The following is a 54,972-nucleotide window of genomic DNA, read 5'->3' on the forward strand; positions in this document are numbered from 1 at the left end:
GTGGCGAGGACCAGTGGCACCATGCCGAAGACGAAGGCCAGCGCCGTCATCATCACCGCGCGATAGCGTTGCCGCGCGCCGAGGATCGCGGCCTCGGTGATGGGCATGCCTTCCTTGTGCCGGGCCGAGGCGAATTCGACGATCAGGATCGCGTTTTTCGCCGCCAGCCCGACAAGCATCACCATGCCGATCTGGGCGTACAGGTTCGCGGTGAACCCGGTCAGCAGCAGCGTCACTGTGGCGCCGGCCATTGCGACCATGACCGAAAGCATGACGGCCAGCGGTTGCAGCCAGTTCTCGAACTGCGCCACGAGGAAGAGGTAGGCGAAGATGAAGGCCAGCACGAAGGCATAGACCGCCGCGTTGCCGGCCTGCTGCTGCTGGTAGGACGCGCCCGAGAACTGGTAGCTGTAGCCATCGGGCAGCTCGGCCTCGGCCACCTCGACCAGCGCCTGCAGCGCCTCGCCCGACGATGCCCCCTGGGCGGGGTTGCCGCTGATCGACGCGGTGGTGAACAGGTTGAAGCGCGGCAGGATGTATGGCCCGAACTCAGTCCGCAGGGTCGCGATGTCGCTGATCGACACGTTGTCGCCCGCCGCGTTCTGGACGTAGAGCGAGGTGATATCCTCGGGCTCGGACCGGAAGGGCGCGTCGGCCTGGATCCGCACCTGGTAGACGCGGCCCTCGTAGATGAACTGGTTCACGAACCCGGTGCCAAGGGTCTGTCCCAGCGTGGAATAGACATCCGCCACGCTCAGCCCCAGCTGCGCCGCGCGGTCCGCGTTCACGTCGACGAAGATGCGCGGCACGTCGGCCGAGAACGTCGTGCGCACGCCGCCGATCTCGGGGCGCTGGTTGGCCGCCTGCACGAAGGAACGCGCGACCTGCGCGACCTCTTCGGCGGGCTGGCCCTCGGTCGCGAGGACCTCGAAGCTCAGGCCGCCGACGCTGCCGGTGCCGGGGATCGCGGGGGGCGGGAAGGCGGCGATCTGCACGCCGGGGATCGTCTGGAACTGCGCGTTCAGCTGCCCCAGGATCGGGAACAGGTCGCGCCGCGTGCCCCATGGCTTGAGTGTCGCGATGGCGATGCCCACCGAGGACCGCGACCCGCCGAGAAAGCTGAAGCCCGCCACCTGGATGACCGAGTCCACGCCGTCGGTGTCCAGGATGATGTCGCCGATCTCGCGCATCGTCTCGGTCGTGCGTTGCAGGGACGCGCCGTCGGGCAGGGACACGTCCACGAAGATGGCCCCCTGGTCCTCGGACGGGACCAGTTCCGTCGGCAGCGAGGTATAGGCCCAGCCGGCCACGGCGATGGCCGCGCCCAGCGCCGCCAGGGTCAGGATGCCCTTCGTCACGAAGAACTCGACCACCCGCGCGTATCCGTTGCGGGCCTTGTCCAGTCCCCAGTTGAACGGCTTGAAGACCGCCCAGGGCTTGCCCGTGCTTTGCAGAAGCCACCCGCACAGCGCCGGGGTCAGCGTCAGCGCCACCAGTGACGACAGCAGGACCGAGATCGACAGCGTCAGCCCGAATTGCCGGTAAAGCTGCCCCGACAGGCCCGGCAGCAGTGTCGTGGGCAGGAACACGGCCAGCAGGACCAGGGTGGTCGAAATGATGGGCCCCGTGATCTCGCCCATGGCCTTGGTCACCGCCGCCCGGCCGGTCAGGTCGGATTCCTCCATGATGCGGCGGGCGTTCTCGACCACGAGGATGGCGTCGTCCACCACCAGCCCGATGGCGAGGATCAGCGCCAGGAGCGTGATGACGTTGATCGAGAACCCGATGGCCAGCAGCAGCGCGAAGGTCCCGATCAGCGACACGGGAATGGCGATCAGTGGGATGATCGTGGAGCGGAATCCCTGCAGGAACACGAACACCACGACCACGATGATCCCCGCCGTCAGCAGCAGGGTCTTCAGGATCTCCTCGATCGTGATCCGGACATAGTCGGTCGTGTCATAGATGACCTCGTAGCTCAGCCCCTCGGGAAACGAATCCTGAAGCCGGTCGAGCTCACCCTGCACCTGCTCCATCGTGTTCAGGGCATTGGCGCCCGGGGCCTGGTTCACCTGCACGGTCAGGCTCGGCCGCTCGTTCAGGAACGAATTGCTGGAGTAGTCCTGCGACCCGAGCTCGATCCGGGCCACGTCGCGCAGCCGCACGATGCCGCCGTTTTCGCCCGATCGCAGGATCACGTCCTCGAACTGCGCGGGGTCCGAGAACCGGCCACTGGACGTCACGGTATAGACCAGCGCCTGTCCGTCCACGGCGGGCGCGGCGCCCACCTGGCCCAGCGCGGCGGCCAGGTTCTGGCTGCGCACGGCATTGGTGATGTCGGCGGGCGACAGGCCCAGCGCGCTCATCTTGCCGGGGTCGGTCCAGATCCGCAGCGCGTAGTTCGACGGCCCCAGCACCGACGCATTGCCCACGCCGTTGATCCGTTGCAGCGCGGTGGTGACGTTGGTCGAGACGTAGCTGGCCGCGTCGATCAGGCTCAGGTCACTCTCGGCGTCCACGGGGAAGGCCACGGCGGCCAGGAAGTTCGGGCTTTGCGTGGTCACCGTCACCCCCTGGTCGACCACCGAGGTCGGCAGCTGCGGCGTGGCCAGCTGCACGCGGTTGCTGACATTGACCTGCGCGATGTCGGGGTCGGTGCCGATCTCGAAGGTGATCGACAGCGAATAGGTCCCCTGGTTCGAGGACGAGGATGACATGTAGATCATCCCGTCCACCCCGTTGATCGCCCGCTCCAGCGGGGCGCCGACGGTTTCGGCCAGCACGGTGCTGTCGGCGCCGGGGTAGGCGGCGCTGACCTGCACGGTCGGGGGCGAGATGTTTGGGTACTGCGTGATCGGCAGCGCGAAGATCGAGATGCCGCCCGCGATGACCAGCACGAGGCTGATGACCGCGGACAGCCGCGGCCGGTCGATGAACAGCTTCGAAATCATTGCCCCGGGGCCCCGTCCGTGCCCGTGCCCCGGCGCGGATCGACCGTCGCGCCGTCCTGCAGCCGCATGGAGCCGCGGGTGATGACCCGTTCGCCACCCTCGAGACCCGATGTCACCGCGACCATGCCGGGCATGCGGGCCGCAGCGGTTTCGATCGGCAGGCGCGTCACTGTGTCGTCGTCGCGCACCACCCAGACGGCCTGCCCATCGCGACCCAACTGCACCGCGGCCTGCGGGATCACGGGCAGCTCGGGCGGATCGGCCTCGGTCACCCTCAGCGTCACGTTCTGGTTCGGCAGAAGCAGGCCGTCGGGATTGGGAAACTCCACCCGCACCTCGACCGTGCCCGTCTGCGGATCGACGCTGTTGCCGACGAAGGACAGCGACCCGGCGGCATCGTACGGCGATCCGTCGGGCAGGATCAGGTTGAGATCGTATTCAGAGATATCAGGCGTGTCGTCCCCGGCAGAGGGGGACCCGGCTTCCGCGCTGGCATCGTCGCTGTCTGCCTGAGCTTGATCACTGATCGGGGCGGTGTCGCCCTGACCGATGCCCAGCCGCTGCCACGCGATCAATCGGTTCTCGCCCAACGCGAAGACCCCCCAGATCGGGTCCATCTGGATCAGGTCGGCCAGCGGTCCCTCGGCCGCGTTGACATAGTTGCCGCGCGTCTCGAACGGCTCGGACATGCGGCCGTCGATGGGCGCCTCGATCGAAGTGTAGTCCAGATCCAGCTGCGCCTGCCGCACCGCCGCCTCGGCCTGCAAAAGCGTGCCGCGCGCCTGCTCGAACGCGGCCTGGCTTTCGTCCAGCACCGCCTCGGCGACGGTGCCGGATTCGCGTAAGCCGCGATCCCGTTCCAGGCTGCGTTCGGCGTTTTCCAATCGCGCCTGTGCCGCTGCACGCTGCGCCTCGGCCGATTGCAGCGCCGCGTCGTATTGCGCGGTGTCGATCTGGAACAGAAGGTCGCCCTCGGCCACGTCCTGTCCGCCCTGGAAGGCGACCTCGTCGATGAAACCGGGCACGCGCGCCTGGACCGAGACGCGCTCGATCGGCTCGATCCGGCCCAGGAACTCGAACACCTCGCCGACCGATCTCTGCTCGGCCACCTCGAAGACCACGGCGGGGGGCGCCTGCTGGCCCTGGCCTTGCTGCTGGCCTTGGGCCTGCGCCTCGATCCCGAAGAGCTCGCCGATGAAGGCGGGAACCGGGACCTCGCCGACGAGCGGCAGCTCGATGGACGGGCCGGAGGCGGACGATTGGTCCTGCTCCTGGGCGGGAACGGCGAATGCGGTGGCGATCAGCCCGGTCAGGGCTGCGGCCGAGAAAAGTCTGGAAGTCACGGGGACGGATCCTGGCGGCAGGTGCGGTTGCCCAGTGATCTAAGCGGGGCCGTGCCTTTGTCGAAAAAAACGTCCCGGCGGGAACCGGCCTGCACGCTTCGCAACCCCGCGCCGATTGGCGGTCCGGGATTACTCCGGAACAGTGATTGAAATCTTTTTCTTTTCGCGGTCGAGCCGAAGATTTGCCGGGACCGTCCGCGATGGTACATCATGGCCGAAGAAATTGGCTGGACGAGCTTCTAGTGAAAGCCGGACCGATGCGTCCCAACCAGCCGCCCCTGAACACGCTGCCCAACCACAGTATCGACTGGCTTTGCCTTGCGATACTGGTGCTGGCCTTGATCTACGCCGTCGCACAACTGTTCGTGACCGGCCAGTCGAACAGCGAACCCGACTACTTCGCGGCCGCCGTGTCGGTGGCTTAGCGGCCGGGATCCAGGCTGATCCCGCTGCTGTCCAACAGACCGGCCATCAACGCGAACGTATCCTCGTCACCGGGCACGTCATGCGGCCCCTGGGTCAGGAACGGATCGACCCGCGCGGCCAGCTCGATCGCGTGGTCGAGATCGGGATTGCTGCCCGGCTTGTAGGCCCCGATCCGCACCAGTTCGGCCATGTCCTCGTAGCTCGCCAGCGCGGCGTGCGCGGCGCGGCGCACCGCGTTCTGCGCGTCGGTATGCGCAGCGGGCAGGGTCCGCGACACCGATGTCAGCACGTCGATGGCCGGATATCGTCCCTTTTCCGCGATGGCGCGGTCCAGAACGACGTGCCCGTCGGTGATCCCGCGGACCGCATCGGCGATGGGGTCGGACATGTCGTCGCCGTCCACCAGCACGGTGAAGATCGCGGTGATATCACCCGCGTCGCCCGACCCGGGGCCGGCCCGTTCCAGAAGCTGCGGCAGTTCCGAAAACACCGTGGGCGGATAGCCCTTGGTCGTCGGGGGCTCGCGGCTGGCAAGACCGATCTCGCGCTGGGCCATGGCGAAGCGGGTGACGCTGTCCATCAGCAACAGCACGTGCTTGCCGCGGTCGCGGAAATGCTCGGCCACCGCCATGGCGGTCCACGCGGCCTGGCGGCGGGACAGGGGCGCCTCGTCACCGGTGGACACCACCAGCACCGACCGCGCCAGTCCTTCTTCGCCCAGGTCACGGGTGATGAAATCCTGCACCTCGCGGCCGCGTTCGCCCACCAGCGCCATGACCACGACATCGGCCTCGGTCTCGCGCGCGATCATCGCCATCAGGGTCGATTTACCGACCCCCGAGCCCGCGAAGATGCCGATGCGCTGCCCTTGGCAAAGCGGCGCGAAGATATCGAGCGCACGGATGCCGGTGCGCAGTTTCGGCCCTATGCGGCGGCGGGCGAAGGCATTTGGCGGCTCGGCACGGGTGGGGCGGGACCGCGGCCCTTCGTGCAGGTGGCCCTTGCCGTCGATAGGCTGCCCGGCGGCATTGATGACCCGGCCCACCCAGCGGTCATCGGGGCGGATCGCGTCGCTGACCGGATCGACCTCGACCGTGTCGCCCGCGCTGACCCCCTGCCACGACCCGAAGGGCAGAAGCTCGGTTCCGCGCGGGCCGATGCCCACGACCTCGGCCCGGACGGCGCCACGACGGCCGCGCACGATGCAGCGCGCGCCGATGCCCACCGCGCGCTCGATCCCCGTGGCGGTCAGGCTGATGCCGGTGATCGACGCCACCTCGCCGCTGATCCGCGCTTCGCCGGCGTTGCGCGCAAAGCTCGTCAGTTCCGAGAAAGTCGTGCTCATGAATAACTCCTAGACCGACGAGGCTATCCATGGCATCTAAAGGATAGATACAGGATAAAATCAAGATGAGCATCACCGATCTATCCTTTTTCAACTTGGCGTCCGACCGGCTGAGCTGGCTTTCGGCGCGCCAGAAGGTGACGGCGGAGAACATCGCCAACGCCAACACCCCCGATTACCGCGCCAAGGACGTCAGCGGCTTCGCCGAGATGTTGCAGGGCAGCCGCACCGGCTCCGTGCGACTGGCCACGACGGACCCGCGCCACATCACTGGATCGGGCGGGCCCGCGAACACGAGCGTCCGCGAGGGCACCGACCGCGCATCGGTGATCCGCACCATCGACGGCAACGGCGTGGACCTGGAAGACCAGGCCATCCGGGCGGCCGAGATCGCCGACCAGCACCGGCTGGCGACCGAGCTCTACCGCAAGGGGTTCGAGATGCTGTCGATGTCGGTGAGAAAGAGGTAACGAGACATGGATCCGCTCAGCGCCATCGCCCGCATCGCCGCCTCGGGCATGACCGCGCAGACCGAACGCCTGCGCATCGTGTCGGAAAACGTCGCCAACGCCGACAGCACCGGCACGACACCCGGTTCCGACCCCTATCGCCGCAAGACCGTGACGTTCGAGCAGATGCTCGACCGCGACACCGGCGCCACGGGGGTCGAGATCGGGCAGGTGGGCCGCGACGACAGCCCGTTCCAGCTGCATTTCGACCCCAGCCACCCGGCGGCCAATGCCGATGGCTACGTGAAACGGCCGAACGTCGACCCGGTGCTCGAGATGGCGAACATGCGCGAGGCATCGCGCAGCTACGAGGCCAACATGAACCTGTTCGAAGCCGGCCGCCGCATGCGCGGCCAGATGCTCGACCTGCTGAAGTAAGGGGCGCGTGATGACCGATCCGTCCATGATCTCGTCCGGACTTGTGCGCGGTGCCTACGCGTCGTCACGGTCCCTGCAAGGGGGCGAGTCGAACGCGGCCAAGGACGCCGCTTCGGGTTTTGCCGAGATGGTGCAGGACGCGGCGCAATCCGCCGTGGAAAAGGTGCGCAGCGGCGAAGAGGTCGCAGCCGCCGGACTGCGCGGCGAGGCCGGCACGCAGGAAGTGGTCGAGGCCGTCCTTGCGATGCAATCCACCGTCGAAGTCGCCGTGTCCGTGCGAGACCGCTTCGTCGAGGCCTACCAGGAAGTGCTGAGAATGCCGATCTGATGACCGAGACGCAGGCTTATGACATCCTGTCCGACACCGTGTGGGCCGTGCTGCTGGCCTCGCTTCCGGTGTTGGCGATCGCGCTGATCATCGGCCTGGGTATCGCGTTCTTCCAGGCGCTGACGCAGATCCAGGAAATGACGCTGACCTTCGTGCCGAAGATCGTGGCGATCTTCTTCGGCCTGCTGCTGTCGATGCCCTTCATGTACGCGACGCTGAACGGGCTTTCGGACACGATCTTCGACCTGATCCGCCGGGGCGGGCTGTGAGGCTGCTGGCCGTCACCCTGCTGGCCCTCGCGCTGGCCGTTCCCGCGCAAGCCGCCGATGGCTGGCGCGCCTTCTACGGCGCGAAACCGACCGCCCAGTCCGGTCAGACCGTGCGCCGCGGCCACAACATGACCGCGTCCGAGGCGACCGGTCCGCACGATACGGCCGAAATCGCCGCCGGGACCGTCTGTCTGCGCGAGATCCTCGCGGCGCAGACTCGCCACGACATCCCCAACAACCTGCTTCTGGCCATCGGTTTGCAGGAGGCGGGCACGACCCATCGCGGCAAGACCACCGTCTGGCCCTTCGCCGTCAACGCGGCAGGTGAGGGCCGGCTGTTCGACACCGAGGCCGAGGCGCAGGACTTCGTCCGGTTGCGCCAGTCGCAGGGCGTGAACTCGATCGACGTGGGCTGCATGCAGATCAACCTCCGCTGGCATCCCGATGCCTTCGCCGACCTGGACGAGGGCTTCGATCCGCAGCTGAACGTGGACTATTCCGCCCGTTTCCTGAAGCGCCTGGCGGTCGAGCTGGGCAGCTGGCGCGCGGCCGCGGGCGCCTATCACTCCCGCGCGCCCGAATTTCGCGACAAGTACCTGGCGCGGCTGGACGGCAATGTGGCGCGCGCGCAGTCCCGCGTGGCCGAGATCCGCGAACGCGTGGCCGCGGCGCCGCCCTATCACCGTCACAGCGCCCCCTCGGCCCATTTCGGCGTGGTCGGCTGGGGCGCGCAGCTGGGCGGCGGGGGACGCGGCACGCTTTACTCCGGGGGCGAGGTCAGCCCCCTGCTTGCGAGCGTGAACAGATGAGCATGGCGCCCGATACCATCGGCGCACGTTTCCTGCGTCTCGGCGCGGGCAAGGACGTGGGCTTCGCGCTGGCCGTCATCATGGTGCTGGCGATCCTGTTCCTGCCGCTGCCGCCGATGCTGCTGGACCTGGGTCTGGCCCTGTCGCTGTCGGTCAGCGTGCTGATCCTGATGGTCGCGCTTTGGATCCCGAAGCCGCTCCAGTTCAACTCGTTCCCGACGCTGCTGCTGGTCGTCACCATGCTGCGGCTGTCGCTGAACGTCGCCTCGACGCGGCTGATCCTGTCGGAGGGGCACACCGGCATGTCGGCGGCGGGCGGCGTGATCGAAGGCTTTTCGCGCTTCATCGTGGCGGGCAACTTCGTGATCGGCGTGGTGATCTTCGTGATCCTCGTCGTCATCAACTTCGTGGTCATCACCAAGGGCTCGACCCGTATCGCCGAGGTGTCGGCGCGGTTCTCGCTTGACGCCATGCCCGGCAAGCAGATGGCCATCGACGCCGACATGGGCGCAGGCCTGATCGACGAGGACGAGGCCCGCCGCCGCCGCAAGGATCTGGAGGACGAAAGCGCCTTCTTCGGCGCCATGGACGGTGCGTCGAAATTCGTGCGCGGCGACGCGGTGGCCGGCATCATCATCGTGCTGATCAACGTGCTGGGCGGCATCGCCATCGGCGTGCTCCAGCGCGGCATGCCCGTGGGCGACGCGGCCAATGTCTTCACCTCGCTCACCATCGGCGACGGGCTGGTCAGCCAGATCCCCGCGCTGGTCGTGTCGCTGGCCGCGGGCCTGATCGTGACCAAGGGCGGGACCGAGGGCGCGGCGAACGAGGCGGTGCTGGGCCAGCTGTCGAGCTTCCCAAAGGCCATGTACATGTCGGCGGGCATGCTCTTTTGCATCGGCCTGCTGCCAGGATTTCCCACGCTGATTTTCTCGATGCTGGCGGCCGGGCTCGCCGGTATGGGCTATGTCCTGCAGGACGCGGCCACCGCCCGCGCCGCCGTGGCCGAGCGCGAGGCCGCCGCGAAGGACGCCGCCGCCGCGGCCCAAAGCGAAGAGAAGGCCGACGATCCCGCCAAGCTGGACGAGCTGCGGCTCGTGATGGGCGAGGGGCTTCTGAGCCTCGCGGGAAAGACCGGCGCGATCCTGCCCGGCAAGATCAAGTCCCTGCGCAGCCATTTCGTCGAGGATTTCGGCTTCCACATGCCGTCTGTGCGCATCCGCGACGACGCGACCTTGCCCAGCCGGACCTACGCGGTCGAGATCCATGGGGTCGAGGTCGCGCGAGGCGAGATCCGGGCCGAGGGGATGATGGTCATCAACCCCGACGGCGCGCCGCTGGACCTGCCGGGCGAGGCCACGAAGGAACCGACCTTCGGCTTGGATGCGCTGTGGGTGGACGACAAGACCGCGCAGGAGGCCGAACGGCGCGGCCTGACCGTGGTCGATCCCGAGAGCGTGCTGATCACCCACCTGACCGAGATCGTGAAGGAAAACATGTCCGACATCCTGACCTACGGTATGGTCAAGGACCTGATCGACGGGATGGACCGCAATTACCAGAAACTGGTGACCGACCTTCCGGCCACCAGCCCCGCGATCCTGCTGCAAAGGGTGCTGCAAAACCTGCTGCTGGAACGCGTGTCGATCCGCAACCTTCCCCTGATTGTCGAGGCCATCGCCGAGATCGCGCGCCAGACGACCAATGTCGACCTCGTGCTCGAGCATGTGCGCAAGCGGCTGTCGGCGCAGATCTGCAAGGACCTGATGGGCGACGACGGGTTCATGCCGGTCATCACCATGTCGCCCGCCTGGGAGACCGAGTTCATCGAGGCGATCCGCGTGACGGGAGACGAGCGCAACTTCGTCATGTCGCCCAAGCGCGTGCAGGAATTCGTCCTCGCCGCCCGGCAGGAGATCCAGTCCTTCGCCACGCAGGACCGCTGGCCGCCGATCATGGTGGCCCCCGAGGCGCGCCGCTTCGTGCGGTCGATGCTGGAACGGGTCAGCCCCATGACGCCCGTGATCTCGAACGGCGAAATTCACCGCAAGGCGGCGCTGAAGACCGTCGCCACCATCGGGCCGTGACCCGATGAGCTGGCTCGAGGCCTTCGCGACATCCACCATCCTGGGGTTCTTTGTGGTCTTCGCCCGGCTGGGATCGGCCCTGATCTTCATGCCCGGCTTTGGTGAAACGGCGATCCCCGTGCGCGAGCGTCTTCTGATCGCGCTGGTGCTGGCCGCGTCTCTGTATCCCGTCATGGGCATCGGCCCGATGGAGGAAGGACGGCCCATGGCGCTGGCGCTTCTTTTCGGGGCCGAGGTGACGGTGGGGCTGTGGATCGGGCTGGTGGCGCGGACGCTGCTGTCGGCGCTGCAGTTCGCGGGCTACCAGATCGCGCTGATGTCGGGCCTGGCGAACGCGCTCGCCCCGAATGTCGGCGCCTTCCAGGGGGCCACGTCGCTGGCCGCGATGCTGCTGATGGGGGCCGTGGCGCTGATTTTCATCACCGACCTGCATCACCTGATCATCGGCTCGCTGGTCATGTCCTACGAGGTTTTCGCCGTCGGGCAACTGCCCATCGCGGGCCTTGCCGACCAGTTCGCCCGCGCGGCGCAGTTGAGCCTTTACATCGGCCTGTCCATCGCCGCGCCGTTCTTCGTCGCGGGCGTCGTGCTGAACATCGGCATGGGTCTGGCCAACCGCATGATGGCGACGCTCCCGGTGTTCTTCGTCGCCCAGCCGCTGCTGATCGCGGCGGCGCTGGGCCTGATGGTGTTGGCGATTCCGGCGATGATGATGGGTTTCCTCCAGCCGTTCTCGGACTGGCTTACGACGTTCGGGTTCTGAGCCATGTCGGACGATCAGGACAAGTCACAGAAGACAGAGGAACCGACCGACAAGAAATTGCGCGACGCGCGCAAGAAAGGCGACGTTCCGCAGTCGCGCGAGACCGGGACGGCGATGGTGGTCTTCGCGCTGCTCATGGGCGTGATCTTCGTCGCGCCCGCCGCGATGACGCGGCTTTCCGGTCTCTATCACGGCCTTATCGTGCAATCGGGGCAGATCGGTCTCGGCACCCATGCGGCCGGCGTGCGGGACGTGGGCGGCGTGATGTATTCCCTGTCCGTCGGGTCCTTCCTGGCGCTGGCGCCGCTCCTGGGGATCATGGTCGCCGCCGCGCTTTTCGGGGTCATGGTGCAGGGCGAAACCGTCGTCGCGCTGGAACGGATCAAGCCCAAGCCCGAGAAGCTGAACCCGCTGTCGGGCTTCACGAAGCTGTTTTCACCCGATGCGCTGGTCGAGTTCGGCAAGAACATGGCCAAGGTGCTGATCGTCGGCGTGATCTCGGGCTGGGCCCTGATGGACCTGGCCGGTCGACTGGCCCAGTCGGAATCGCTGGTGCCCGAGACCCTGACCGCCGAAACCGGCGCCTCGGTTCGGTGGATCCTGTTGATCACCGCGTCGGTGCTGGTGCCCATCGCGCTGGCCGACATCCTCTGGAAGCGGTCGTCGTGGAAGAAGAAGCAGATGATGACCCTGAAAGAGGTCCGCGACGAGCACAAGGACAGCGAGGGTGACCCGCAGATCCGCGCCCGCCGGGCCGAGTTGCGGATGGCCCGCGCCCGTCAGCGGATGGCGCAGGCGATCCCGACGGCCAGTGTCGTACTGACCAACCCGACCCACTACGCCGTCGCGCTGAAATACGAGCAGGGCGTTGACCAGGCGCCGGTCTGCGTCGCCAAGGGTGCCGACCACATGGCCGCCCGCATCCGCGAACTGGCCCGCGAACACGAGGTGCCCATCATCGAGAACAAGCCGCTGGCACGCGCCCTGCACGCGGCGGTCGAGGTCGACGACCAGGTGCCGGTCGAACATTGGCAGGCGGTGGCCGAGATCATCGGCTTCATCATGGGCCTGAAACGCGACAGCCGCCTTGCCCCGCCCGAAGGTTCGCGCCTGCGGGAAGAGCCGTAGGCAAGGCGCCGGGCGATCGAAATCCCCCAGACTGGATATCGAAACATCCAGATCGGAAAGATTGCGGCGCACCTATCTGCCGACTTGATCATTACCCTCGGAAAGGTGGGTCCGCCACGGGTCCACAGGGGGGGAGGAGATCGGTATGAACCTGTCGAAACCGGATCGACTGACCGGAGGTCCCGCGTGAGCCGCGTCGGTTTCGCCGGCCTGGGGCGCATGGGCGGCCACATGGCGCGCAACCTGTCGCGGGCAGGCCATGACCTTGTTCTGTGGAACCGCTCGCCGGACAAGGCCCAAGCCCTTGCGGTCGAGCTTGGATGCGCCGTCGCCGATAGCCCCGCCGACCTTGCCTCGAAAGCGGACGTGGTCATCACGATGCTGGCTGACGATGCGTCGTCTCAGGCCGTTCACATGGGTCCCGACGGTCTTTTCGCAGGGAACCGCGCCACGATCTTCGTCGAGATGGGCACCATGAGCCCCGATCACATCGCCGATCTCGCCGCGCAGGCGCCGGACGGAACGCAGGTCATCGATGCCCCGGTATCGGGCGCGACGCAGGCGGCCGCCGACGGCGCACTGATGATCATGGCGGGTTGCACCGATGCGGACGCCGAACCCCTGCGCCCGCTTTTCCACGCCATGGGCAAGCAGACCATCTGCCTTGGCACCGTCGGGTCGGGCGCGGTGATGAAGCTGGCCGTCAATTCCCTGATCCACGGTATCAACCAGACCCTGGCCGAGGCGATGACCCTGGCCGAGGCCACCGGGATCGCGCCCGAGAAGGCGTTCGACGTGATCGAGGCGTCGGCGGCTTGCGCGCCCATGCTGAAATACCGCCGGCCGCTTTACCTGGACGAGGCCGCGCATGACGTGACCTTCACCGTCTCGCTGGCCGAAAAGGACATGACCGTCGCAGCGGCGCTGGCTGACCGGCTGGGCATCGCGATGCCGCAGGGCAAGGTGACGCTCGCCAAGCTGTCCGAGGCGAGCGCCGCCGGTTTCGCCGGGCGGGACATGGCATCGATCCTCAATTTCATGCGGGAGAAGAACAAATGAAGGCAGCCCTGTTCGTCGGCGGCTGGGAAGGCCACACGCCGACCCATTTCGCGGACTGGTACGAAGCCCTGCTGAAGGACAACGGTTTCGAAGTCGCGATCTACGACACGCTCGAACCGCTCGAACGTCCCCAGGAGCTGGCCGATCTGGACCTGATCACGCCCATCTGGTCCTCGGCCCGATCGGGCCACCAGGAAGAGTTCGGCAACATGACCAAACCGCAGGAGGACGGCCTGCTCAAGCTGATCGGCGATGGCTGCGGTCTTGCCGGGTGGCACGGTCACATGGGCGACGCGTTCCGCGACCGGCCGACCTATCACTTCCTTATCGGCGGACAGTTCGTGGCCCACCCGCCGGGATGGCCCGACAACCTGCAACCGCGCGAGGATTACATCGATTACGACGTGACGATCTGCAAACCCGGTCACCCGCTGGTCGAGGGCATCAAGAGCTTCCGGATGCGGTCCGAGCAGTACTACATGCTGGTCGATCCCTCGAACGAGGTGCTGGCGACCACCACCTTCTCGGGCGATCACCTGTGGTGGATCGAGGGGACCGTGATCCCCGTGACCTGGACCCGGCGGTGGGACAGGGGGCGCGTCTTCTACTGCTCCATCGGCCACGAGCTGGACGATCTGAAGGTGCCCCAGGTCACCGAAATGATCCGCCGCGGCGCGATCTGGGCGGCCGAGGGAAAGGCTGCGGCGGGCTGAAGGCGGCCCGCAACCCGGGCGCTTGAGCATCTCGCAAGCAACGCGCCATGCGGAGGCAGCCGTCCGACACGCCTTGCAAGATCGAGCGCGCAAGGCGTGTCGCGGCTTTACCGGTTTCCGCTTCGGGCAGCGTTCACGACCGCAGCCTATGCCCAAAAATTCCCGCATTTCAGAACCATAAACCACCCTCGGCATCACGCCTGGCGCAATGCATGCATGGGGCGGAGCGTTGGTCATTATCTATGCATTGATCTTGACCCAAGGGGTCGGTCTCGCCTTCGGTGCGCTGCTGATCATGTCCTTTCCCTGGAATGTCATGATAGCCGCGGTCACCCTCGTGATAGCTTTCAGCAAAGGGTGGAGCCCTGGCCGCGCGGGTTGGGTGCTCGCGGCGATCCCCCTGTCCGGCATCGCCTTCCTGGTCGCCTATCACTATAAAATCGCCGATCCCCTGAAAATTGCCGGTGCCGTGGTCCTCGTCGGTTTCGTCCTCTCCCGGGTTGCGGACATTGCGCCGCGCCGCTGGATCGACCAGTTCGGCAAAGTTGGGGTCGCATGTCTGACCATCGGGGTGATCTGGATCGTCCCCGATCCCGGGCGCATGCTGTTGGCGATGAGCCAGGATTCTCAACCGGGCGTTCCGGGCGCGTCGACCTAAAGAACGCGGCTCGACCGTGAGATGGACAGCACGGCGCGGGCGGCAGCAAACAGATTTCCCGACGCGCAATCCTGCCGAGTCAGGGACGGTGCCGCCGGCGCACGAGCGATCCGCTCGCGATCGACTGGGACCGGATCCACACTGGCAGCGAAGCCGAAGTCTGTCTGTTTCGTATGCTTGCGGCGTCCGGCGGACTGGTCGCGGCCCAGCGCGTCTTCGAGGCGCAAGGCTTCACCTACCGCGAGACGCGAGAGGACCCGAATTCATATACGAACATACCGGACGGCGCGCTGCGAACCTATGGGACTTGGCCCACGCAAGAGAATGGCCCGAAATTTCCGACGCGCGGCCTAATCGACCGCGCGATGCTGTCCGGATCTTACCTTATGGAAATATTCGCGTATTTCAGCCCCGATGGGAAAGAAGTGCTTGCCGTAAACCTTAGCACCGTCTGGAAATGACGTCACCGATCCCGCAGCGGGAGATCAAGTTCTAGACCCTCCGTGATCGTGTGACGCGAATTGCAGCTCCCGGCGCGCGGTGAAATATTGACTGGCGGTTTGACCCGTAGCGCGCCCACCAGCCTACTGAAGCTTCAGCCCAGACAGGTTCTGGTCGCCGGGCAGGCGCGAGCGTTCGAGGATGATTTTCGAGATCGCCCGCGCGCGGTTCAGGTTCAGCTTGCCCAGGATCTGGGCCGCGTCACGTTCGGGCATGGCCGACAGAACCAGCGTCGCGGTTTCGATATCCATCTCGTCCATGATGCCCGACGCGATCTCGGGCTTCATGTTCTGATACAGCGCGACGAGCTTGGTCAGGTCTTGGTTATACGCCTCTTCCACCCGTGCGATCTGGCCCTCGATGGCGTCGCGCAGGGTGGCCAGCCGCTCGCGCTCGGCCCGCAGGCTGTCCTCGGCCAGCTGCGCCTCGGCCTCGCGGTCGGCCATTTCCTGGCGCTGGCGGTTCAGAAGCTCGCGTTCCTCGGCAATGGCGGCGACGATGGCATCCGAGCTTTCGCAGACCGGCGCATCGATGATCGACTTGGCGGCGGGCTGCGCGGGAAGGGCTTCCTCGGCGGCGAATGCCTGGCCCGACCGGGCGATCCCGTCGGTGAGGGTCGGCATCAGGACCGCTGCCGCCTTGACCCCGACGACACAGAGAAGACCGGCGATGACCAGTTTCGGGGGGCTCATTCGCATCACGACCCGTCCTTTTCGTTCGATTTTCCATCCCGCGTCATGTCGAAGAACGTGCGCACGAGGTCAGATTTCCCGTGCGGGCGAGGGGGCGCGGCCTTCCTCGCCGCCTTGGGGCTTTCCGTCTGACGCGGGGTCGCGGACGACCCGGTGTCGGCCTTCGCCGGACGATCGCTCAGGTCGCGCAGGGCGGCGACGGATTGGGCCGAGCGGTCGACGGCGTCCGAGAACTCCCCGACCATCGGCTGAATGTCCCGCAGCGCGGCCATCAGGGCCTTCAGCTTGCGGTCGAGCAGGTAGGCGTAGCCGATCGTGCCGACCAGCAGCACCAGGATCACGGTATCAATCAGTCCGGGAAACATGCTTCAACGCCTCCTCGCTCGTGACAAGTCGTTCGGTCACCCGCAGCGCCAGGGACCCGTTCGCCCGGTGCCCGAAGGCACCGCGCAGGGCGGGCGTGCCGTTCACGGTGCCGGTGATCGGCTCTTCCGGCGTGACACCCAGGTCGATCACCTGGCCCTTCTGCCACGCCAGCACCTCGCTCAGGGACACGCGGATATGGGTCAGCACGGCCGTCAGCTTCAGCTCGGCATCGGCGATGGTCTGGCCCATCTCGCTGTCCCAGCCACCGGGCCCTTCCTCGAGCCCGCCGTGGAACGGTGCTGCGAGGATGCCGCGCACCTCGCCGAAGCTGCCGTAGGGGATCAGCAGGCTGACATGGCCGCGCCGGCCGTCGAGGTCGATGGCATAGCGCGCCAGGAAGGACGGCGTCCCGGGTTGAGCGAGAACCAGCGCCTTGGGCATGGTTTCGACAAGATCATGCTCGAACGTGGTCTCGAGTACGTGGCCAAAGCAATTCTGAACCACGTTCAGCACCAGTTCGGCCACCTTCATCCCGATCGACCGTTCGATGGCGGTAAAGCTCCGCGGTTTCCAGTCGCCCGGCTTGCCCTTGGATCCGCCCAGCATCAGCTCGAGGACCGAAAACAGAAGGTCCGGCTCGACCACGCAGGCGACACGGCCGGTCCACGGATGCGCCTTCACCACGCTGATCAGGCAGGGCTGCGGCAGGGTCTCGACGGCGACGTCGCAGCGCATGTCCTGCCGGCTTTTCTCCTCGATCTCGGGAAGGATCGACAGGAAGCTCTTGAACGCCAGCGGCAGCGCGATGGCGAACCGGTCGAGGATCATGTCCAGCGTGGGAAGCTGCTGGGGGTTCTCGCGCGCGTGGCGAATGATCTCTTCTTCCAGGTGCAGGGTCATTGGATCACCAGGTCGGAAATCAGGATGTCGCGCGGTGCGTCGGTGTGGCCCACGGCACGCGCCCGGCGCAGAAGCTCGGATTTCAAGAGCGCGATCCCGCGCGCACCCTGAAGATCGGCCACGTTCAGCGAGCGCAGGAAGCTCTGGAACGCGTCCCGGATATAAAGCTCGCGCGCGGTCAGTTGCGCCGCGCCCGGTGCGGTTTCGTCGAACACCATGAGCAGGTTCACCTTCAGGAACCGGCTGGTCTGGCGTCCGTCGGCGGTGGTGTCGGTGACATTCACGATCATCTCGGGGAACGGCATCAGCGGCATGTCGCTTTGCGTGATCTGCGGCGCGTCGGGCCCACCTTCGCCGTCCTGACCGCCGTCGGATTCGTCCGCGTGGTCAGTGGAATTATCCTTGGCCTGTTGTTGCTCGTTCTCTGCGGGATCGCCGCCCAGGCCGACGATGGCCATGGCGCGCTCGGGCCCCACGGCCAGCACTGCGCCGCCCGCGACGAGAACCGGCGCCAACAGCGCTATAATCGGGATAAGGAGCTTTTTCTTCATCGCTCGACGTATTTCCGACGCAGTCCGGTTGCAGGCTTTGGCTATGTCCCGATCGTCACGATATTCTCAAGTTTTGCAAGGACAGAAATTTTTATCCTTGCTTGTGCGTCCCTTTTGCCGGAGCCTACAAAGAAAAAGAGGCAGGTTCGGGGCGACAGATGAAAGATCTGATCGAGAACATGAAGGCGCTGGGCGCGCGCCGGCTGGCCATGCTGGGCGTGGTCGGTGCGGTGATCCTTGGCGGCGTCCTGTTGGGCGCGACCACGGTTTTCGCGCCGGTCTACACGCCGCTCTACTCGCAAGTGTCTCCCGCCGCCGCGTCGCAGATGGTCCAGAGCCTTGAGCAGAGCGGCATCCCCGTTCGGCTGTCGCGCAACGGCGACATCATCTCGGTGCCCGAGGGGGACCTGGCCCGCGCGCGCATGGCCATCGCCGACAGCGGCCTGCCCAGCGAAGGCACCCCGGGGTGGGAGCTGTTCGACGACATGTCGGGCATGGGCATGAACACTTTCATGCAAAGGGTGAACAAGCTCCGCGCGCTGGAGGGCGAGCTGGCCCGCTCGATCCAGACCATCAACGGGATCGAGGCCGCGCGCGTGCACCTTGTCCTTCCCGAGCGCGAGGCATTCTCCCGCGAACGGGCGCAGCCCTCGGCCTCGGTCATCGTGCGCACGGGGCCGAACCGGTCGCTGTCGCGTCGCCATGGCCAGGCGATCCAGGCGCTGGTTGCCTCGGCCGTCGCCGATCTCGACACCAGCCGGATCACCGTCCTGTCGGCCACCGGCGAGACCATCGTCGCGGAAGAGGATACCGGAAGTTCCGACACGTCGCTGACCAGCCAGCGCGCCGAGATCGAGGAGCGGCTGGAAGCCAGCGTCGCGTCGATCCTGAACGCGCGCGTGGGTCCCGGCAACGCCCGGGTGCGGGTGAGCGTCGACCTGACCAACGAACGCGAGGTGCGCCGCACCACTAGCTATGACCCCGGCCAGCAGGTCGCCCGCTCGGTCGAGACGCGCAGCCAGTCCTCGGACGAGACCGACCCCGCCGACGGCGCCGTGGACGCGGGCAACAACATCCCCGAGGCCTTGCAGGACGAAGGCGGGGGTGGGCAGGGGACCCGGTCCACCAACTCGAGCGACGAGATCATCAACTACGAGATCGGCACGGTGCAGTCCGAAACCGTGCGCGAACCCGGCGACATCGAGCGCATCACCGTCGCCGTCCTGGTCAACGGTCTCTACGAAGAGGTCGACGGCGAGACGGTGTTCAACGACCGCAGCCCCGAAGAGCTGGCGCGTCTGGAAAACCTGGTGAAGACGGCCATCGGGTTTTCGGCCGATCGCGGTGACGAGGTGCAGATCGACAGCCTGGAATTCCGTGGTTACGACGGTGACCTGACCATGCCCACGGGCGGAGGGGTCGGCGGTTTCGTCAGCGACAACGCCACCACGATGCTGCGCGCGGTGTTCGGCCTTGCCGCCATCGCCATGGTCCTGTTCCTCGGCCGTCAGCCGTTGCGCATGGTGCTGGATGCCGCCCTGCCGTCGCCGGAGTTCGCCGGGGTGCCCGCCGGAGCGCTGGAGGGTGGCGGACCGTCGCAAGCCGATGGCGGACAGGGGCAGCGGGCCCTGCCACAGGGCCAGTCGGCCCCGCGACAGATCACTGGCCCGACAGCGGACGATCAGCGTCAACTGGCGGGTGAGGTCCTGAATTTCGACGATCCGCGCGGCAAGGAGCTGGTCCAGGTAGCTTCCGTCGATGGCGGCGTGGCGCGGTCGCAGCTGAAAACCGTCAGCGCCATGGCCGAGCAGTATCCCGACGAGGCGCTGCGCGTCCTCAACTCCTGGCTGACCGAGAGGTAACGTTATGATTTCCGCCATGCGGCTCCAGAATTTCGACGAGGATCCGGCAAAGGCCGCGCGCCGCGCGTCGGCCGGCAAGTCCTACGACGAGGATGAAACCCGCGAGATGGTCCGCGCCGCCTACGAGCGTGGCATGCGTGAAGGCCGCAGCCAGGGTCACGCCGAGGGCCGCGCCGAGGCCGAGGGCGAGATGGACGCGGCCCTTGCCGAAAGCCTCCAGGCCACCGCCGCGCAACTGGACGAGCTTGCGCGCGGCGCAGGCGATCACCGGGCCGCGCTCGAGGCGCAGGTGCTGGAATTCACCCTGTCGGTCTGCGACGCGGTCTTCCCCGAGCTGGTGGCCAAGATGTCCGCCGAACGCGTGGGCGCGCAGGTCCGCCGGGCGCTGAAGATGGCCATCGGCAGCCAGGCCATCCGCATCCGCCTGTCGCCGCAGACCAAGGACGTGCTGGCCCGCGAGCTGGGTCACCGCATGGAATACTACCGCATCGAACAGGCCTGCCGGATCGATGCCGACCCGGACCTGGCGCCCGGCGACGTGCGCATGGAGTGGGACAGCGGTTCGCTGGAATACGCCTACGAGACCGTGACGGGCCTGATCCTGGAAGAGCTGCGCAAGACCCACGCCGCCAGCCAGGCCGCACAGAAGGAAAGGGGCAAAAATGGCCGCTGAGAAACCGGAAACCGATGAAAAGGCGAGCGCGAAGGACACGGCGGGGGCCAAGCCCACAGGCGCCGAGGCCGCCGTCATGCAGAGCCTGGATGACCATCCCGAGGCCGAGGGCAACCTGCCCGCGGTGATCGAGGCCGCCGCGCAGGACAGCCGCGCCGTGAAGGCGATGTTGAACGTGGGGCTTGAGGTGGTGGTCGTGCTGGGCTCGACCCGGATGCCCATCAACCAGCTGCTGGAGCTGTCCCGCGGCTCGATCGTCGAGCTGGACCGCAAGATCGGCGCCCCGGTCGAGCTGCACGTGTCCGAACGGGTCGTCGCGCGCGGCGACTTGGTGAAAGTGGGCGAGGACCGTCTTGGCGTCAGCCTGACCCAGATCGTGAAGGACCACGTGGGCGACTGATGCAGGCGCGCCTCGGCATAACGCTGGGCCTTGGCCTGGCGCTGTGGGCGGGGCCTGCCCTGGCACAGGACGCCGGCGGCTTGCTGCAGGACCTGTCCGACGTGCTGTCGGATGCCGAGGCCGGCAGCGACGATGCGGCCAACCTGTCGGGCCGCATCCTCCAGTTCATCGCGCTGGCCACGATCCTCAGCCTCGCACCCGGGCTTCTGATCGTGATGACCAGCTTCACGCGCTTCGTGGTGGTCCTGTCGATGCTGCGCTCGGCGCTGGGCCTGAACCAGACACCGCCCAACATCGTGCTGACCTCGCTGGCGCTGTTCATGACGTTCTTCGTCATGCAGCCGGTGTTCGAGGACGCCTACGAGAACGGGGTCGAGCCGCTGTTGAACAACGCGATCATGGAGGAACAGGCCATCCAGAGGATCGGCGAGCCGTTCCGCGGCTTCATGTTCGTGAACACCCGTCCCGAGGATTACCGCCTGTTCCTGGACCTGACCACCGAGGAAGGTGCCGAGGCCCTGCCGATGCCCGAAGTGGCCGAGGACGCGTCGTGGCGGATCCTCGTGCCGGCCTTCATGATTTCCGAGCTGCGCCGCGCCTTCGTCATCGGATTCCTGATCTACCTGCCCTTCGTGGCGATCGACCTGGTGGTGGCGTCGGTGCTGATGAGCGCGGGCATGATGATGCTGCCCCCGGTTCTGATCTCGCTGCCGTTCAAGGTGATCTTCTTCGTGCTGATCGACGGCTGGTACATGCTGGCCGGCAGCCTGATCGAAAGTTACGCGCCGCTGGCCGGCGGGTGAAGTAAAGGAGTTTTCCCATGTCGACCGCAGTTGCGACCCGCGCCGGGACCGAGCCGATCAAGCTGGGCAACCGGACGCTGAAGGGCCCGACCAAGGCTGCCATCGTGTTCCTGTGCCTCGGCGAAAAGGTCGGGTCCGAGCTGATGCGCAAGCTGGATGCCACCGATATCGAGCTCATCACCCGGGCGATGACCAACCTCGGATCGATCCCTTCCGATGTCGTCGAGGCCGTGCTGGGCGAATTCATCGCGCGGGCCGCCGAAGGCTCGCGTGCGGTGGTCGGCTCGATCGCGTCGGCCGAGGCGATGCTGAAATCCTTCCTTCCCGAAGACGAGGTCGCGAACATCCTGAAAAGCGCCGGCGGCAAGCCGGGCGAGGGTGATATCTGGCGTCGCTTCGCCGCGCTGAACGAGAACGTCATCGCGAACTACCTGAAGGGTGAACACGACCAGACGGTGGCCGCGATCCTGAACAACGTGGACACCTCGGTCGCGGCGAAGGTCCTGCCGCTCCTGGGGCCTGAGCGGATGTATGACGTGGCCGAGCGGATGATCGTGCTCGAGCCGCTGACCATCCAGGTGATGCGCCAGATCGAGGAAACGCTGAAGGAAGACATCATGTCCGAAGGCACCTCGGGCAGCGCGAGCCAGAACCAGCAGCGCATGGCCGAGCTGTTCAACAAGCTGGATATCGCCGCGTTCGAGGACCTGTCCGAGCAGCTCGACGCCCGGATCCCCGAGACGTTCGAGGCGATCAAGAAACGCATGTTCGTGTTCGAGGATTTCTCACGCCTGCCGGCCACCGACCTGGCGCTGGTCATGCGCCAGCTGGACGGCGACCAGTTGCCCCTCGCCCTGCGCGGCGCGAAGAAGGAGCTGCGCGACCAGATGCTGGAATGCCTCCCGCAGCGGTCGCGCCAGATGCTGTTGGACGAGATGGCGCAGATGGGTCCGGCCCGCGGCCGCGACGTGCGCGCGGCCCAGTCCGCCATGATCGAGACGGCCAAGAACATGGCAGACGAGGGAACGATCGAGCTGCCAAAGGCCGGCGAGGAAGAAGACGAATTCTTCGAGTAGGGCCGCCTAGCGATAGCGGCTGGCGCTGCCCATCCGCTGGATCGCGTCGATATCGATCAGCACCGGTGCGAAGCCACCGGACAGGTTCACCGCGCCCTGCATCAGGGTCACGCTGGGCGACGACGCGAACTGGACCGGGTTCAGCGCGTCGTGGATGGCCATGAACTTGCCCACCAGCTTGTCGACCTTCTCGGGATCCTTCAGGTCCTCCAGGTCGAACTTGGACTTGTAGAGCGAAACCTGCTTGTCGATATCCAGCTGGACGATCTCTTTCGGCAGTCCAAGCGCGGTGCGCATGAATTCCGACACATCGCGGTTCTTGAGCACGTCGAACCAGTTGCCGATGCTGTCCACGCGATTGCGAAACTCCAGCACGAGCCCGGCGCCGCGGCTGCCTTCGTCGGCGTTGTTGATCAGCATTCGCTCGGCGAAACGGTCGACGATCCCCTGTTTCCAGTCCTCGCTCAGGACCTTCACGCTCAGCTGTGATTGGGGATTGAAGGCAAAGGCCTGGTGCAGTTCGCGCAGGCGGGGATCGGTCAGGCGGTTGACCAGCGCCTTGGGGTCGCTGATGTCCGATTCCAGCATCTTGCGGATCATCGCCTTGCCGAAGATCTGATCCTCGAGGTCGAAGGCCCGCATCACGAAGGTATAGACCTCGGTGTCCTCGACGAAATCGGCGGGCGAGCGAATATCTCCCACCCGTTCCTCGAAGGCTTCGATCTGCCGGGCGTTCAGCGCGTCGCGCCGGATCAGGTCCAGCTGCTGGGGCCGTGTGCTGTCGACCAGCCGGACCGCCAGCGACGTGCCGAGGCCCGCGAGCGAGATCATCCCGCCGCCGCGCGCCCGCGCTCGGCCTCGTTCGGGCGGTGCACGGGTCCCAGGGCCAAAAGCTCGGCCTCGTAGGACAGGACCGGGCGCAGTTTCGACAGCGCCTTGTAGAAATCGCCGGCCGAGATGTGGTTGGCCGCTTCCATGACGTGGGTGCGGTGCTCGGAACCGAAGCAAGCGGCCAGCTGGGCAAGTTGCTTCTGGATCTCGGGGACCAGTTTCTCACGCGTATCCGCACGGATCAGGGCGGTCTGGACGAAATAATAGGCGCGCGACACCGGGGTGGCCGCGGCGCTTTCGTCCATCAGGTCCTTTTCGCGGATGATGTCCGCGTGGTTCTCGAAGACGAAGCTGTGGCGGCGGTCGCTGTTGCGGATGACACAGCCGTTCACAACCACACATTCGCGCGGGCGCAGGGTGACTTTGAGCATGACTCAGGCCTCCTCGAGCTTGGCGGGCGCCTGTCCGGCCAACCCTGCGATGATGTTCGAGTTTACGTCGACCAGCGCGCCGATGCGGGCCTCGCCGGCCAGGGCGGCCTGGCTCTGACGGTCGACCCAAAGCGAGATCGAGATCAGCTGCGCCTTGAGCGCGTCTGGAATGGTGTTGCCGGGCGTGGCAAGATCGTTGCGAAGCGCGGACCAGATCGTCTGGTTGCGCTGCAGGGCGTCGCGCAGCCCATCGGCAAGGATCGCGAGACGATCGGACTTGTCCGTGGCGGCGTCGAATTTCTTGGCGTGGCGCTCGATCTCGTGCGTGGCTTGCGACAGCACGCGACGTTCGACCTGGCGGGGGGATTCGCTTTCGCGGATCGTTTTCTTGTAGGCGGCGAGGCTCATTCTGATCTCATCCCTTTACTTCTGTTCGCTGGTCCGACGTGAGCCGGCCCGCCCAGGGGGCGGGCCGGACCCTGTGTCTTAGCGGAACAGGCTGAGGATGTTCTGCGGCGCCTGGTTGGCAATCGACAGCGATTGCGTCGCCAGCTGCTGCTGAACCTGCAGCGACTGAAGCCGTGCGGCTTCCTCTTCCATGTTGGCATCGACCATCGCGCCAACGCCCGAGTCCAGGTTGTCCACCAGGTTGGTGAGGAACTTCTGCTGGGTCTCGATCGCCTTTTCGGCCAGGCCCAGATCGGTTGCCGCATCGATGGCGCCCGACTGGATGGTCTCGGCCGACGCCAGGGCGCCGTCGAGGAAGGCCGCACCGGTGGTCGCGTTGCCGGCGTTGGTGGCAAAGCTCGCCGCGATCAGGTCGAAGTCCTCGGCCAGAACGCTCAGGTCGACGGTGTCGACGTCGAGGGTCGTGGTGGCCAGGGAGCCCGAACCGCGCGACACACCGGTCACGATGGTGTTGGTGGAGGTTTCCGCGGTACCCGAGGTCACGACACCGGTGGCGGCGTCGATCGAACCGGCGACATTGACGGTGGCCGCAGCGTTCACGTAGTCCGACCCGTTGAACGTCGACTGGCTGATGGTCGTTTTCATCTGCGAGACGAGGTTCTGGAGTTCGGCTTCGACCTCTTCAAGGCCGCCTTCTGCGCCTTGAGCGAACGCCACACGCTCGACGAATTGCGTCGCAAGATCCTTGAACGAGTCGGCGCCGAGGCGGCCGGTCGCGATGGAGTTCTTGGTCAGCGTCAGGCTCTCGTTGATCGCCTTGTACATCGAGCTGTCGCCCTTCATCGTCTCGGAGATCGAGAAGTACGACGCGTTATCCTTCGCCGAGTTCACCTTCAGACCGGTCGAGATACGACCTTGGGTGTCATTGAGGTTGTTGTTGATGTTGCGCAGGGTCGACAGCGCAGACATGGCGGAGTTGTTTGTCAGGATAGAAGACATGGTAGTACCTATACTATTCTTAGTATCTTTGTGCCGTCCTTCTGACAGCTGCGGAATTCTTTCCGCTACCTTTCCAGTTTACCAAGCATTGTGGCCGGATTTGGACCGCAATTAGAAAACTTTGTTAATCCCTGAACCGGGTGCGGTTTTTTCGGCACGCTTTTGCCCGGTCGGGCCGTATTTCCCGTGAATTGTCAGGGATTTGCGGGCTTCTATGACCTCCTTGGCGGCGGTTCCCGTCGCCTCCATGGCCGCCGTCAGACCGACCGCGTTTCTGTCGATCAGCTGCCGAAGGCCGAACAGGCGGTCACGGCTGATTGCCCCCGGATTTTCCGAAAGCGCACTTTCCAATTCGGCGCCCTGTGTTTCCTTTTTCTGGCGCGTTTCCACCAGCGTTTCGAAATCGCCCCGCTCCATCGCCGCGATTTCGCGTTTCAGTGTCGTCTCGAGCGCGTCAAGCGCGCGTCCCGCGCGGCTCATGTCGCACCGCCCTGGCGGTAGCGCGCGATGGCGCCCTCGATCTGCGCGGCGATCCCGGTTCCGTCGCCGCGGGCCATCTCGGCGCCGATGGCGTCGGACAGGAAACTGCGCCAGGTTTCCTCGGCGTGGCCGCCGCCGAACGTGCCGGTCTTCACGGTCGCCATCATGCTGTCGACCATCTGTCCCAGCATCATGGCTTCGAATTCGCGCGCGGCTTCGCGGGCCGCCGGATCGACCGGGGCCGGGGACGCGGACGTCCGCGGTCCGGCGATCGGTGTGATGTTGCTGAACTCCATGGCCCCCGCCTTTCCTGGCTCAGATGATTTCCAGGTCGGCGTGCAACGCACCCGCCGCCTTGATCGATTGCAGGATCGAAATCGTCTCGGTCGCGCCGACGCCGATGGCGTTCAGACCGTCGACCAGCGCCTGCAGGCTGACCGATCCGTCGATCACGGCGAACTTGCCAAGGGCCTCTTCCACCGAAACCGAGGTATCGGGAACCACCACGGTGACCCCCCCGATGCTCAGCGGTTCGGGCTGCGACACCTGCGGCGTTTCTTTCACGGACACGGTCAGGCCGCCCTGGCTGACGGCCACCCGGTCGATCCGCACGTTCGCGCCGATCACGATGGTGCCCGACCGCGCGTCGATCACGACGCGGGCGACCTGGTCGGGCTGGACCATCAGCGGCTCGATGCTGGCGATGGTTTCGGCGATATCGGCCTTGGGCGCGGTGCTGATCTGCACCGTCCGGCTGTCCAGCGCGCGGGCGGTGCCCGTGCCGAGAGTGTCGTTGATGACCTGCTCGATGCGCTGCGCCGTGACGAAATCTGGATTGCGCAGGGCCAGTTTCACGCGGTCCAGCTCGGCGAAGGCAAAATCGACCTCGCGTTCCACGGTGGCCCCGTTCTCGATCCGCGCGCCGGTGGGCACGCCCTCGACGATCGAGGCATTCAGCCCCTGCGCCGCGAATCCGGCCACGGCGATGGGACCCTGGGCCACGGCGTAGATCTCGCCGTCGGCGGCGCTGAGCGGCGTGACGATCAGCGTGCCGCCCCGAAGCGAGGTGGCATCGCCCATGGACGAGACCACGACATCGATGGTCGAGCCCATGCGCGCGAAGGGCGGCAGGTTCGCGGTGACCATGACGGCCGCGACGTTGGCGGTGCGCATGTCCTCTTCGCTGAGGTTGCCGATCCCCAGCCGCTCGAGCATCCCCTCGATGGCCCGCTCGGTGAAGGGCGAATTGCGCAGGCTGTCGCCCGTGCCGTTCAGACCCACGACCAGGCCGTAGCCGACCAGCTGGTTCGACCGGACGCCTTCGACGGTGACGATATCCTTGATGCGGACCTGTGCCTGTGCGGGCGCCATCGCGGCAAAAAGGGTCAGGGCAACGGCCAGAAGAAGGCGGATCATGCTCGGACCTTTCGTCACAGGAAGTTCAGGAAGGACAGGCGCGACAGGCGCGCGGTGACGGCGTAGTTCGCCTCGAGCTGGCTTTGCAGCAGGGTCAGGCGACTGGCGGCGTCGTACTGGTCGACGCCCTCGATGTTCTGGCGTTCGCGCTGAAGAAATGAGCTGCGCGTCTCCTGCGCGTCGGCCACGTCGACAACGCGGTCGCGCCGCAGGCCGGTCTCGACCTGCAACTGCGCCACACCGGCCAGCCCGTCTGACAGGGCGCTTGTCGCCTCTTTCATCCATGCGGCATAGGCGTCTGGGTCCGTGATCTCGGTCACGTCCACCGCCGAGACCATGGCCAGCCCGCGCATCAGGTTTCGCATGGCCGGGTCGTCGGCCTGAAGCGGTTGCGACAGGGTTTCGGTCTCGGACAGGCGGTAGGACAGTTTCGGGTTGGCGTTGCCCGCCGCATCCTGCTGCGGTGTGCCGTTGTAGAACGTGTTCTGGAAATTGTGCGCGGCCGTCGCCGATGTGCCGTCGAACGCGGCCTTCAGGGCGTCGATCTTGGCCTGCGCGTCCGCCGCGTCGCCGATCGCGCCGCCAGTAATGTCCTCGAGCACCGATCGCGGGGTCACGCCCGAGGTCGGCGAGACATCGTCCCACGGGTTCAGCGGCACCTGGTTCGTCGCGGTCCCGGACAATGCGTAGCTGCCGTTGTGGCGAATGGCCGAGACGTTGGTGATGGTTGCGATGGCCGCCTTCGCGATCGTGGACAGCGACCGGGCGGTGGCTTCGGGTCGGTTCACCGAGAAGGCGGCGATGTCCATCACTTCCTGCCCGGCCTCGCGGATCGACCCAAGGGACGACTCGATCTGCTCGAGCCGACCGTCCAGCACCCGGTTCTGGACCAGGAAATTATCGTTCCGCTCCAGCTGGGCCCGGATCGCCAGCGCGTCCGAGCTGCGGGCGCCAAGGCTATCCCAGGGATCGGACCGCAGGCCGGTCGTCACCTCGCGCGAGGTGGCTTCGATCTCGCTCGTCAACTCGGCCGCGATCTGGCGCTGGCGCAGGGCGGCAAGGGCGGTCGGAACGGTGCGGGCAATTTCAGTCATCGAACGTGTCTCCTCAGAACGCGGCCAGCAGGTCGTCGACCATGGAACTCAACGACGCCAGGACCTTGGCGTTGGCGGAATAGGCCTGCTCGATCTCCAGAAGCTTCTGCAGCTCCTGGTCGACATTCACGCCCTCGATTTCGCCCCGCGCGGATTCGAAGGCGCGCAGGGACACGGTCGCCTGTTCGGCATCGGCGCGGGCGCGCACGCCCACCTTCTGCTGGTCGCCGACCATCGAGGCGGCATAATCCGATAGCCTTTGGGGCGAACCCAGGCCGGTTTCGGCCGCAACGGCGAAAGGTTCGTCGAGTGCCCGGATGAAGGCGTCGATCTGGGCCCCGTCACCGGCGGGACCCTGGACCGTCGCGCCCATCCCGTCGCGCAGCCGCCACAGCGCACCGCCCTCTTCGGGGCGGACGGCGGTGTTGATGGCGAGCCTCTCGGCCATGCCGTCGAGATTTCCGGCGTTGAAGGGATTCCCGCCATCGGTGAAGAGCCCGGGACCCCCATTCAGAGACGTGTCGGCCCCTTCGAAGGACTGGATGAGCGCGGAGGCCATCTCGTCCAGTTGCCGCTGCATTTGCGGGAGATCTTCGCTGAGCAGGGCCAGGTTCCCGGCAATGGCGCCGCTGGAGAAGCCCCGTGCACCGTTGCGCGCGGGCGTGATATCGATATCGCCCGCCATGATCGTCAGCCCGACGAACGAGATCTCGACGGCCTCGGTCTGCACGAGAAGCTCGGTCCCCTCGCCGGTCTGCACCTTCACACGTCCGGTGCTGTCGTAGCGGGCCGTGATGTCCATGTGCTCCGACAGGCGAGACAGCTCGAGTCCGACCTGGTCCATGATGTCGGGGGACGACCCGATGCTGCTGCCCGGTGTGATCTGGGCGTTCAATCGCGCCAGCGTCTGAAGGGATTGATTCACCTGTTCGATGCGGGTCGAGGTGTCGCTCCGGGTCGCCGCGCTCACCCGTTCGAGATTGATCGAAGCGTCGTTCAGTGACCGAACCAGCCCGTCGGCCCGGTTCAGCACGTCGCGCTGGACCGATGCGTCGGCGGGATTGTTCATCAAGAGGTCCAGGCCGGACGTGAATGTCGACAGCCGGGCCGCGGGGGACAGTTCATCGTTCGGCTCGCCCAGACCGGTCAGGTAGCTGTCCAGCAGGTCGGTCCGGGTCTCGTGAAAGGCGACGTCCGACTTGGCCGAACGGCTCATGCCGATCAGGCGCTCGTCCACCCGGCGCACCACGTCCACGTCGACGGTGCGGCCGGCACCGCCCGCGCCCACCGAGACCTGCTCGACCCCTCTCCGCACGTATCCCTCGGTCTGCGCGTTGGCGATGTTCGACGACACCAGGCCAGCGCGCAGCTCGGTGGCGCGGAGCCCCGATTGCGAGATGAGGAGAGAAGCCGAGATACTCATTCAGTCTGCCCTTTACCGTTTGATCCGCAGGGTCTCGTCCAGCATTTCGTCGCTGGTCGTCACGATCTTGGCGTTCGAAGAATAGGCGCGTTGTGTCTGGATCAGGTCGGTGAGTTCCTGCGCGATATCCACGTTGGAGGATTCCAGCGCGCCGCCTTCGATCGTACCGGCGGTGGTGCCGGCCTCGGCCAGGCGGAGCGCGCCCGACTGGATCGTGGGTGAATAGGCATTGCCGTCGACGGACCGCATGAGGTTGGGGCTGGCGACCTGGGCCAAGGGCACCTCGAACAGCGCGCGGCGCTGTCCATTGTCGAACAGGCCGTAAAGGACGCCGCCCATGCCCATCTCGGCGCGCACCAGGCTGCCCGTTTCCGAGCCGTCCTGGCGGAAGTCCGGGGCCGAGTAGTCGCCCGAGAACTGCGTCAGCCCGGTGAACCCGCCCGGCTCGCCGAAGTTCAGCTCGATGGTCTGCGGCGTGGTTCCGTTGGCGATCTGGATGGTTGCGACGCCTGTCGCAGGGTCGATCGGCAGGGTCCCGGCGGTGTAGGCCGCCGGCGCACCGGCCAGCGCACCGCTGTCGGTGAAGCTCATGCTGGCGGTGCCGTAATCGGTGCCGTCCGCTCCGGTCACGGTGATCGACCAGGTGTTCGCGGTAGCCGTGGGTTGCCAGGACAAAGACAGCTCGTCACCGCCCCCAAGCTGGTTCACGTAACGCATGGTCGAAACGAACGGGTCGCCCGGAGTGGCCAGACCGGTGACCTGCGCAGGCAGGTTGGCCGCGATGTCCACGCGGCTGGTCGGCGTGCCGGGCGTCTGGAACTGGCCCACGTTCACGGTGTTCAGGCTGGCCACGCTGTTCCGGTCGACGGCGCCCACCTCGCCTTGCGCATCGGTCTGGAAGCCCGACAGGAAATACCCGGCCGAATTCACCAGGTTGCCTTCGTTGTCGGGCTGGAAGGATCCGGCGCGCGTCAGGAAGTAGTTGGACTTGATCGGGTCGTTGGGCTGCCGCGATACCACGAAGAAACCCTCGCCCGAGATCGCGAAATCGGACAGCCGGCCAGTGGCCAGCAGGGTCCCGTTGCTGTCGATCTCGGCCCGTTCCACCGCCCGCACGCCGGCCTGGGTGTCGGTCGTGTTCTGGGTGACGAAATCCGAGAACGTCCGGCGAAAGCCCACGGTGTTGGCGTTGGCGATATTCGACGAGATCTGGCTGGTCCGCGACGAGTTGGCCGATAGGCCGCTGACGCCGGTCTGCAATGCGTTCGAGATGCTCATGATTCGTGATCCTTGCTGGTCTTGAGGAAGCGACCCCTGGATGGCCTGAATGTGACGTTTGTTGGGACTCTTTGCGTGGTTGTACTCATGGACTTGCCCCGTCGGTGACGGCCGCCGCGGCGTCGCTGGCGCGGGTGGCCCGCTCGAGCGACGCCAGCGTGCCGGCGTTCGACAGGATACGGCGCGCTGGATCCTCGGCCGGGGCCAAGGCCCGGCTCAGGCTCTGTGCGATCTCGTCCCATTCCGGAAGCTCGGTCAGCCGCGGAATGTCGGCGCTCAGCCGGGCCACGGTGTCGGGGCGTTCGCTCCGGTAGGCGGCGATCATCAGGCGGACGGCATCGCGAAAGGCGAAGCTGCTTGGCCGCAGGTTCCAGTATTCGGAATAAAGCGCATGGGCGGTCTCGAAATCCTCGGCTTCGAAGGCGCGCTCGGCCCGGGTTTGCAGCGCGCGGGCATCACCTTCCACCGGCGCCGTGCCGCCGCGGGCCGCCAACTCGCCCAGCAGGGCGGTCAGCTCGGTATCCTCGATAGGCAGTGTCAGGGTCGATGCCAGGTCCGAGGCCGCGTCGATCCGGCCGCTTTGCAGGTAGGCCGCGAGTTCGGTCTGGATCAGGTCCAACGCAAGCTCGGGCGCGGGATCCATCGCCCCCAGCTCCTCGGCGACCACCATGACCTCGCGCAGGTTGCGGGCCTCGCGCGCGGCGGCCGCTGTCATGCCGCGCTCCAGAAGGGTCTTGGCCAGTTGCCCCGAATGGGCGTGGAACATGCCGTCCAGTCTCCATTCCGCCTCGATATGGCTGTGCCCGTCGAGAAATGCGCTGAGCCCGATCCCGCCTGTGGCCCCCGCCTCGTAAAAAGCGGCGATCATGGTCTCGGCGCGGGCCCGCGCGTTGTTGCGCACCGCGGGGTCGTCGAAATCGCGCAGGATCTGGGCGAGGGCGGACAGCGCGCCGAGCGAATCGCCCGTCTCACGCGCGACCTCGGCCAGCAGGGACAGCCCGTCCAGCGCCACCTCGTCACCCCGCCAGGCCCAGCGGATCTGGTCCAGCAGGGCGCGTTGCTGATCGCGCCCCAGCGTGCCGGTGCCGCGTCCAAGCCGTACCAGGGCGATACGGGCACGGTGCGCATCGGCATCATCCCCGCGCGAGGCGCGCAGGTATCCTTCGAACGCCGTCAGGGGATCGCCGCGACGCTCGGCCACGCGACCCAGCCGCAGCCAGTATCCGGGCTGATCGGCCAGCGCCGGGATCTCGGGATACGCGGCGGCCAGCGCGGCGCCCGTGTCCCAATCCTCGGCCGCGATGGCGATATCCAAGAGCGTCGGCAGCACCAGGGACCGCAGCTCGACCGGCAGAGTGGGCAACGCGGCCTGCGCAAGCGTCAGCAGCGCGCGCGCCGCGTCGGTGCGCCCCATTTCCTGCGCCGCGTGGGCGCGCAGGGCCGCGGCGTCTTCCCATCCTTCGGTCGCGTCGAGCAGGGCGGCATCGTCGCGGTCGCCATCGACCAGCGAAAGCGCCGCGTGCAGCACCGACAGGCGGGCGCGCTGCGCGTCCGCCAGTTTATTCTTGGGCAATCCTTCGATGACCGATCGCGATTCGGGAATCATTCCACGCGACAGGTAGAGCTCGGCCAGCCCGAGCATCGGCGCGACCGCGTCACGATCCCCGTTCAGATCAGCCAGAAGCGCACGCTCGGCTTCGATAAAGTCAACGTTTCCGGCCTCTTGGAGAGCCAACGGCCCACTGGGCGCAGGCAGGGTCACAGCCCCCACCGGAAGGGCCACCCATGCAAAAAGACAACATGCCAGTCGCGTAAACATATCAGGACGATTTCATTTATTCTTGAATTCGTCTAGAGATTAATCCAAGGATTGAAGGACAGTGTTGCAATTAATCCTTGCGATATCTGTCCGACCGGATGCCGGCACAGGAGGCCGCGATGAGCGAAACAAGTTACGTGGGCCTGTCCCAGCTGCGTGTTCTGCAACGCAAGCTGGACATCACCGCGAACAACATCGCCAACGCGAACACCGCCGGATTCAAGGGTGAACGCCCGGTTTTCGAGGCGGTCGAGGGCACGCGGGCCACCGGCCCGTCGGACACGCCGTCCAGCTTCGTGCTAGACCGGGGGTCCTATATCGACACCTCGGCGGGCGCGATCATGCGGACCGACAGCCCACTGGATATCGCGCTGGGCGGCGAGGGCTGGCTGCAGTTCCGCACCCCCGAAGGCGAACAGGGATTCGGCCGCGACGGGGGCCTTTCGCTGGATCCCGAGGGCACGCTGGTCACCAGCGCGGGGGCGCAATTGCTCGATGCCGGAGGCGCACCGATCGTGGTTCCGCCGGGCGCCGGCCAGATCTCCATCGCGCGCGACGGGACGGTGACAACCCAGGACGGCAACGCCATCGCGCGCGTCGGCGTCTTCGATGTGCCCGATATCCAGAGCTACCGGCGTCTCGGCAACGGCGTGCTGGTGCCCCCCGACGGCGGCGCCCCCCAGGCCGACGAACTGGAGAACCCGGTGGTCCTGCAGGGGATGCTCGAATCCTCGAACGTGAACCCCGTGCGCGAGATGACGCGACTCATCGACGTGCAACGCGCCTACGAGCGCGCGAACGCCATGATCGACAATGCCGACAACCTGCAGCGCGACACGCTGCAGCGCGTCGGCCGGTCATAACCAGGAAGGATCGACAGGATGAAAGCCCTTGGAATCGCCGCCACCGGCATGATGGCCCAGCAGACCAATGTCGACGTCATCTCGAACAACATCGCCAACGCGAACACGACCGGCTTCAAGTCGTCGCGCGCGGCCTTCCAGGACCTGATCTACCAGTCCATGGAACGTGCCGGCGCCGCCACCTCCGAGGCCGGCACCGCCCGGCCCATCGGTGTCGATATCGGCCTGGGCGTGCAGACGGCAGGCACCGTGCGGCTGAACACCCAGGGCGGGCTGGTGCGCACCGACAACCAGACCAACATCGCCATCGACGGGCAGGGGTTCTTCGAGATCGAGATGCCGGATGGCACCCCCGCCTACACCCGCGACGGCACCTTCCAGCTGTCCGCCGAAGGTGAGTTGGTGACGATGCAGGGCTACCGCGTGCAGCCCGGGATCGTCTTCCCCGAGAACACCGTGTCGATCGAGATCAACGAGGAAGGCACCGTCCTGGCCTACGAGGACGGGGATCCCAACGCCATCGAGCTGGGCCAGATCACCATGGCGAACTTCATCAACCCGGCGGGCATGCGCGCCGTGGGCGACAACTTCCTGCTCCAGACCGAGGCCTCGGGCGAGGCGCAGGTCGCCGTGCCCGGCGATCCGGGCTTCGGCGTGCTGCGACAGGGCTTCGTCGAGTCGTCGAACGTCGACGTGATCCGGCAGATCACCGACCTGATCCAGGCGCAAAGGGCCTACGAGATGAACTCGAAGGCCATCGAGACCGCCGACCAGATGCTGAACGCCGCGAACCAGGTTCGGTGATGCGGCTGCTGACGATCCTCCAGGTCGCCATGGCGATCCTGCTGCTGCAGGCGACCGGCGCCTTTTCGGCGCCGCTGGAAGTGCTGATCGAGGAACGCGCGCGCCAAAGCTACGGCGCCGAGCTGCACGAGGCCGGGCAGTTTGCGATCACCGTCAAGGATCCGCCGGTCGAGGACGTGGTCATGCTGGCCGACTTCTGGATGGATCCCGTCACCGGGCAGTTCCTGACCAACGCCGTCTTTCCCGACGGTGACGTGCGGCGCCTGTCCGGCCTCGCGCTGATCACCCTGCCGGTTCCGGTGCCCGTGCGGCGTATCATGCCGGGCGAAATCGTGACCGAGGCCGACCTGGACGTGGCCGACATGCCGCTGGGCCGTGTCGGCAGCTTTGCCGTCACCGACCGTGCCGCGATCGTCGGGATGGAGGTGCGGCGGATGCTGTCGCCCGGACGACCCGTGCAGGTACAATCCGTGATCGAGCCGCGCGTCATCGAACGCGGCGACCGAGTGGAAATCAGGTTCACCGACGGCGCCCTGTCGCTGACCGCGCCGGGCCGCGCGTTGGCCGATGCCCATCGCGGGCAGGACGTACGCATCGTCAACCTCGTCAGCAACAAGCCCGTGAACGGCATCGCCGCCGCAGAAGGCATCGTGGAGATCGTGAGATGAGTCCCAAGACCCCCCTGTTCCTGGTCTGCCTGCTGGCGGGATGCTCTGCCGGACAGCATTTCGGGCGCGATCCGCACACCTCGGACCTGGTGCTGTCGCCGCAGACCATGCCCGAGGTCGCGCGCGTCTCCGTTCCCATGCCCGAGGCGGTGCAGGCCCCCACGCCCGTGGGCGCGGCACGCGCGTCGCTCTTCGCCCGCTCGACCGACAGCCTGTTCTCCGACCAGCGGGCGGACGACGTGGGCGACATCCTGACCGTCATCATTTCCATCGACGACGAGGCGCGGCTGCGCACCGCCTCGGACCGCGAACGCGGCGGCAGCGCCTCGGCCGGGTTCCCGACCTTCTTCGGGCTGGCGGGGCGGATCGCCGAACTGGTCCCCGGCTTCGACGATCTGCCCGCCGGCGAGGACGTGATCGAGGTCGGGGCGCGGTCTTCGGCTTCGGGCGAGGGGTCCATCGCCCGCAACGAGGAGATCAACCTCAAGGTCGCCGCGCTGGTGGTGCAGAAGCTGCCGAACGGCGCGCTGGTCGTCGCGGGACGGCAGGAGGTCAAGGTCAACAACGAACTGCGCGAGTTGCGCATGGCCGGGATCGTCCGGCCCGCCGACATCCGCAACGACAACACGATCCCCTACGAGCGGATTGCCGAGGCGCGGATCGCCTATGGCGGGCGGGGGGCCCTGTCACGGACCCAGAGCCGCGGCTACGGCGAGGACGCGATGGACATAGTCTTGCCCTATTAATTCGTCCTTCCGCCATCGGATCTGACAGGATCCGCCGCAATGATCGGCCACCTTCGTCGCCACACGCGACCAAGGGGGCCTTTCTCGCATGAAGATGACTGTTGTGATTCTGGGCGTTGCGGCCCTGTCGCTCGTCGGCGCGGGATACGGTGCCGCCACGGTGCTGGCGCCGCCGCCGGCCGAGGTTTCGTCTGCCGAGACACCCGCCGAAGAAACCGCCGCGGCCGAGTACGCGGAGGAAAACAGCCACGGTGCCGGCCCGGAACCGGTCGCGTCCAAGGACAGCTACGAGGTCGCACAGGATCGTCTGCTCGTGCGGATCGGCCAGGTGAACGTGCCGGTCCAGAAAACACGGATCGTATCCTACGTGGTGGCGGATATCGCCCTGAAGGCGAGTGGTCCCCGCGCGGCCGACACGCTGACCCGGGTCGAATCCGCCGTCCGTGCGCGCGACGTGATCCTCGCCAAGATGCACGCCTTGGCGGAGCGACCGATTCTGCGCGGGGTCAATATCGACGACCGGGCGCTGGGGGCCGCGCTGACCGAAGCGCTGAAGCCCGAGTTTCCGGAAGTCGAGGACGTGGTCTTCGTCACCCTGCTGAAGCAGGACGTGCCGCGGATGTAATCGAACCCGACGGGTTCAGCTCCACCGATCTGACGTCTGCGATCCGCTCGACGCGGCCTAGCGGACGCTGCGCACGGCCAGCGAATTGACTTGCGCGCCGGTCGCCAGGTGCAGCGCCGCGCCGGTCTGGGCAAAGCTGACACCCTCGACCCGCGTGCGTGCTAGCGTCTCGGACGCAACCTGCGCGCCTTCGGAGTCGACGGCCGAGATCTCGACCCGAAGGGTGCCCGGGGGCACTGGCAGGCCCTGCGCGTCGCGCCCGTTCCAGGCCAGATCGTGGATCTCGCCCGCGTTGACTGCGCCCAGGTCAAGCTCGCGCACGAGGGTTCCGTCCTCGGCCAGGATCTTGGCGGTGACCTTGTCGGCGTCGGCCCCGAGTTCGAAGGCGGCCCCGAACCCGGACTCGCCAAGCGTCACGGTATCCGACGCGACCAGCACGTCGCGACCCATGAGGTCGAGGTCGGACCGGGCTGTGGCGCCTTGAAGTTGTTCGAGGACCGCTTCGAGGTTGCGGTTGGTCGCGACGCCCTGCTCGACCTGGCTGAGCTGCGCCAGCTGCGACACGAACTGGGTCGAATCCATGGGTTTCAGCGGATCCTGGTTCGAGATCTGCGCGGTCAGAAGGGTCAGGAACTGCTGATACTGTTCGTCCAGCTTGTCCGATGCCTTCTGCGCGGCGGTCTGGTTCGGTGTACCGGCGCTGGCCTGGGTCGCTGTGCTGTCGATCATCGTCGGCTCCTTCAGGTAAGGATGTTCAGGCCGCGCGTGGAGGGGATGCGCGAGACGGGGGACGGTGTGTCTTCGGGTGCGGCGGGGTCACTGCCCAGCACGGCGGCGCCGCGCGTGAACGGCCCGTCGCGTTGGGGCGTGCCTTGTCCGCTACCCCGGTCGAACCCTTGGAAATCAAGGTCCGCCGCCTCGGTTTCCAGTCCGCGGGCGTGCAGTGCCTGCATCAGCGCGTCGCGGTCGTTGCGGATCATGGCCAGCACCGGGGACTGCTCGGCGCGGACGACGATCTGCAGGCGACCCGCCTCGGACTTGGCGATCTCGATCTCGATTTCGCCGATGCCGTGCGGGCGCAGCTCGATCCGCATCTTGCCATCGCCGATCTCGGCCGAGCGGATCTGCCGTGCCACGTGTTGCGGCAACTCCGGCGAGGGGGTGGGCTGTCCCTGCGGCGCGGGGGCCATGGCCTGCGCCGGGAGCGGTTGCTGCGGGCGGGGGACGAACTCGGCCGGCGGAAGGGGCGCGGGACCGCCGTCGACAACTGGCTGCGCCGTGGCGCCGCCCGTGCCCTGCTGGGCCACGATCTGTGCGAACCCCGTCGGCATGGCGTCGGGCTTGGGTGCAGCAACCGGCATAGGCTGTGCCCCGTCCGGCGCAATCTGTGCACCCGTTGGTGCAGATTGTGCAGCGTTCGGCACGGGCTGTGCACCGGCTGTCGGCCAGTCGGTGGACACCTGCGTTGCGCCCGGAACGGTCGGCTGCGCGACCGCCTGTCCCGCGGCAGGTTGCAGCGCGAGCGGCCCGACCGCGGCGACCTGGGGTCTGCCGGTGGCATCCGCCCGCTCTAGGCCGCGCGGGGCGACCGGCGCGATGCCCATCGGGGGCGAGAACGCGGCGGGCGCCAAGGCCGCGAGCTTCGGCGCCATGAGCCGGCTCAGCGACTGGGCAAGGTCCGCGCCTTCGGGAAGGGACAATGCAGAGACGATTTCCGCCTGAACCGGAGAGTCCAGCGTAGCGATTGCGGCGGCCAACTGGGCGCCGAGGGTTTCGGCATCCGGGATGCTTCCGTCTCCGACGCTCTCGATCCCCGCCAAGACCTGCTCTCGCAATGTCTCGGACAGCTCGGCCGGAAGGGCCGAAAGGGTCTCGGCCAGCACCGCATCCAGCGCGTCGGGATCCGACCTGGGTGTCCCGCTTTCGCCGGTCGTCATGGTCTTTGCGGCGGGGCTGGTCAGCCCGGTCACCAATGCGTCGAATCCGGTGGCGGTCTGCGCGGTGGTGTTGCCGGACGGCCCTGTGGCCGCGTTGCCCGCGGTTGGGGAAAGGATGTTCATGCCGTGGTCACGGGATCAGTTGATCCGGGACCTGGCGTCCACATCCGCCGTGCCGCGGTTTGCCATGGCATAGCGCGTGGCGATTTCGGTGCTGATGTCCTGAAGCGACAGGCGCGACCGGGTGGCGGGCAGCGACGGGCGGCCGCGGGCCGCATCGGTGCGGGGGGATGCGCCACGGACCGTGCCGGCGCGGGACCAATGGGCCCGGAACAGGTCCGACATGCCTTTGCAGAATGCCACGGGATCGAGCCCGAGCGCGCGTGCCGCGTCGCCTTCGGCCTTGAGCGCGTAGAGGGAGGCCAGTTCCATCAGGACGGCATCGCGCCGGGCGGCCGGCATGGGCGCGCGGCCGACCATGGCGATGGCGAGCTCCGCCACCGCCTGGCCTGCCGCGTGGGACAGATCGTCCAGGGCAGCCTCATGGCGGATCAGAATGACAGCGCCGTAGGGCACGTCCACGTCCAGCTCTTCGGCGATGGCGTCACCCAGCGTGATCCCCGACACGAGGTTCGTGTCTTCGGACAGGGCGCGGGGTTGGACCTGAGTTTCGTCGATGGTCAGAAGAACGCTCTCGACCGGCACGAAGTGGGAAAGAAGCCGATCGAAGGTCTCTGCCCGGGCCGGCGCACACGGACGCACCGCACCGTCCCACAGAGCGTGGAGAAGGGTTTTCATTGTCATTGTGACCGCCTGTATGGTCTGCCTTTATGCCGCGCCTTATTTTTGTTCTGACGCGATTGCTCTGAACATGGCGAAATGCTGCCGACAAATCCAACCATTACGAGCGGGTCTTTACCTGACGCGTCGAAAACGTTGCGACTTTGTCACGGGCGACCGGAAAGACGGCGGCCGAGGAACGATTTCTGTGTATAAATCGCCCGGGAAATCCAATCACCTTGCGAATTCACGCGCGCCTTTTCAGGGACTGTGCACTCACTGCGGCGCGCGAAGTCCCATCAGTTGACGACGTTGGAGATCCGGATCGAGATTCGGCGGTTCTCGGCTGCGAAGGGGTCGGCCAGGTTGGCGGGCTGGGTCGCGGCCACGCCGCTGACGCCCCCGATCTGCGTGACATCGACACCGGCTTCGATCAGTAGCCGCCGCGCCACGTTGGCCCGGTCGGCCGACAGTTCCCAGTTCGAGTAGCCGGAGCCGTCGCCGAACTGCGTCGCATCGGTATGGCCGATGATCTGCACAGCGCCGTCCTCGTCCGCCAGCGATTCGCCGATCGCCAGGATCAGCGCGCGGGCGTCGGGGCGGATGTCGGACCGGCCCCGGGCGAACAGCGACCGGCGCTCCACGTCGACGACCTCGACGATCATGCCGTTTCCATCGCGGCTGAGTTTCACCGACGCCGCCAGCTCCTCGGGGAGGTCGGCCTGTTCCAGCCGTTCGAGGATCTCGGTGCGCATCTGGTCCAGCCGTTCTTCCGCGGCGGCCTCGGCCCGTTCGCGGGCTTCGACCTCGGCCTGCTCCTGTTCGGTGCGCCGATTGCTTTCATCCAGCATCTGGGCCGCAGGGTTGGCGGGATCCTCGCTCGAGGGCAGGTATTCGACCACGACATCGGGCGGCGTGTCGCGCATCCGGCTGTCGAAGACGCGCAGGGGCGAGCCCTCGCCGAAAGAAGGCCCGGCGCGGCCGCCATCGGCCGGCCCGCCATTCAGAAGCGCGCCGGGCGACACCATGGGGCGCAGGTCCGACCCGTCGCCGGCCGCCTTGCCGGTTTCCGACACGGTCGGCGTGAAGTAGTTGGCCAGCCCGCGCAGCTTTTCCTCGTCGGACGCGGCGAGGATCCACAGCAGCAGGAAGAAGGCCATCATCGCGGTCATGAAGTCCGCGTAGGCGACTTTCCAGCCGCCCCCGTGGTGACCTTCGTGCCCGTCCTCCTCGACGCGCTTGATGATGATCGGGGCGTTCTGCTTGTCGGGCATGGCGGCGGCCTTTCACTGGCTCCGGCTGGACCGGCGCGTCAGGAGGCGCCGCGGCCGCTGCGCTGGCTTTCGCGCTGGTACGTGCCGAGCCCGGCCTTGCGGGCATACTCGGCCTTGCGCTCGGAGTAGGACGGCGCGACCAGCGGCATGGACGCGGGCAGGTTGAACGCCGCGCGGTATTCATCCTCGGTCATGTCGTGCTCGGCGCCCAGGTGCCGCTTGAGCATCTTGAAGCCCTTGCCACAGCACAGGCAGTAGATCTTGTCGTTGGTGACGGACTGATCGACCGGCAGCGCGGGGGTGCGCGGGATCGCCAGGCCCGCCGCGGCGGGCTGGGTCACGGCCGGTTGCGCGGGGATCGCGGTGCCGCCACGCAGGCGGTGCACGAACTCGATGATCTGGTCCTGGGTGACGTCGCTGCGCTGGGCATAGCCCGCGGCAATGATCGCGATACAGTCGTCGCTGAGGGGAGAAGTGGACATCAGAATGCCTCCGATAGACGATTGATCATGCATTCTGCAATCAAGGGTGCCGGAACACCGCGCTGCGACCCGTTTCGTTCTTGTAGGACCGCATCAATACTTGATCTACTGTAAGGATATTCTTGCCCGTTTCAACTTAATCTTGCCATAAATTTCCGACTAGCGCGTTTGTTGCGCACTGAACACGTCCAGACCGGGCGCGCGGCCCGACCAGAGAGACCCGTCCGCGCCGTCCGAGACCGTGTGCGCGACCATCGCGCTGAGAAAACCGGTGGCCACCAAACTCATCGCCGCGAGGAACGGCACCCGCAGGCCGTGGCCCAGGCGACGGGTGACGGCGCGGGCGCGGTTGGGCAGGGGGAAGCCCAGCTGTTTCGACGGCGTCACGAACAGGCCCGATTGCAGCAGCGCCACCCGGGCGGGGCGGGGCATTTCAGTCACGAATTCGGCCGGAAACAGCTCGGCCGGCATGTCGATGGCGGTGAAGCGCAGGTCGGTGCTGCCCAGCGCCGCGGCGGAGATATGGATCGACCCCAAGTCGTCGCGGAGCATGACGTCGCGCAGGAGGGTGGGCACACCGTTCGACGTTTCCGTTTCCAGCCGGACCCGTTCGCCCACGCGGCGCAGGGTGGCGCGCAGCTCGACCGGCGGGGCGGGCGGCGCCGGCGGCGCGGGCCTTTCGGGCTCGGCAGGGTGCGGCGGGCGGTATCCCTTGGGCGGCGACGTGGGCGTCGGCGGCACGGGGCTGCGCCGTTCGGCCAAGGGAAAGATCTTGCGGACAGACCGGCGGGCGGACAGCGAGCGGGACCCGTGCGACGACGGGTCGACATCGGCGCAGACTTCTTCCGGGTCGAGCCCCTCGTCCCGGGCGAAGCGGAAGTTCAGGTCATAGTCGACGGCGCGTTCCAGCAGGTCGGCGTCGCGGGTCAAGATCCGCAGCAGGGCCGATTCCTGCGAGAACAGCAATGACCGCTCGGGGAAGCCATCGACCGCGGGATTGGTCTCGAACCCGCCCAAGGGGCGACCCAGCACCCGGGCGATGCGGGCCAGGACCTTGTCTGACTCGTCCTCGTGAAACAGCACGAACTCGCACGTGCCCTCGGCATCCAGGCACACGGCCAGGCGAATGTCCGCGGGCCAGTCGCGCGCGGCCTGCGCCACGTCGGCCGGATCGTAGAAATAGGCGAACGCGTCCAGGGGGTCCTGGGCGGCGCCGGCTTTTCTTGCAGAAACAGCACTATTCATAACGGTGCCCTTCGTTTTGGCCGATTTATTCTTGATTTATCCTTCTACATCAAGATTTTTATCTTCAGAACCGTCGATCACATGGACAGGCGCTGCACTTATGACACTCATCCTTGGAATTCTGATCGTGTTCGGCTTGGTCTTCGGTGGCTTCATGCTGTCGGGCGGCAAGATGGACATCGTTATTCACGCCCTGCCCTACGAAGGGATGATGATCGGTGGCGGGGCCATCGGCGCCTTCGTCATCGCCAATTCGTTCGGGGTGGCCAAGCAGTCGGCCAAGGGCATCATCCGCGTGATAAAGGGGCCGCAGTGGAAGGCGCAGGATTACAACGACCTGCTGAGTCTGATGTACGAGCTGGCCCGCGTCTATCGGCAGAAGGGCATCGTCGCCATGGACCCGCATGTGGAGGACCCGCACAGCTCGGAGATTTTCCAGCGCTATCCGAAGATCCTGAAAGATCACTTCGCCATCGACCTGATCACCGACAGCTTTCGCATGGTTTCCATGCAGTTCGATGACCGTTACCAGATGGAAGACCTGATCAACCGCAAGATCAAGAAGCACCACCACGAAAGCTTGGTTCCGGCGAGCGCGATCCAGACCATGTCCGACGGCCTGCCCGCCATCGGCATCGTCGCGGCCGTGCTGGGCGTCATCAAGACCATGTCCTCCATCGACCAACCGCCCGAGGTGTTGGGCAAGATGATCGGCGGCGCGCTGGTCGGCACCTTCCTGGGCGTGTTCCTGGCCTATTGCATGGTCGCCCCCATCGCCGGGCGCCTGAAGCAGATCGAGGAAGAGGACGGCGCCTTCTACGCCGTGATCCGCGAAGTGATCGTGGCCATCGTTTCGGGCCATCCGCCGTCGGTCGCGGTCGAGATCGGGCGCGGCAACATCCCGACGGTCAAGCAGCCCGACTTCTCGACGGTGGAAGAGGCGCAGCGCGCCCTGCCGGCGGCGTGATCCGCGCGGCCGTCCTTCTGGTCCTGCTATCGGGCGGGGCGGCCTTTGCCGCCGCGCCCGAAGCGCCGCCGACCGACGAGAGCGATGCGGCCGAAGACGACGCGGCACGGGGACTTCCCGCGTCGATGCGCAAGCACGGCGTCATCGGGCACATTCCTTCGGAAGGCGACTACAACATTCTCGACCCCGGCATCCTGACCGACATGCGGTCGGCCCTGATCCTGCTGGGCGAAAGCGCGGCGGAATGAGCCGCAAGCGCGGTTCGGGGCTTGAGACCCTGATGCGCCTGCGCCGCCACCGCGTGCAGGAGATCGGACGCGAGCTGGTCGACCTGGACGCGGCGATCAAGCGACACGAATCCGACAAGCGCGCGCTGGCCGAAACCCGGTTCGAACGGGCGGACCAGGATCTGCCCGAGGCCGCCCGGTTCACCGCCGATTTCGTCCGCCACGCGGGTGCATTGCTGCGCGCCCAGGAAGCCGAGATCGAGAAGCTGGAAGAGACCACGCGCGAGGCCCAGGCGCAGTTGCGCGACGCGTTCATCGACCTCAAGCGGATCGAGCTGACGCACAAGGCGCAACAGGCCCGCGAGCGGCGCCAGCGCGACCGCCGCGAGACACAGGTGATCGAGGAACAGACCCTGATGCGCTGGGGCCGCGACGATTGAGCCGCGGCCCCGGGAAGCGATCAGGCCGAGAGGGTTTCGACCGTCAGGTTGCCGTTGGTGTAGACGCAGATATCCGACGCGATATCCATGGCGCGGCGGGCGATGGCCTCGGCGTCCATGTCGCTGTCCATCAGCGCGCGGCCGGCGGCCAGGGCATAGTTGCCGCCCGACCCGATGGCCGCGATGTCATGCTCGGGCTCGAGCACGTCGCCCGCGCCGGTGATGACATAGAGATCCGATCCGTCCGACACGATCAGCATCGCCTCGAGCTTCTGCAGGTACTTGTCGGTGCGCCAGTCCTTGGCCAGCTCGACCGCCGCGCGCTGCAGCTGACCGGGCGTCGCTTCGAGCTTGGTCTCGAGCCGTTCGAGCAAGGCAAAGGCATCGGCGGTCGACCCCGCGAAGCCGGCGATCACCTCGCGGCCGCCCGGGCTGATCCGGCGCACCTTGCGGGCGGTGCCCTTGATGACGGTGTCGCCCAGGCTCACCTGTCCGTCGCCCGCGATCACCACGCGCCCGCCCTTGCGCACGCCGACGATGGTGGTGCCGTGCCAGCCGGGAAAGTCGGTATCGGCCATGAAAGCTCCTTTCGGGAATTCGGTTGGCTTTCATATGGACCCGGGCCGACGGCTTGCCAACCGGCGGGCGTCGCGGAGGCGCGCCATGGCTGACGCGCGCGTGCTGCGGATCTTCTACCACCGGCAATTGCTGGAGCGTGCGCGGGCGGGCGGGCACAACTACACCAACCGGATCGACGCGGCGCTGCGTTCGCGCGGGTGGCGGGTGGAATTGTGCCTGGACTCCGACGCGGCGCGGGTGGCGTCGCTGGCGCGGGCGGGACGGTCCCTGTTCCACATGGCTCCGCCGCTGGGCGCACGGTCGCTGACCACGCGGCTGGCCTACTGGTATCCGTTCTGGCGGATCGAGGCGTCGGCGAAGCGGTGGGAATGGGACGTCGCGCAGGCGCGGTTCGACCCGGATGCGGTGGATCCCGAGGCGGCCGCGCGGTTTCGCACCAGGCGGCGGGGGCAGCACCTGAAGGGCGTGCAGGCGACCGGCGACGCCGTGTTCGTCCCGCTTCAGGGTCGTCTCCAGGAGGCCCGGTCGTTCCAGACCATGTCGCCGCTGGCCATGCTGGAGCAGACGCTGGCCCATACCGGCCCGCGCCGCGTGGTGGCGACACTGCACCCGAACGAGACCTATTCGCCGGCCGAACGCGCGGCGCTAGAGGATCTTGCCGCCCGCCACCCGCGATTGCAGGTCAGCGACGCGCCGGCGGACCGGGTGCTTGGCGAGAGCGGGCTGGTGGTCACCCAGAATTCGTCGGTGGCGCTGCTGGCCTACCTGCTGGACCTGCCGGTGATCCTGTTCGGGCAGATCGACTTTCATCACATCGCTTTGAACGTGGCCGAGCTGGGCGTGGCCGGGGCTTTCGCCCGCGCGGCGGATCACCGGCCCGATAGCGCACGCTACCTGTTCTGGTTCTTCCGGATGAATGCCCTCGACGCGGCGGCCGAGGATGCCGAGGCGCAGATCCTGAGCCGCTTCGCCGATCACGGCTGGACGTTCTGAACCCGCAACGCAAAAGCCCCGGCGCGATGGCCGGGGCTTGAGCAATTCCGCGATCGGGGCCGGATCAGATCGATTCGGTGATCCAGTTCTGCAGCGCGGCCTTGGGGGCGGCGCCGATCTTGTTGCTGACGACCTGGCCGTCCTTGAACAGGAACAGCGCCGGGATACCACGAACGCCCATCTGCGCGGGGGCGTTGGGGTTCTCGTCCACGTTGACCTTCACGATCTTCACGCGGCCTTCCATCTCGGACGAGATCTCTTCCAGGGCGGGGCCGATCTGTTTGCAGGGGCCGCACCATTCGGCCCAGAAATCCACCACCACGGGCAGGTCTGCATTCTTCACTTCGGCGTCGAAGGTGTCGTCGGTGACGGCTACGGTGGCCATTGGTCTCTCCTTCAGGAACGGTCGTCCCGAGATAGGGACCGGCAGCGGACGGGTCAAGATTGCCCGGCGCGGGCGAAGGCGGTTCGCACCAGCTCGGGGGGGAGCGGCATCAGCCGCGCCGTCGCGGTCCAGAGCAACGCGGTCTCGATCCGGCGGCCGGGATAGATGGCCGCCAGCGCGGCGTCATAGGCGCCCATCTGCCGCAACAGGCCCTCGGGCACGGTGTCTGGCGTGTCGGGCACCTGTGCGTTCGACTTGTAGTCCACCGCCAGCACCCGGTCGGCGGTGACCAGAAGGCGGTCGATGGCGCCGGTCAGGGCGCGACCATCGGGCAGTCGCCCCGCGATGGGCACCTCGGTCAGCGCGTCGGGGGCGAAGAGATCGGCCAGCCCGGGCGCGTCGATGACGGTTCGCGCGGCGGCCAGGCGGTCGTCGCGCTCGGCCTCGCCGAGGCCGGGCAGCAGCGCGGCGGCAACACGGTCCCAATCGGCGCGGGACACCTGGGGCAGGTATTCCAGCAGCAGGTGCAGGTCGGTGCCGCGCGCGCGGGCCGCGTCGCTGTCCGGCCCATCGGCGGGGATTTCGCCCGGCAGGACCTTGGCGCCGCCCAGGTCCGAGGGCCGCAGCAGCACCGGCGCGGCGGGCGGCGGACCGGCGGGCGTGTCGATCCAGCCGGGAAGGTCGTGTTGGGGCGTCTGAGGGTCACGGGTGGCGTGCTGCACCTCGGTCAGCCCGGTCCAGTCGCCGGTGGCGAAGCGGAGCCCGTCGCCCGCCGGCGTGTCCAGCGGCACGGTATCGAGCCGTTCCAGCCCTGCGGCGAGCTGCGGATACCAGCGGCCATCGGTCTTCTCGGCATCCCCCGCGCCGCAGAGGATCAGCCAGAACTGCGCCCGCGTCATCGCGACGTAGAGCAGGCGGTCCCGCTCGGCCGCCGCGGCCTGGTCCAGCGTCGCGTGGGCGTCTTTCAGCACGGCCGGGCGCCCATCCTTCCCCTGTTTCAGCAGCCGTCCCGTCCCGTCCGGCACGGGCCAGAGCGGATCGTCGATATTGCGCGGCTTGCCCGTGGTGTCGGGCAGGATGACGATGGGCGCCTCGAGCCCCTTGGCCCCGTGCACCGACATGATCCGCAGGTTGCCGCCCGCCGATTCCGACTGCCGCTTGATCGCGATGTCGTCGCTGGTCAGCCACGACAGGAAGCCGGTGAGGCTGGGGATCTCGGACCGCTCGTAGCCCAGCGCCTGCGACAGGAGCGCGTCGATCGCCTCTTCGCATTCGGGGCCGAGGCGCCCCACCAGCCGGGCCCGACCCCCGTGGCGCGTCAGGATCCGGTCGATCAGCTCGAACGGGCGCAGGAAATCGGCCTGCCGGCGCAGGTCGTCGATGATCGCCATGGTTTCGGGATAGGCGTCGCGCCCGTCGCGCAGGGCGTGCCACAGGATGCGGCTGCCGCGATGCGCCGCCAGCGTGAAAAGATCCTGTTCGCTCCACGCGAAAAGCGGCGAGCGCAGGGCTGCGGCCAGCGACAGGTCATCCTCGGGCGTGGCGAGGAAGGACAGCAGGGCAGCGATATCCTTGACCGCCAGTTCGGCCATCAGGGTCAGCCGGTCGGCCCCGGCCACGGGGATGCCGCGCGCCTTGCAGGCCCGGATCGTCAGGTCGAACAGCGGCCCGCGCGATCGGAACAGGATCAGGACATCGCCCGCCTGCACCTTGCGGCGTTCGCCGTCGCGCGCGGGGTCGGGGATGGTCTCGGTCCCGATCATGGCGGCGATGGCATCGGCGACATGACCGGCGAGGATCGCGCGTTCGTCCCGCGGGGACACGCGGTCCAGCGGATCGTCGAAATCGGTGGGCGGGTCGGTGTCGGGTTTCGGCACCGCGGGCCAGAGATCGACGCGACCGGGCAGCTGGTCGCGGAAGGCGATATGCTCCATCCCCTGCCCGTCGAACACCGCGTCCACGGCCCGCAGGATCGCGGGGGCGGACCGGAAGGAATGCAGCATGTCGCGCCGGTCCATCCGCCCGTCGCCCAGCTGGGCGGAAAACCGGTCGTGCATCCGGTCGAAGCCCTCGGGGTCTGCGCCCTGGAACGAATAGATCGACTGCTTCTTGTCGCCCACGACGAACAGGGTGCGGCGGGTCGCCTCTTCGGTCCCGTCGCCGGCGGTGATTTCGCCCGCCAGTGCCTCGATCATCTGCCACTGGGCCGGGGAGGTGTCCTGCGCCTCGTCCACCAGGATATGGTCGATCCCGCCATCCAGCCGGTAGAGCACCCAGCGCGCCACGTCGCTGCGCGTCAGCAGGTCGCGCGCGCGCAGGATCAGGTCATCGAAATCCAGCCAGCCGCGCGCGGTCTTGGCCCGCTCGTAAAGCGGCAGGAAGGCGGCCGCGAAGTCCTGCAGGGCAAGATTGCGGGCGACCTCGGCCAGGCCCATGCGGGCGTCCCGCGCGGATTCGACCCGCGTCATCAGGTCGTTCAGCGCGTCCACATCCGCGGGGTCCATCGCCTTGCGGCAGCCCGCCGTGGGGATGCTGCCGATCTTGGCGCTGAAGGGCTCTTTCGCGCTTGCACCGGTCAGCAGGACGGACTCGAGCGCCTCGCAGGCCGCAAGCGTCCCGGTGCCCGCCGCGCGCAGCTTTTCGGCATTGCCCTGGTCCGTCGGCTTGTCGCTGGCGGCCATGGCGGTGAGCACCCGGTCGATCAGGTCCGCCGTGCCCGGGTCGAAGACCTGTGAAACCAGCCGATCCTCGGTCAGCGTCTCGGGGATCTCGAACAAGCGGCAGAGTTCGGGCCGAACCAGCCGCGCGCGGAAATGGTCGCGCTGGGCGACCAGCGCCGCGACCGTGCTGCCGATGTCCGAGCCGCCCAGGGCCCTGGCGAGCGCGCGCACCGTGTCGGGCTGCCGCTCGGCCAGGTCTTCGAGACAATCGCCGCGCAAAAGCTCGGCGCTGCGGTCGTCCATCTCGGCGAACTGGGGGCTGACCCCGGCTTCGACCGGGAAGCGGCGCAGCAGGATGGCGCAGAACGAGTGAATGGTCTGGATGCGCAGGCCGCCCGGCGTCTCGACCGCCTTGGCGAACAGCCGCCGGGCGGCCGACAGCGCGTCGTCTGTGACGGTTCCACCGCCGGTCAGGCGCTGCAGCGCTGCGCGCAGGTCGGCGTCGGGCAGCATCGACCAGCCGCCCAGCGTCTTGAACAGGCGGTTCTGCATCTCGGACGCGGCGGCCTTTGTATAGGTCAGGCACAGGATGTTCTGGGGCGCCGTGCCGCCCAGCAGCAGCCGCGCCACCCGGTCGGTCAGAACCCGCGTCTTGCCCGACCCCGCATTGGCCGACAGCCAGGTTGAGCGGTCGGGCTGTGCCGCCGCGATCTGGCGGCGGGTGGCGTCGTCGATTGAGGGGCCCGTCATGTGAGCTTTTCCGGTGTGGCCGGGTCCGAGATGTCCCATTCGCCGTAGCGCGCCAGGTGATCGAAATCGAAGGCGTAGCCCATGGTTTCCATCGCCCGCCGCGACTGGAAGCCCTTGTCGGGGTCTGCATAGGCCTGAAGCAGCCGTTGCAGCATCTGCGTGGCCTCGTCCGGGTCCAGCCGAACCTGCTTTTCCTTCGGATCGTCCCGCCGCAGCGGGAACAGGCGCCACTTCGCGGGGCTGCCCAGTTGCACGTGGCCCGCGTGCGAGACCTCGCGCGCGGGCAGGTCGGTGAAGGCGCCGGCCTCGGCCATGGCGGCTTCGATCAGAACCTGCGGGTCGTATTGACGGATCTGCTTGTCGGTGGGCGCCGTGCCGGTCTTGTAGTCCAGAACGACCAGCGTGCCGTCCTCGTGCAGGTCGATCCGGTCGGCGGTGCCGCGCAGGGTGACATCGGTCCCCGGCACCCGCCATTCGCCCCGGATCTCCAGCCCCGCCGGGCGGGTGACGGCGCGGTGCGCGGCATCGGCATCGACGAACCAGGGCGCCACCTGTTCCAGCCGCGTCAGCCAGTTCAGGCGCGTGGCGACCCACGGCACCTCGGTCTCGAGATGCGCGCGGGCGAGGTCGACCAGTTTCGCGGCCGCGTCGGGGTCATCGGGGGCGACGGTCTGGACGTATTCCTCGAAGATCGCGTGGGTCGCGGTGCCACGCAGCCGCGCGTCGGGGTCCTTGCGCAGCGGGTCGAGCGCGCGAAGCCGCAGCACCCGGCTGGCGTATATGGCGTAGGGGTCGCGCACCAGTTTCTGGATGTCGGTGACGCTGAGCCGGGTGGGACGCGCGCCGGCGGGCGGGCAGGGTGCGGGCCGCGGGGCGGTGGGCACCCGGGTCACACGCGCCTCCATGGCCCGCGCGTGGCCGAGCCAGATCCGTCCGCGACCGCGCATCTGCGACACGGCGTCGGGGCCCCCGGTGCTGGGCAGGCCCGCCATGAGGTTCAGAAGGCGGTTCAGCCAGCGCGACATGACGGTTTCCGCCTCGGCGTCGCGTGTCGCGCGGGTCATCAGGACCTCGCGTCCGCAGACTGCCTGCTGGAAATCATGCGCCGACAGGCCGATGCTGCGTTCGGGAGACAACAGGCCCAGTTCCGCCCGCATCCGGCGGTTCAGCCACGGATCGGGGCCGGGCGGTTCGGGCCATGTGCCCTCGTTCAGACCGCCCAGAACGACCACGTCGGCGCCCTGCACCCGCGCCTCGAGCGTACCCCAGATCAGGACGCGCGGATCGGCGGTGACGGCATCGCGGACGGGCCTTGCGCGCAGGATGGCGTCGATCAGCGCGCGGTAGTTGGCGAGTGTCATTTCGCCCCCTGCCGCCGCTTGCTCGGACAACGTGCCGATCTCGGCCAGCGCGGCTTCTCCCGCGGTCTCTTGCCACAACTCGCCCGTACTTGCGCCCGCCGGGCCGCGCGCCAGGGCCTCGGTCAGGGCGACGTGATAGGCGACCATGTCGTCCAGCGGCCCTGTGGTGCAGTCCTCGGCGGCCAGCACCGTGTCGCAGATCCAGTCGAGCCACGCGTCCGCGCCTTCGATCCCTGCGGTTTCGGCCCATTGCCGCAGGTCGTCGGCGGTGGGGTGGGGCGGGCCGGCGCGGCGCAGCCACAGCTCCAGCTCGCGCGTGCGGCGCAGGTGGGGGCCGCGATCGGCTCCGGTATGGACCAGCGGGTGCTTCAGCACGGTCAGCAGCGTTTCGGGCGTCGCCGCGCGGCCCAGCAACCCGGCGGTGTGGCGCAGCAAGCGCCCCGGCGCCGAGAGCGACAGGGGCTGCCCCGCGCTGTCGTCCGGGGTGATGCCCCAACGGTCCAGCGCGGCGGTCACCTGCCGGGCAAGCGTCCGGTCGGGGGTGATGAGCGCGACCGTCTGGCCCGCGTCCACCGCCGCGCGCAGACGCAGGGCGATGGCCAGCGACTCGGTCCGGGGATCGGGCGCTTCGAGCAGGCCGAGACCCTGGCTCGCCACCATGAGGTCGCCCAGGCCGGGGCCGTCGCGCAGCCATCCGTCGGTGACCGGGGCCGGGCGCAGGGCCATCGAGACCAGGGCACGGCGGGCCGGAACAGGGTCTGTTTCGGTCCAGCGCGCCACCGACCGGGGCGGCATGTCCAGCGCGCGGGCCAGGTCGGCAAAGCGGTATTGCGGATGGTCCTCGGCGCCGGTGTCGTGGGCCAGCCCATCCCACAGGTCCGGCCCCATCTCGAAATCGAAACCGGGCAAGATAACCGCCCCCTGCGGCAGGCGCGCAACGGCCTGCATGAGCAGGGATGTCGTGCCGCGCGACCCGGTGGAGCCCGCGATGAGGATCGGGTCCGAAGGCGGCGTTGCGGCCCAGCGGCGGATCAGGCCCTCGACCAGCTGACGCTGGCGCGCGTCGGGATCGGGCGTCGCGCCGGGCTGGAAATAGCGTTGGACGAGGTCGATGAAGGCCAGAGCGCGTTGCCAGTGGCCGGACTGGTCGCTGATATCCAGGTTGCGCAGGGCGCTTGGGCCGACGCCCTCGGCCTGCATTTCCGACATGAGCGCGGCAAGGCTGTCGGCCAGGTCATACGCTGCGCTTTGGGCTGCGAGGTCGGGCGAGGTCTCCAGCAGCCGGGCGGTCAGCTGGGCCAGTTCCAGCCGCCGGCCCAGCGGATGGGCGGGCTGCGGCAGGCCCGCCATCACCGCGTCGGCGCCCAGATCGGTGATCAGCTCGACCCGGGGCAGGATGCGCAATGGCCCGTCGGCGAGCCGCGCCATGACCGCCGCCTGCATCCGGGCGCTGTTGACGATCAGGCGGACGCGCGCCCAATCCTCGGGCGCCCGGTCCTGCATCCGCGACTCCAGCCCCGCGACCAGTTCGGCCGCGAAATCGGCGCCCGGGGGAAGGCCGAACAGGCGCGGGGTGTCCTGCGGCTCAAACATCGCTCAACAGGGCCTCCGCTGCCGTGATTCCCTCGGGATGGCCCACATCGGCCCAGTGGCCGGGATGCTCGATCCCGTACAACGCGCCGCGTGCGGCGAGGTCGGTCCACACCTGAGACAGCGAGAAAACGGCCTTGGGGTAGTCGCCCAGAACCGCCGGGTCGATGATCTGCGCGCCGGTGAAGACCAGGTCGCCGCCGCGCGACAGGACGCCTTCGGGCGACATGTCGAAATCACCTGCGCCGGCACGGCCATGGGTGCGGGCGCGCGGGACCGTCATCAACAGCGCGCCCATGCCGGGCCGCCGGGCCTGCGCCAGCGCGGTCAGCGGGTTCGGCCCGGTCCAGACCGCGTCGGTGTTCAGCGTCACCACCGGACCGTCGCCCAGCAACGGCAGCGCGTGGCGCAGGCCACCGCCCGTATCGAGGATCTCGGGCGTCTCGTGCGAGACCGCGATATCGCGGGAAAGCAGGTGCGGGATGATGGCGTCGGGCTTGTAATGCACGTTCGCCACCAGCCGGGTGGCCCCGGCGGCGCGGCAGAGATCGATGGCGTGGTCGATCAGCGGACGACCCGCGACCTCGACCATGGGCTTGGGCCGGTCTCGGGTCAGCGCGCCCATGCGCGTGCCGAAACCCGCCGCGAACAGCATCACGGGAAAGGGAAACGCGCCGGTCATCGGGCGGGCGCCGGGATCAGCGACAGGACGCGGTCGCGCACGTCGTGCAGCGCCGGATGGTCGAGATCGCGTTGCAGGTCGGCCCAGACGCGGGGCAGGTGGGCGAGGTATCCGGGCTTGCCCCGATCCTGCGCCAGCCGCGCGAAGATCCCGAGGATGCGCAGGTGGCGCTGGGCGGCCTGCACGGCATAGGCGGCGCGGAAATCTTCTGGGTCCAGGTGGCGCGCGCGGGTGAACCGGTCGATCATCTCGTCCTCGATGCCCGGCGCCGTGCTGCGCCGCGCGTCCTGCAACAGCGAGGCGAGGTCGTAGGCTGGGTGCCCCGCCACCGCGTCCTGGAAGTCGAGCACGCCAAGCCGCGCGAGACCCCGTTCATCAGGGCGCCACAGCAGGTTGTCGGCGTGATAGTCCCTGTGAACGAGGACGGGTGTGCCGTTGTCGTGGCGGGATAGGCACTGTTCCAGCGCCGATTCCAGCTCCAGCCACGCGGGCGAGGGCGGGTCGTCCTGGCCCAGGTAGTGTTCCCAGGTGAGCCGGATCGCGCGGGCCATCTCGGACGGGCCATAGCGCGGCAGGTCCGCCGGTGGCGGTGCCGATTGCACCTGCACCAGCGCGTCGGTCGCAGCGGCGTAGAGCGGCCTTTCTAAACTGGCGTCGTGGGCCACGAGACGCGAGACCAGCCGGTCGCCCAGGTCCTCGAGCAGCAGAAGCCCCGCGTCGAGATCGGCGGCCAGCATGGCGGGTGCGCCAAGGCCCAGCCCGCGCAGGTGGTCGCCCAGCCGCAGGAAGGCGTTCTGCCGTCCGCAGGTGTCGGGCGGCGCGTCCATCAGGATGGCGGTCGCATCGTCGCGCGACAGGCGGAGATACCGACGGGCCGAGGCGTCGCCGGCCAGGTCCATGCGCACGGCGTCGTCCCAGCCTGCGCCCCGCAGGAAAGCGTCGATTTGCGGCACGCGTTCAGTCACTGAATGCGGCCTCGATCGCGCCCAAGCGGGCGGTGTCCCACCCGCTGAGCGTCACGCTGCGGCCGGTGTCCTGCATGGCAAAGGCCAGCCATAGTGCGCCCCTTGGCACCCGGTCCTCGAGCCGGTCGGGCCACTCGATAAGCGTGAGAGCGGTCTCGAACCCGTCATCCAGCCCCAGCTCGACCAGTTCGGACGCATCGCCCAGCCGGTAGAGATCGGCGTGCAGGATGTCGAGCGGCCCGGCGGCGTAGGCCTGCACCAGCGTGTAGGTGGGCGACGGCACGTCCTCGGGGGTGCGATGGGGCGCCTGCAGGGTCTGGATCACGCTGCGGGCAAGGTGGCTTTTGCCAGCGCCCAGCGGCCCCTCGAGGCAGATGCAGTCGCCCGGACCCACGAGCGTGGCCAGCGCGTGGCCGAGCCGGGTGGTGGCATCGGCGTCCGGCAGGTCCAGCGTCAGTTGGGGGTCGGTGGTCATGGAGGCACCATTACCGCCCGCCTGCCGGGCTTCAAGCGGTTAGGCTTTCAACCGCGCGGCAACTTCGGCGGCGCCGCGCAGTGGCGTGATCCGGGCCCGGCGCTGTGGCGGCGCGGCGGGGGTGAACCGCACCATCGTCATGGCATTGGGAAGCGATCCGAAGGTCAGCTTCAGCGGCGTGCCCGCCGTGGTGACGATGGTCGCGGTCCAGTCGCGCGCCTCGGCGCCGCGCAACATGTGATTGCGCAGCTCGGTCCAGCAGGGGTGGGGTTCGGACTTGGCCATCCAGTCGCCCAATGCGTCGCGCGCTGTGATCTGTGTCAGCGTGCTTTCGGTGTCCACGCACCAAAGCTTATCGTAGGCGGCGTTGGTCAGCACCAGCGTGCCGATCTCGTCGAAAACCGCGACGGCGTCGGGCAGCGCGTCCAGCGCCGCCCGGGTGGTGGCGATTTCGCTGCGGAATCGGCGCGTCAGGCCGACTTCGGCACTGATATCCTCGACCAGCAGGGCGAAGGCGCCGTCAGGCTGCGGCCGGCCGGTGACCCGGAACGTCCGCTCACCGGCAAGGTGCCACAGCTCGCAATAGGTGCCGTCGCTGGCCGCGCGTTCCACGTTCAGCACGTGGTCACGCCAGCTGCTGTAATCCTTGGGCTCGGGCATCATGTTGCGCGACCGCAGCGCGTCGAGGAACGAGTCGAGCCCGGG

58 protein-coding genes (2 of these 58 cut by a window edge) are annotated in these 54,972 nt (G+C 67.5%); 26 read left to right on the forward strand and 32 right to left on the reverse strand.

All coding sequences use genetic code 11. The annotated features are described in order from the left end of the window. Positions 1–2,951 carry the 5' portion of an efflux RND transporter permease subunit gene (locus BUB76_RS03710; RefSeq protein WP_073126875.1) on the reverse strand. It extends 208 nt beyond the left edge of the window, so only the first 2,951 of its 3,159 coding nucleotides appear in the window; its start codon is at positions 2,949–2,951; the stop codon falls past the left edge of the window. Then, a complete protein-coding gene (locus BUB76_RS03715) occupies positions 2,948–4,294 on the reverse strand; it encodes an efflux RND transporter periplasmic adaptor subunit (RefSeq protein WP_073126876.1) in 1,347 nt (448 codons plus the stop codon). Before BUB76_RS03715 ends, BUB76_RS03710 begins: the two co-directional genes overlap by 4 nt. A 257-nt stretch (positions 4,295–4,551) precedes the next feature. Here BUB76_RS03715 and BUB76_RS17875 point away from each other — a divergent pair, with 257 nt between their 5' ends. Beyond that, the gene (locus BUB76_RS17875; RefSeq protein WP_175481684.1) at positions 4,552–4,719 is read left to right on the forward strand and encodes a hypothetical protein; all 168 of its coding nucleotides are present in this window, start codon (positions 4,552–4,554) and stop codon (positions 4,717–4,719) included. On the opposite strand, the gene fliI is transcribed toward BUB76_RS17875, so the two are convergent. Next, positions 4,716–6,065, reverse strand: coding sequence for a flagellar protein export ATPase FliI (gene fliI, locus BUB76_RS03720; RefSeq protein WP_073126878.1), 1,350 nt, complete (start codon positions 6,063–6,065; stop codon positions 4,716–4,718). The genes BUB76_RS17875 and fliI overlap by 4 nt on opposite strands. Positions 6,066–6,130: 65 nt before the next feature. Here fliI and flgB point away from each other — a divergent pair, with 65 nt between their 5' ends. The 11 genes from flgB (at position 6,131) to BUB76_RS03775 (ending at position 14,766) form a co-directional block, all read left to right on the forward strand. Next, positions 6,131–6,535: a flagellar basal body rod protein FlgB gene (gene flgB, locus BUB76_RS03725; RefSeq protein WP_073126880.1), complete on the forward strand. Its 405-nt coding sequence runs from the start codon at positions 6,131–6,133 to the stop codon at positions 6,533–6,535. Between the two features lie 6 nt (positions 6,536–6,541). Then, complete coding sequence (flgC, locus tag BUB76_RS03730; protein WP_073126882.1) at positions 6,542–6,952, forward strand: flagellar basal body rod protein FlgC; 411 nt, start codon at positions 6,542–6,544, stop codon at positions 6,950–6,952. Between the two features lie 10 nt (positions 6,953–6,962). Continuing rightward, a complete protein-coding gene (fliE, locus tag BUB76_RS03735; RefSeq protein ID WP_073126884.1) occupies positions 6,963–7,280 on the forward strand; it encodes a flagellar hook-basal body complex protein FliE in 318 nt (105 codons plus the stop codon). Next, positions 7,280–7,549 (forward strand): flagellar biosynthesis protein FliQ, encoded by a 270-nt coding sequence (fliQ, locus tag BUB76_RS03740; RefSeq protein ID WP_073126886.1) that lies wholly within the window; start codon positions 7,280–7,282, stop codon positions 7,547–7,549. Before fliE ends, fliQ begins: the two co-directional genes overlap by 1 nt. After that, the gene (locus BUB76_RS03745; RefSeq protein ID WP_073126888.1) at positions 7,546–8,358 is read left to right on the forward strand and encodes a transglycosylase SLT domain-containing protein; all 813 of its coding nucleotides are present in this window, start codon (positions 7,546–7,548) and stop codon (positions 8,356–8,358) included. Before fliQ ends, BUB76_RS03745 begins: the two co-directional genes overlap by 4 nt. Further along, positions 8,355–10,445 carry a flagellar biosynthesis protein FlhA gene (gene flhA / locus BUB76_RS03750; protein WP_073126890.1) on the forward strand — a complete coding sequence of 697 codons (2,091 nt, stop codon included), beginning with the start codon at positions 8,355–8,357 and terminating at the stop codon, positions 10,443–10,445. Before BUB76_RS03745 ends, flhA begins: the two co-directional genes overlap by 4 nt. 4 nt (positions 10,446–10,449) lie before the next feature. After that, positions 10,450–11,208, forward strand: coding sequence for a flagellar biosynthetic protein FliR (locus BUB76_RS03755; protein WP_073126892.1), 759 nt, complete (start codon positions 10,450–10,452; stop codon positions 11,206–11,208). Between the two features lie 3 nt (positions 11,209–11,211). Continuing rightward, the gene (locus BUB76_RS03760; RefSeq protein WP_073126894.1) at positions 11,212–12,336 is read left to right on the forward strand and encodes an EscU/YscU/HrcU family type III secretion system export apparatus switch protein; all 1,125 of its coding nucleotides are present in this window, start codon (positions 11,212–11,214) and stop codon (positions 12,334–12,336) included. Positions 12,337–12,522: 186 nt separating this feature from the next. After that, a complete protein-coding gene (locus BUB76_RS03765) occupies positions 12,523–13,395 on the forward strand; it encodes an NAD(P)-dependent oxidoreductase (RefSeq protein WP_236737848.1) in 873 nt (290 codons plus the stop codon). Then, positions 13,392–14,108, forward strand: a complete 717-nt coding sequence (locus tag BUB76_RS03770) for a ThuA domain-containing protein (RefSeq protein ID WP_073126896.1) — start codon at positions 13,392–13,394, stop codon at positions 14,106–14,108. The genes BUB76_RS03765 and BUB76_RS03770 overlap by 4 nt, the downstream gene beginning before the upstream one ends. 229 nt (positions 14,109–14,337) lie before the next feature. After that, entirely contained in the window at positions 14,338–14,766 is a 429-nt protein-coding gene (locus BUB76_RS03775) for a hypothetical protein (protein ID WP_073126898.1), read from the forward strand. A 584-nt stretch (positions 14,767–15,350) separates the two neighbouring features. On the opposite strand, the gene BUB76_RS03780 is transcribed toward BUB76_RS03775, so the two are convergent. The 4 genes from BUB76_RS03780 to BUB76_RS03795 are packed head-to-tail and all read right to left on the reverse strand — an operon-like array spanning position 15,351 to position 17,740. Continuing rightward, complete coding sequence (locus BUB76_RS03780; RefSeq protein WP_073126900.1) at positions 15,351–15,959, reverse strand: MotE family protein; 609 nt, start codon at positions 15,957–15,959, stop codon at positions 15,351–15,353. 5 nt (positions 15,960–15,964) lie between these two features. After that, the gene (locus BUB76_RS03785; protein WP_073126902.1) at positions 15,965–16,324 is read right to left on the reverse strand and encodes a hypothetical protein; all 360 of its coding nucleotides are present in this window, start codon (positions 16,322–16,324) and stop codon (positions 15,965–15,967) included. Then, positions 16,305–17,225, reverse strand: coding sequence for a flagellar motor switch protein FliM (locus tag BUB76_RS03790; RefSeq protein WP_073126904.1), 921 nt, complete (start codon positions 17,223–17,225; stop codon positions 16,305–16,307). The genes BUB76_RS03785 and BUB76_RS03790 overlap by 20 nt, the downstream gene beginning before the upstream one ends. After that, positions 17,222–17,740 carry a flagellar basal body-associated FliL family protein gene (locus tag BUB76_RS03795; protein ID WP_236737849.1) on the reverse strand — a complete coding sequence of 173 codons (519 nt, stop codon included), beginning with the start codon at positions 17,738–17,740 and terminating at the stop codon, positions 17,222–17,224. The genes BUB76_RS03790 and BUB76_RS03795 overlap by 4 nt, the downstream gene beginning before the upstream one ends. Before the next feature lie 194 nt (positions 17,741–17,934). Between BUB76_RS03795 and fliF the strand changes: the two genes are divergently transcribed. The 5 genes from fliF to BUB76_RS03820 are packed head-to-tail and all read left to right on the forward strand — an operon-like array spanning position 17,935 to position 22,590. Further along, positions 17,935–19,638 (forward strand): flagellar basal-body MS-ring/collar protein FliF, encoded by a 1,704-nt coding sequence (fliF, locus tag BUB76_RS03800; protein WP_073126909.1) that lies wholly within the window; start codon positions 17,935–17,937, stop codon positions 19,636–19,638. A 16-nt stretch (positions 19,639–19,654) separates the two neighbouring features. Continuing rightward, positions 19,655–20,311, forward strand: a complete 657-nt coding sequence (locus tag BUB76_RS03805; RefSeq protein WP_175481685.1) for a FliH/SctL family protein — start codon at positions 19,655–19,657, stop codon at positions 20,309–20,311. Next, positions 20,301–20,711: a FliM/FliN family flagellar motor switch protein gene (locus tag BUB76_RS03810; RefSeq protein WP_084140522.1), complete on the forward strand. Its 411-nt coding sequence runs from the start codon at positions 20,301–20,303 to the stop codon at positions 20,709–20,711. Before BUB76_RS03805 ends, BUB76_RS03810 begins: the two co-directional genes overlap by 11 nt. Beyond that, positions 20,711–21,514, forward strand: coding sequence for a flagellar type III secretion system pore protein FliP (fliP, locus tag BUB76_RS03815; protein ID WP_073126914.1), 804 nt, complete (start codon positions 20,711–20,713; stop codon positions 21,512–21,514). The genes BUB76_RS03810 and fliP overlap by 1 nt, the downstream gene beginning before the upstream one ends. Positions 21,515–21,531: 17 nt before the next feature. After that, positions 21,532–22,590 carry a flagellar motor switch protein FliG gene (locus BUB76_RS03820; protein WP_073126916.1) on the forward strand — a complete coding sequence of 353 codons (1,059 nt, stop codon included), beginning with the start codon at positions 21,532–21,534 and terminating at the stop codon, positions 22,588–22,590. A 6-nt stretch (positions 22,591–22,596) separates the two neighbouring features. Here the strand turns inward: BUB76_RS03820 and BUB76_RS03825 are convergent, their stop codons facing one another. The 11 genes from BUB76_RS03825 to BUB76_RS03875 all read right to left on the reverse strand — a co-directional run bounded on the left by BUB76_RS03825 (position 22,597) and on the right by BUB76_RS03875 (position 32,592). Beyond that, positions 22,597–23,421: a DUF1217 domain-containing protein gene (locus tag BUB76_RS03825; RefSeq protein WP_073126918.1), complete on the reverse strand. Its 825-nt coding sequence runs from the start codon at positions 23,419–23,421 to the stop codon at positions 22,597–22,599. Beyond that, positions 23,418–23,852, reverse strand: coding sequence for a flagellar biosynthesis repressor FlbT (locus BUB76_RS03830; protein WP_073126920.1), 435 nt, complete (start codon positions 23,850–23,852; stop codon positions 23,418–23,420). Before BUB76_RS03830 ends, BUB76_RS03825 begins: the two co-directional genes overlap by 4 nt. 3 nt (positions 23,853–23,855) lie before the next feature. Further along, positions 23,856–24,260, reverse strand: a complete 405-nt coding sequence (gene flaF, locus BUB76_RS03835; protein WP_073126923.1) for a flagellar biosynthesis regulator FlaF — start codon at positions 24,258–24,260, stop codon at positions 23,856–23,858. 78 nt (positions 24,261–24,338) lie between these two features. Then, positions 24,339–25,259, reverse strand: coding sequence for a flagellin N-terminal helical domain-containing protein (locus BUB76_RS03840; protein WP_073126924.1), 921 nt, complete (start codon positions 25,257–25,259; stop codon positions 24,339–24,341). Positions 25,260–25,370: 111 nt separating this feature from the next. Next, a complete protein-coding gene (locus BUB76_RS03845) occupies positions 25,371–25,739 on the reverse strand; it encodes a hypothetical protein (RefSeq protein WP_073126926.1) in 369 nt (122 codons plus the stop codon). Continuing rightward, complete coding sequence (locus BUB76_RS03850) at positions 25,736–26,035, reverse strand: rod-binding protein (protein ID WP_073126929.1); 300 nt, start codon at positions 26,033–26,035, stop codon at positions 25,736–25,738. Before BUB76_RS03850 ends, BUB76_RS03845 begins: the two co-directional genes overlap by 4 nt. 19 nt (positions 26,036–26,054) lie before the next feature. Continuing rightward, positions 26,055–27,155, reverse strand: coding sequence for a flagellar basal body P-ring protein FlgI (locus tag BUB76_RS03855; protein ID WP_073126931.1), 1,101 nt, complete (start codon positions 27,153–27,155; stop codon positions 26,055–26,057). A gap of 14 nt (positions 27,156–27,169) precedes the next feature. After that, the gene (locus BUB76_RS03860; RefSeq protein ID WP_073126933.1) at positions 27,170–28,249 is read right to left on the reverse strand and encodes a flagellin; all 1,080 of its coding nucleotides are present in this window, start codon (positions 28,247–28,249) and stop codon (positions 27,170–27,172) included. Positions 28,250–28,262: 13 nt separating this feature from the next. Beyond that, positions 28,263–29,672, reverse strand: coding sequence for a flagellar hook-associated protein FlgK (gene flgK, locus BUB76_RS03865; protein WP_073126935.1), 1,410 nt, complete (start codon positions 29,670–29,672; stop codon positions 28,263–28,265). Positions 29,673–29,684: 12 nt separating this feature from the next. Continuing rightward, entirely contained in the window at positions 29,685–30,950 is a 1,266-nt protein-coding gene (locus tag BUB76_RS03870; RefSeq protein WP_073126938.1) for a flagellar hook protein FlgE, read from the reverse strand. An 85-nt stretch (positions 30,951–31,035) separates the two neighbouring features. Then, positions 31,036–32,592 carry a hypothetical protein gene (locus BUB76_RS03875; RefSeq protein WP_073126940.1) on the reverse strand — a complete coding sequence of 519 codons (1,557 nt, stop codon included), beginning with the start codon at positions 32,590–32,592 and terminating at the stop codon, positions 31,036–31,038. 296 nt (positions 32,593–32,888) lie between these two features. Here BUB76_RS03875 and flgF point away from each other — a divergent pair, with 296 nt between their 5' ends. From flgF to BUB76_RS03900, 5 genes are all read left to right on the forward strand, one after another. Then, a complete protein-coding gene (gene flgF / locus BUB76_RS03880; protein WP_073126942.1) occupies positions 32,889–33,632 on the forward strand; it encodes a flagellar basal-body rod protein FlgF in 744 nt (247 codons plus the stop codon). Between the two features lie 18 nt (positions 33,633–33,650). Beyond that, positions 33,651–34,436 (forward strand): flagellar basal-body rod protein FlgG, encoded by a 786-nt coding sequence (gene flgG, locus BUB76_RS03885; protein ID WP_073126945.1) that lies wholly within the window; start codon positions 33,651–33,653, stop codon positions 34,434–34,436. Further along, the gene (gene flgA / locus BUB76_RS03890) at positions 34,436–35,104 is read left to right on the forward strand and encodes a flagellar basal body P-ring formation chaperone FlgA (RefSeq protein WP_073126947.1); all 669 of its coding nucleotides are present in this window, start codon (positions 34,436–34,438) and stop codon (positions 35,102–35,104) included. Before flgG ends, flgA begins: the two co-directional genes overlap by 1 nt. Continuing rightward, positions 35,101–35,850 (forward strand): flagellar basal body L-ring protein FlgH, encoded by a 750-nt coding sequence (locus BUB76_RS03895; protein ID WP_073126949.1) that lies wholly within the window; start codon positions 35,101–35,103, stop codon positions 35,848–35,850. The genes flgA and BUB76_RS03895 overlap by 4 nt, the downstream gene beginning before the upstream one ends. Positions 35,851–35,938: 88 nt before the next feature. After that, positions 35,939–36,475 (forward strand): hypothetical protein, encoded by a 537-nt coding sequence (locus BUB76_RS03900; RefSeq protein ID WP_073126951.1) that lies wholly within the window; start codon positions 35,939–35,941, stop codon positions 36,473–36,475. A gap of 57 nt (positions 36,476–36,532) precedes the next feature. On the opposite strand, the gene BUB76_RS03905 is transcribed toward BUB76_RS03900, so the two are convergent. The 6 genes from BUB76_RS03905 to BUB76_RS03930 all read right to left on the reverse strand — a co-directional run bounded on the left by BUB76_RS03905 (position 36,533) and on the right by BUB76_RS03930 (position 42,193). Then, on the reverse strand, positions 36,533–37,204 hold the full coding sequence (locus tag BUB76_RS03905; RefSeq protein WP_073126953.1) for a flagellar hook assembly protein FlgD: 672 nt from the start codon (positions 37,202–37,204) through the stop codon (positions 36,533–36,535). Between the two features lie 11 nt (positions 37,205–37,215). Continuing rightward, a complete protein-coding gene (locus BUB76_RS03910) occupies positions 37,216–38,535 on the reverse strand; it encodes a flagellar hook-length control protein FliK (RefSeq protein WP_073126955.1) in 1,320 nt (439 codons plus the stop codon). Positions 38,536–38,550: 15 nt separating this feature from the next. Then, positions 38,551–39,210 (reverse strand): hypothetical protein, encoded by a 660-nt coding sequence (locus BUB76_RS03915; protein ID WP_073126957.1) that lies wholly within the window; start codon positions 39,208–39,210, stop codon positions 38,551–38,553. Positions 39,211–39,491: 281 nt separating this feature from the next. Next, the gene (locus tag BUB76_RS03920; RefSeq protein WP_073126960.1) at positions 39,492–40,466 is read right to left on the reverse strand and encodes a flagellar motor protein MotB; all 975 of its coding nucleotides are present in this window, start codon (positions 40,464–40,466) and stop codon (positions 39,492–39,494) included. Between the two features lie 38 nt (positions 40,467–40,504). Then, positions 40,505–40,948: a Ros/MucR family transcriptional regulator gene (locus tag BUB76_RS03925; RefSeq protein ID WP_073126963.1), complete on the reverse strand. Its 444-nt coding sequence runs from the start codon at positions 40,946–40,948 to the stop codon at positions 40,505–40,507. Positions 40,949–41,107: 159 nt separating this feature from the next. After that, entirely contained in the window at positions 41,108–42,193 is a 1,086-nt protein-coding gene (locus tag BUB76_RS03930) for a hypothetical protein (RefSeq protein WP_073126965.1), read from the reverse strand. Positions 42,194–42,293: 100 nt separating this feature from the next. Between BUB76_RS03930 and motA the strand changes: the two genes are divergently transcribed. The 3 genes from motA to BUB76_RS03945 are packed head-to-tail and all read left to right on the forward strand — an operon-like array spanning position 42,294 to position 43,827. Next, complete coding sequence (gene motA / locus BUB76_RS03935) at positions 42,294–43,160, forward strand: flagellar motor stator protein MotA (protein ID WP_073126968.1); 867 nt, start codon at positions 42,294–42,296, stop codon at positions 43,158–43,160. Next, positions 43,157–43,408: a hypothetical protein gene (locus BUB76_RS03940; protein WP_073126970.1), complete on the forward strand. Its 252-nt coding sequence runs from the start codon at positions 43,157–43,159 to the stop codon at positions 43,406–43,408. The genes motA and BUB76_RS03940 overlap by 4 nt, the downstream gene beginning before the upstream one ends. Then, a complete protein-coding gene (locus tag BUB76_RS03945; protein ID WP_073126973.1) occupies positions 43,405–43,827 on the forward strand; it encodes a hypothetical protein in 423 nt (140 codons plus the stop codon). Before BUB76_RS03940 ends, BUB76_RS03945 begins: the two co-directional genes overlap by 4 nt. A gap of 20 nt (positions 43,828–43,847) precedes the next feature. Here the strand turns inward: BUB76_RS03945 and hslV are convergent, their stop codons facing one another. Continuing rightward, the gene (gene hslV / locus BUB76_RS03950; protein WP_073126975.1) at positions 43,848–44,405 is read right to left on the reverse strand and encodes an ATP-dependent protease subunit HslV; all 558 of its coding nucleotides are present in this window, start codon (positions 44,403–44,405) and stop codon (positions 43,848–43,850) included. 85 nt (positions 44,406–44,490) lie between these two features. Between hslV and BUB76_RS03955 the strand changes: the two genes are divergently transcribed. Then, the gene (locus BUB76_RS03955) at positions 44,491–45,399 is read left to right on the forward strand and encodes a hypothetical protein (RefSeq protein ID WP_073126977.1); all 909 of its coding nucleotides are present in this window, start codon (positions 44,491–44,493) and stop codon (positions 45,397–45,399) included. A 64-nt stretch (positions 45,400–45,463) separates the two neighbouring features. Here the strand turns inward: BUB76_RS03955 and trxA are convergent, their stop codons facing one another. The 7 genes in view from trxA to BUB76_RS03990 are tightly spaced (at most 53 nt apart) and all read right to left on the reverse strand, a layout consistent with a single transcriptional unit that may run on beyond the window. Then, positions 45,464–45,784 (reverse strand): thioredoxin, encoded by a 321-nt coding sequence (gene trxA, locus BUB76_RS03960; RefSeq protein ID WP_073126979.1) that lies wholly within the window; start codon positions 45,782–45,784, stop codon positions 45,464–45,466. Positions 45,785–45,837: 53 nt separating this feature from the next. After that, positions 45,838–49,194 (reverse strand): double-strand break repair helicase AddA, encoded by a 3,357-nt coding sequence (gene addA / locus BUB76_RS03965; protein WP_073126981.1) that lies wholly within the window; start codon positions 49,192–49,194, stop codon positions 45,838–45,840. Then, the gene (addB, locus tag BUB76_RS03970) at positions 49,191–52,148 is read right to left on the reverse strand and encodes a double-strand break repair protein AddB (RefSeq protein WP_073126982.1); all 2,958 of its coding nucleotides are present in this window, start codon (positions 52,146–52,148) and stop codon (positions 49,191–49,193) included. Before addB ends, addA begins: the two co-directional genes overlap by 4 nt. Continuing rightward, on the reverse strand, positions 52,141–52,827 hold the full coding sequence (locus tag BUB76_RS03975; RefSeq protein WP_073126984.1) for a nucleotidyltransferase family protein: 687 nt from the start codon (positions 52,825–52,827) through the stop codon (positions 52,141–52,143). The genes addB and BUB76_RS03975 overlap by 8 nt, the downstream gene beginning before the upstream one ends. Beyond that, positions 52,824–53,792 carry an aminoglycoside phosphotransferase family protein gene (locus BUB76_RS03980; protein ID WP_073126986.1) on the reverse strand — a complete coding sequence of 323 codons (969 nt, stop codon included), beginning with the start codon at positions 53,790–53,792 and terminating at the stop codon, positions 52,824–52,826. The genes BUB76_RS03975 and BUB76_RS03980 overlap by 4 nt, the downstream gene beginning before the upstream one ends. After that, the gene (gene tsaE / locus BUB76_RS03985) at positions 53,785–54,267 is read right to left on the reverse strand and encodes a tRNA (adenosine(37)-N6)-threonylcarbamoyltransferase complex ATPase subunit type 1 TsaE (protein ID WP_073126988.1); all 483 of its coding nucleotides are present in this window, start codon (positions 54,265–54,267) and stop codon (positions 53,785–53,787) included. Before tsaE ends, BUB76_RS03980 begins: the two co-directional genes overlap by 8 nt. Positions 54,268–54,306: 39 nt before the next feature. Next, positions 54,307–54,972 carry the 3' end of a PAS-domain containing protein gene (locus BUB76_RS03990; RefSeq protein WP_073126990.1) on the reverse strand. It continues 906 nt past the right edge of the window, so the window shows 666 of its 1,572 coding nt (coding positions 907–1,572); its start codon lies beyond the right edge, outside the window; its stop codon occupies positions 54,307–54,309.

Origin of the sequence: Palleronia salina, assembly GCF_900141995.1 — a bacterium.
Lineage (GTDB): Bacteria > Pseudomonadota > Alphaproteobacteria > Rhodobacterales > Rhodobacteraceae > Palleronia > Palleronia salina.

Excerpts from the sequence above, each read along its gene's own strand:
- BUB76_RS17875 (WP_175481684.1), top strand. The coding sequence starts at position 4,552 with ATGCGTCCCAACCAGCCGCCCCTGAACACGCTGCCCAACCACAGTATC.
- fliI (WP_073126878.1), bottom strand. The coding sequence starts at position 6,065 with ATGAGCACGACTTTCTCGGAACTGACGAGCTTTGCGCGCAACGCCGGC.
- flgB (WP_073126880.1), top strand. The coding sequence starts at position 6,131 with ATGAGCATCACCGATCTATCCTTTTTCAACTTGGCGTCCGACCGGCTG.
- flgC (WP_073126882.1), top strand. The coding sequence starts at position 6,542 with ATGGATCCGCTCAGCGCCATCGCCCGCATCGCCGCCTCGGGCATGACC.
- fliE (WP_073126884.1), top strand. The coding sequence starts at position 6,963 with ATGACCGATCCGTCCATGATCTCGTCCGGACTTGTGCGCGGTGCCTAC.
- fliQ (WP_073126886.1), top strand. The coding sequence starts at position 7,280 with ATGACCGAGACGCAGGCTTATGACATCCTGTCCGACACCGTGTGGGCC.
- flhA (WP_073126890.1), top strand. The coding sequence starts at position 8,355 with ATGAGCATGGCGCCCGATACCATCGGCGCACGTTTCCTGCGTCTCGGC.
- BUB76_RS03755 (WP_073126892.1), top strand. The coding sequence starts at position 10,450 with ATGAGCTGGCTCGAGGCCTTCGCGACATCCACCATCCTGGGGTTCTTT.
- BUB76_RS03760 (WP_073126894.1), top strand. The coding sequence starts at position 11,212 with ATGTCGGACGATCAGGACAAGTCACAGAAGACAGAGGAACCGACCGAC.
- BUB76_RS03770 (WP_073126896.1), top strand. The coding sequence starts at position 13,392 with ATGAAGGCAGCCCTGTTCGTCGGCGGCTGGGAAGGCCACACGCCGACC.
- BUB76_RS03780 (WP_073126900.1), bottom strand. The coding sequence starts at position 15,959 with ATGAGCCCCCCGAAACTGGTCATCGCCGGTCTTCTCTGTGTCGTCGGG.
- BUB76_RS03785 (WP_073126902.1), bottom strand. The coding sequence starts at position 16,324 with ATGTTTCCCGGACTGATTGATACCGTGATCCTGGTGCTGCTGGTCGGC.
- BUB76_RS03790 (WP_073126904.1), bottom strand. The coding sequence starts at position 17,225 with ATGACCCTGCACCTGGAAGAAGAGATCATTCGCCACGCGCGCGAGAAC.
- fliF (WP_073126909.1), top strand. The coding sequence starts at position 17,935 with ATGAAAGATCTGATCGAGAACATGAAGGCGCTGGGCGCGCGCCGGCTG.
- BUB76_RS03805 (WP_175481685.1), top strand. The coding sequence starts at position 19,655 with ATGCGGCTCCAGAATTTCGACGAGGATCCGGCAAAGGCCGCGCGCCGC.
- BUB76_RS03810 (WP_084140522.1), top strand. The coding sequence starts at position 20,301 with ATGGCCGCTGAGAAACCGGAAACCGATGAAAAGGCGAGCGCGAAGGAC.
- fliP (WP_073126914.1), top strand. The coding sequence starts at position 20,711 with ATGCAGGCGCGCCTCGGCATAACGCTGGGCCTTGGCCTGGCGCTGTGG.
- BUB76_RS03820 (WP_073126916.1), top strand. The coding sequence starts at position 21,532 with ATGTCGACCGCAGTTGCGACCCGCGCCGGGACCGAGCCGATCAAGCTG.
- BUB76_RS03825 (WP_073126918.1), bottom strand. The coding sequence starts at position 23,421 with ATGATCTCGCTCGCGGGCCTCGGCACGTCGCTGGCGGTCCGGCTGGTC.
- BUB76_RS03830 (WP_073126920.1), bottom strand. The coding sequence starts at position 23,852 with ATGCTCAAAGTCACCCTGCGCCCGCGCGAATGTGTGGTTGTGAACGGC.
- flaF (WP_073126923.1), bottom strand. The coding sequence starts at position 24,260 with ATGAGCCTCGCCGCCTACAAGAAAACGATCCGCGAAAGCGAATCCCCC.
- BUB76_RS03840 (WP_073126924.1), bottom strand. The coding sequence starts at position 25,259 with ATGTCTTCTATCCTGACAAACAACTCCGCCATGTCTGCGCTGTCGACC.
- BUB76_RS03845 (WP_073126926.1), bottom strand. The coding sequence starts at position 25,739 with ATGAGCCGCGCGGGACGCGCGCTTGACGCGCTCGAGACGACACTGAAA.
- BUB76_RS03850 (WP_073126929.1), bottom strand. The coding sequence starts at position 26,035 with ATGGAGTTCAGCAACATCACACCGATCGCCGGACCGCGGACGTCCGCG.
- BUB76_RS03855 (WP_073126931.1), bottom strand. The coding sequence starts at position 27,155 with ATGATCCGCCTTCTTCTGGCCGTTGCCCTGACCCTTTTTGCCGCGATG.
- BUB76_RS03860 (WP_073126933.1), bottom strand. The coding sequence starts at position 28,249 with ATGACTGAAATTGCCCGCACCGTTCCGACCGCCCTTGCCGCCCTGCGC.
- flgK (WP_073126935.1), bottom strand. The coding sequence starts at position 29,672 with ATGAGTATCTCGGCTTCTCTCCTCATCTCGCAATCGGGGCTCCGCGCC.
- BUB76_RS03870 (WP_073126938.1), bottom strand. The coding sequence starts at position 30,950 with ATGAGCATCTCGAACGCATTGCAGACCGGCGTCAGCGGCCTATCGGCC.
- BUB76_RS03875 (WP_073126940.1), bottom strand. The coding sequence starts at position 32,592 with ATGCTCGGGCTGGCCGAGCTCTACCTGTCGCGTGGAATGATTCCCGAA.
- flgF (WP_073126942.1), top strand. The coding sequence starts at position 32,889 with ATGAGCGAAACAAGTTACGTGGGCCTGTCCCAGCTGCGTGTTCTGCAA.
- flgG (WP_073126945.1), top strand. The coding sequence starts at position 33,651 with ATGAAAGCCCTTGGAATCGCCGCCACCGGCATGATGGCCCAGCAGACC.
- flgA (WP_073126947.1), top strand. The coding sequence starts at position 34,436 with ATGCGGCTGCTGACGATCCTCCAGGTCGCCATGGCGATCCTGCTGCTG.
- BUB76_RS03895 (WP_073126949.1), top strand. The coding sequence starts at position 35,101 with ATGAGTCCCAAGACCCCCCTGTTCCTGGTCTGCCTGCTGGCGGGATGC.
- BUB76_RS03900 (WP_073126951.1), top strand. The coding sequence starts at position 35,939 with ATGAAGATGACTGTTGTGATTCTGGGCGTTGCGGCCCTGTCGCTCGTC.
- BUB76_RS03905 (WP_073126953.1), bottom strand. The coding sequence starts at position 37,204 with ATGATCGACAGCACAGCGACCCAGGCCAGCGCCGGTACACCGAACCAG.
- BUB76_RS03910 (WP_073126955.1), bottom strand. The coding sequence starts at position 38,535 with ATGAACATCCTTTCCCCAACCGCGGGCAACGCGGCCACAGGGCCGTCC.
- BUB76_RS03915 (WP_073126957.1), bottom strand. The coding sequence starts at position 39,210 with ATGAAAACCCTTCTCCACGCTCTGTGGGACGGTGCGGTGCGTCCGTGT.
- BUB76_RS03920 (WP_073126960.1), bottom strand. The coding sequence starts at position 40,466 with ATGCCCGACAAGCAGAACGCCCCGATCATCATCAAGCGCGTCGAGGAG.
- BUB76_RS03925 (WP_073126963.1), bottom strand. The coding sequence starts at position 40,948 with ATGTCCACTTCTCCCCTCAGCGACGACTGTATCGCGATCATTGCCGCG.
- BUB76_RS03930 (WP_073126965.1), bottom strand. The coding sequence starts at position 42,193 with ATGAATAGTGCTGTTTCTGCAAGAAAAGCCGGCGCCGCCCAGGACCCC.
- motA (WP_073126968.1), top strand. The coding sequence starts at position 42,294 with ATGACACTCATCCTTGGAATTCTGATCGTGTTCGGCTTGGTCTTCGGT.
- BUB76_RS03945 (WP_073126973.1), top strand. The coding sequence starts at position 43,405 with ATGAGCCGCAAGCGCGGTTCGGGGCTTGAGACCCTGATGCGCCTGCGC.
- hslV (WP_073126975.1), bottom strand. The coding sequence starts at position 44,405 with ATGGCCGATACCGACTTTCCCGGCTGGCACGGCACCACCATCGTCGGC.
- BUB76_RS03955 (WP_073126977.1), top strand. The coding sequence starts at position 44,491 with ATGGCTGACGCGCGCGTGCTGCGGATCTTCTACCACCGGCAATTGCTG.
- trxA (WP_073126979.1), bottom strand. The coding sequence starts at position 45,784 with ATGGCCACCGTAGCCGTCACCGACGACACCTTCGACGCCGAAGTGAAG.
- addA (WP_073126981.1), bottom strand. The coding sequence starts at position 49,194 with ATGACGGGCCCCTCAATCGACGACGCCACCCGCCGCCAGATCGCGGCG.
- addB (WP_073126982.1), bottom strand. The coding sequence starts at position 52,148 with ATGTTTGAGCCGCAGGACACCCCGCGCCTGTTCGGCCTTCCCCCGGGC.
- BUB76_RS03975 (WP_073126984.1), bottom strand. The coding sequence starts at position 52,827 with ATGACCGGCGCGTTTCCCTTTCCCGTGATGCTGTTCGCGGCGGGTTTC.
- tsaE (WP_073126988.1), bottom strand. The coding sequence starts at position 54,267 with ATGACCACCGACCCCCAACTGACGCTGGACCTGCCGGACGCCGATGCC.